The following is a 57,317-nucleotide window of genomic DNA, read 5'->3' on the forward strand; positions in this document are numbered from 1 at the left end:
TGAGTTCGGGCGCCGCGTAGTCGGAGAAGTGATCCGATTCGAACGTCATCATGGGCCGCCGTGAACGGTAGTCGACAAGTTCATCGATGGCGAAGGAAGCGACGACCTCCGTCTCGAGCTGCTCCCGGAGATGAGTGGTGGCCAGATGCACAGCGTGTCCGGCATCGGAGAAGCCCTCCAGCCCGTGCACCAACACAGGCCCCTGTCCGTCGGCCGAGGTCAAGCGAGGCGCGGGAAACTCCAGCTCGTACATCCGGGACTGTTCGTCCATATCCGAACCACTCCGATCACGTCGTCATAGCCTTCTGCCCGGTGGCGCACCGGCGTGGCATGGTGGTGTTCGAGTCTAATTGAACCGAGAACAGCGCTCGACGGGGTGTTCTGCCCCGATGAACGGGAACAGCGGAGGTTCGGGTGGCCGTGAACGCAGTTCGTCGGCGGCGCGACCGGTACGTCGGTCGCATGGTCATGTGCGCGGCACTGATCGCCACTGTGACAGGGTGCTCGACGACAGTGGCAGGCACCGCGTTGCCCGGAACTGCCTCGCGGACGATCGACGTGTCCGGGATCTCCGACCCCGCCCTGGACCGATCGTTGCCGGCTGCGCTTCTGCTGCCCCCGGAGAAGTTCCCCGCCTCGTACCCGGCGGTGACGCTGCCTCCCTCTGCAGTGGCGCAGGCCGCGCCGGACCTGGCAGGGATCCCCGTCGGCGCGAAGGTGGAACCGCCCGGATGTCTCCCGCTCCCGCAGAATTACGGCCCCGACGAAACCGCAATGGCCGTGGGGACCTCCGAGGACGGGCGGGCCACGATCAGCGTCGAAGTGGTGGTGCCGGCACCCACACTCCCCGAACTGAGGAAGCACCTCGGAGAGTGCAGCGAGGTCGATGCCACCGACAGTGGGGTGACCGCCACCGTCACCACCGTCGCCGCGCCGGAGCCGCTTCCGCCGATGGGGGGCGTCCGGACCGTCGCATACACACGCACGGTGGTTTCGGGAGACGATCGCCGGCTGGTCCAGTCGATGGAGACCCGCGGCGCCCAGCTCGGAGATGCCAGGGTCCTGGTGACCTACATGACCTTCGATCGTCGTGAGGTCGACCGCGATGCCCTGGACATCGTCTTCCACAATGCGGTGGTGTATGCCTTCGGAGATTGAGCGAGGGATCTCGTGAAGAGGTTTGCCGACCACTCGCGGCCGGAGCGTATCAGTCTGCGCTGACACTGCCAGCTGTGTCAGCGCCCGGCACGAGGTTGCGCTGCCCGGATTGTCCACAGCCGCCTCATCCATCCACAGATTTGCGGATTCCACGTCCGAGACCCGATCTCGGTCGCCGCGACCATGGATCGTGCTGGGCATGACCGCATCGACCTCATCCTCGCAGCCACTGCACCTGTCGGACATCGGCGAACTGCTCGCCGCAGTGCCGGCCATGCTCGGCTTCCATCCGGCGCGCTCGATTCTCGTATTGAGCCTCTCTCCCGCACAGCGATCATCCAACAGCGATAGGAGAAGCGACGCGATCGGCGCCGTTATGCGCCACGACCTCCTGCTTCCGCGGACCGACGAACCGATTCCTGCACCGATGAGCGCCGCGTTCGAGCGGTTCTGCACGGTCTGCGTCCGCGAAGGAGCACGCGCCGTACTGGTGGTGCTCGTCGACGACCGGCTCGACCATCCCCACTGCCCCGGCTCCGCTGCTGCAGTGCGTCTGGTCGAGGAACTCGCCGAAGAGCTCGCACTGTCCGGCATCGAAGTGGCCGGTGTGCATGCCACCCCCGAAATCGCCCGTGGGCGCGTGTGGTTCACACCGGAAGGCAATGTGAACGGGACGATCCCCGATCCCGAGAGTTCGGTGGTTGCCGCCACACGAGTTTTCGGTGGGAGTCCGATCCGGCGGTCGCGGGACGAACTCGACGCACTGCTCGCTCCGTCCGCGCCGGAGCATCGCAGGCGAGTGGGCCAATGCATCGACGATGTGATCGATGCCCGCGACCTGGCGTACGAGCGCGCTGCACGCGCCGGCGGTTCCGCCCGTGCAGACCGAATGGAACTCGAAACACTGCTCGGCCATCTCGAGGCATTCGGTGACGGGGCGGAACTCCGCGCCCAGGAATACGCCGAAGTGGCCGTACTCCTTGCGAATCCGACGGTCCGTGACGCGACCCTCGCACTGGCGGCGGGGGTGCAGGCGCGCCTCGCCGAGCGTATGTGGGTCGAGCTTGCTCGTGCCTTGCCGGATCCGGAACGAGCCGACGCTGCTGCACTCGTCGCCTTCAGTGCCTACGTACGAGGTGACGGTGCATTCGCGGGCGTCGCGCTCGGAGTGGCCCTGGAATCGAATCCGCGACACCGTCTTTCGGATCTTCTCGACCAGGCGTTGCAGGCCGGGCTGCGTCCCGAAGCCGTTCGTGGTCTTGCCGACACCGGCTACGAGATCGCAGCGCGACTGGGTGTGGTGCTGCCCTTGCCCGGACCGCCCGAATGATCAGGTACGGGCGGCGTGCGCGCGATCACCGAGATTTCGCATGAATTCCCAGGCGTCCGCGACGATCTCGTCGAGGTCTGTGTGCTCGGGTTTCCAACCGAGTTCGTCGATCGCGCGCGCACTCGAAGCGATCAGCACGGCAGGATCACCGGCGCGTCGTGGTGCATCGGCAGCGGCGATCGGAAGCCCGGTGATCCGCTCGCACGACGAAATGACCTCGCGCACGGTGAAGCCCTCACCGCTCCCGAGGTTGTAGATGCGGTGCGCTCCCGCAGTTGCCTTCGACAGCGCCAGCACGTGTGCGTCGGCAAGGTCCTTGACATGGATGTAGTCGCGGATCGCGGTGCCGTCCTTGGTCGGCCAATCCGTGCCGAACACCGAGATGCGCTCGCGTTGCCCCAGGGCGACCTGAAGGACGAGTGGGATCAGGTGTGTCTCGACGACACGATTCTCCCCGGCGCCCCGGTATGCGCCGGCCACATTGAAGTAGCGCAGACTGGTCGCGGCGATCCCGTGCGCGTGGGCGTACGAGGAGATCGCGTGATCGATTGCCAGTTTGGAGGCACCGTACGGATTCGTGGGCCGGGTGGGAGCATCCTCGGTGATCGGTACCTGCTCGGGCTCACCGTAGGTCGCTGCGGTGGACGAGAAGACAAGCCGCGGCGTGCCCGACAATCGCATCGCTTCGAGCAGTGCGAGTGTGCATACGACGTTGCCCTGCCAGTACTTCTCGGGGAACTCGACCGATTCTCCTACGAGCGATTGCGCACCGAAATGGAGAACGCCGTCGAATCGGGGTGAACTACCTCCGGAGCCCAGTATCTCCGCGGCGACATCGGCGATATCACCGTGAACGAACTCGGCGCCCGACGGCACGGCATCGGCGTTGCCGGTGGACAGATCGTCGACGACGACCACGTCGTGGCCACGCTCGAGCAACACGGTGCTGCATACGCTGCCCACATAACCGGCGCCGCCGGTCACCAGAAGTTTCACGCTGGGTCTCCTCTTCCACCGGCCCACCGGCCCGGTGGAAGAGGCCCGGCATCAGACCTGCTTCACCTGCACGGCATGGGCCATCTCGTCGGAAAGCTCGAATGTGTTGTGGCCGGTGACGGTGATCATCACCGAACCCGGACGCGTCTCGACTGTAACGCGTGCGTCGGGCACGACGCCCGCCTCACGCAGGCGAGCGATCACTTCTGGATCCGACTGGACGTACTCGGCGAGTCTGCGCACGACGACCGCGGTGGGCTGCCCGCTCGGAATCTCCGTCAGACGGACCAGTTTCTCGTCCGAGACGGCAGCCTTGTCGAGACCCAGTTCTGCGAGCCCGGGGATCGGGTTGCCGTACGGCGAAGTAGTCGGATTGTTCAGTACTTCGACGAGTCGGCGTTCCACCTCCTCGCTCATCACATGTTCCCAGCGGCACGCCTCGGCATGCACATTCTCCCAGTCGAGTCCGATCACATCGACGAGCAACCGCTCTGCGAGGCGGTGCTTACGCATGACGGACACGGCGAGATCCCGTCCCTTCTCCGTCAACTGCAGATGACGATCACCCGCGACGCGCAGCAGTCCGTCGCGTTCCATGCGGGCGACGGTCTGACTGACCGTCGGACCGCTCTGTTCGAGGCGTTCGGCAATGCGTGCCCGCAGGGGCACCACACCTTCCTCCTCCAAGTCGTAGATCGTCCGGAGATACATCTCCGTTGTATCGACCAGGTCCTTCACTCTCACACCCCTTCGTCTGCGCCCGATTCTAACCGTGGCGTTCAGGTGGTGGGTGAGGTCCGATGCTCGCGTGACCCGGGGCGGGCAAGTAGCGTCTGTGTTCATGACCACGAGCTCCACCGCGGCAGGCGGTTCGACACATCTGGGCGGCGACCGTGTGGTGGTCTGGAGCCCCGATTACCTCGACTATCGGTGGGGTCCGAGCCACCCGATGAACCCGACCCGGCTCGACCTGACGATGGCACTCGCACGCAGCATCGGGCTGCTCGAGGGCGTCGAAACGGTGCGTCCGGACCCTGCAGACGATGCTGATCTCCTTCGCATCCACACATCCGGCTATGTCGATGCTGTCAAGAAGGCCGGATCTGCGCCCGCCGGATCGGAACCTCCGGCAGACACACCGCACGGTTTGGGCACCGAAGACAATCCCATCTTCCCCAAGATGCATGAGGCGAGCGCCACACTGGCGGGCGGCACCCTGGCCGCTGCCCGGGAGATCGCATCCGGCCGGACCCGCAGGGCGGTGAGTATCGGCGGCGGCATGCACCACGCGATGGCCGACTGGGCCGCCGGATTCTGTGTCTACAACGACGCGGCGATCGCCATCTCGTGGTTGCTCGATCAGGGTTACGATCGCATCGCCTATGTCGATGTGGATGCTCACCACGGCGACGGGGTCCAGCACGCATTCCTGGACGACCCGCGTGTGCTGACCGTCTCGATCCATCAGCATCCCGCGACCCTGTGGCCGAACACCGGTTGGTCGAGTGAGGTCGGGGCCGGTGCCGCCGAAGGTACCGCCATCAATCTTCCTGTACTACCCGGCACGGTCGATTCCTTGTGGTTGCGGGCGTTCCAGGCCGTCGTGCCCGGCGCGATCGCCGCATTCCGCCCGCAGATCCTCATCAGCCAGTGCGGGGCCGACAGTCACCGCGAAGACCCGCTGGCCGATCTGTCGCTCACCGTCGACGGGCAACGTGCGTCGTATCTCGCGATGCGCGACCTCGCCGACCGGTACTGCGAAGGACGTTGGCTTGCATTGGGCGGGGGAGGATACGGCCTGGTCCGGGTTGTACCACGTTCGTGGACACATCTGATCGCCGCGGCGCTCGACCGTGAGATCGACCTCACCGCAAAGGTTCCCGACGACTGGCGCGATCGTGTCGGCGCCATGGCGCCCGGAGTCGAACTCCCCACAGAAATGGGCGAAGGGGCGGACCTGTCGTATCTGGCGTGGGACGGTCCCGGTGGTACACCCGAAACCGGCGTTGCGTCACTCGATCGAGCGCTGACCCGAATCGATTCCGCGATCATCGCTACGCGCCGCGCCTGCTTCCCGCTTCTCGGACTGGACCCGGAGGACCCTCGTGACTGACTCGGAGAGCACGCAGGTACATGCGGGGGAGGAATCGCCTCGCACGCCCGATGCGACTGCCGACCCCGAGCGCGAACGGGCACTGGCGGTCGCGCGTGATTATCCCCGCCACTGGGTTGCCGATGTGCTGGCTTCCGATGGTGGTGTCGTCCATCTGCGGCCGATCGTTCCGGAAGACGCCGACAAGATCGTCGAATTCCACGGCAAGTTGTCCGAACGGACGCGGTATCTCCGATACTTCGGTCCCTACCCGACGATCTCGAAGCGCGATCTGTTCAATTTCACCGTCGTCGACCATCGCAAGCGGGTGGCGTTCGTGGCGATGCTCGGAGACGAGATCATCGCAGTCGGTCGCTACGAAGGACTGTCGTCCGAGGGGGACGGTCTGTCCGCCGAAGTCGCATTCACCGTGTCGGACTCGCATCAAGGTCGCGGGCTGGGGCCCATTCTGCTCGAACACCTCGCCGGCGCTGCCGCGGAGAACGGACTCCGTCGTTTCGTCGCCGAGGTCCTCGCAGAGAACCGCCACATGATCTCGGTCTTCCGTGAGGCCGGGTATCAGGTCAGCCGCAGTTTCGAGGGCGGTGTGGTGCGGTTGGAGTTCGACATCGACCCCACGGAGGCACTCGTCTCGGTGCGCAATGCGCGCGAGCGTGCCGCTGAAGCTCGTAGCGTCCGCAACATTCTGAGTCCGGGAAGCGTCGCGGTGATCGGTGCCTCCACCGACAGCCGGAAAGTCGGCAACGCCGTCCTGGTGAACATGCTGCGCAGCGGATTCACCGGACCGGTCTATCCGGTCAACGCCGAACACCGGTCGGTGCGGGGCGTGCGAGCCTATCCGACAGTGCGCGACATCCCGGACGAGATCGACCTGGCGATCGCCGCGGTTCCCGCCGAATCGATCGACGCGGTCCTCGACGACTGCCTCGCGAAAGGCGTCAAAGCGCTACTCGTCGTGTCGTCCGGATTCGGCGAGACCGGACCCGAGGGACGCGACGCGGAGCGCCGCCTGGCGCATGCCGCGCGTGCACACGGGATGCGATTGATCGGCCCGAACGCCCTCGGAGTCGCCAACAACGATCCGGCGTTCCGGTTGAATGCGACGCTCGCCCCCATACTGCCCGCCGCGGGCAATGTCGGGTTCTTCTGTCAGTCGGGTGCGTTGGGCATCGCGATTCTCGACGAAGCCGCCAAGACCGGAGTGGGCTTGTCCTCGTTCGTGTCTGCGGGAAACCGCGCCGATCTGTCTGGCAACGACCTGTTGCAGTACTGGGACACCGACCCTGCTACCGAGGTGGTACTCCTTTACCTCGAGAGCTTCGGCAACCCACGTAAGTTCTCGCGCATCGCCCGCCGGGTCGCGCGAAGCAAGCCGATCGTGGCGGTCAAATCCGGCCGGCATGCGGTACCTCCGGTGCTCGAGGCCCGTACCGGGGAGATGGACGACGCAATTGTGCGTCACCTGTTCGAGCAGGCCGGCGTTGTTCAGGTCGAATCCATTGCGCAACTGTTTGATTCGGCGTTGTTGTTCAGCTATCAACCGCTACCCGCCGGACCGCGGGTCGCGGTCGTGGGTAATTCCACAGCGCTCGGGGTGCTCGCCGTGGATGCGGCGAGAGGGCAGGGCCTCAAGCCCGCCGACGCAGTGGATCTCGGCGCGCAGGCGACCCCGGAAGGGTTCGCGGAAGCGGTGGCCCGGGCGCTCGGGGCACCGGAGATCGATGCGGTCATCGCCGTGTTCGTTCCCCCGGTTGCGGTGACGGTCGAGCCCTACGCGCAAGCACTGCGCGATGCAGTGGCGGGTGCGGAGAAGCCGGTGGTCACGACATTCCTTGCGACCGAGGGCATCCCTGATGTTCTCGCGGTCCGAGATGAAGAGGGCAATCCGGCCCGGGGGTCGGTACCCTCGTACCCGGGTCCCGAACGGGCCGCGACAGCTCTTGCACGTGCGTGGCGGTATGCCAAGTGGCGGTCTCGCCCCCAGTCGCAGGTTGTCCGTCCCGCGGGGATCGACCCGGAGCGTGCCCGTGCTCTCGTCGACGGCTGGCTCGACACCACGCCCGGCGGCCGCTACCTGTCCGACACCGAGACCGCATTGCTGCTCTCGTGTTACGGCGTGCACATCGCCACCTTCCGGTCGGTGACCACCGAGGACGAGGCGATCGCAGCAGCCCACGAGATCGGCTTTCCGGTGGCAGTCAAGGCGACCGGGGCCCAATGGCGACACCGGCCCGATCTGACCGGGGTCCGGCTCGACCTCGTCGACGCCGATTCGGTTCGTTTCGCCTACCGGGACCTCGCTGCGGTGTCCGGGGAGCCGCTGCTTCATGTGCAGAAGATGGCGACCAAGGGCATCGGATGCGCGATTCGGGTACAGGACGACCCCTCGTTCGGTTCGTTGATCTCCTTCGGAGTCGCAGGCGTGATCTCCGACCTGCTGGGTGACCGCGCCTACCAGGTGTTGCCGCTGACCGAGGACGAAGCCGTCGAACTGATCGACGCACCCAAGGCGGCGCCGCTACTGACCGGCTACCGCAATGCTGCACCGGCGAATCGCGCCGCACTCGTCGATATCGTCCAGCGCATTTCCGCGCTTGCCGACGACCTGCCCGAGGTTCGTGAGCTCGTATGCGAACCGGTGCTGGCGTCGCCGGTCGGTGCCGAGCTCACCGACGCGCACCTGCGGATCGGCCCGGAATCGCAGCATCCTCTCGACCTGGGCCCGCGCCGGCTGCGGTGACCGGAGCGAGCAACCTGCCGACAGCACGATCCCCGAGAACCCAGCCCGGCTCTCGGGGATCGCTGAAGCTGACGCGCCCGGTCAGCTTGCGTAGGCGCGGAGGCGTTCGGCGCGCTCGCCCTCGCGGAGTTTGCCCATCACTTCACGCTCGATCTGCCGTACGCGCTCGCGCGAGAGACCGAACAACTTGCCGATCTGGTCGAGAGTGCGCGGCTGGCCGTCGTCCAGCCCGTACCGGAGGCGGATGACCTGCTGCTCCCTCTCGTCGAGGGTTCCGAGAACGCTGCGGACATCGCTGTGCAGGAGTCCGGCGATCACGGCGGTCTCCGCGGAGGTCGCCTCGGCGTCCTCGATGAAGTCGCCCAGAGGTGCTTCTTCGTCGCTTCCGACCGGCATGTCCAGGCTCACCGGGTCGCGGCTGTGGTCGAGCAGGTCAGCGATCTTCGCGACCGGAATGCCGGATTCTTCCGAGAGTTCTTCGTCGGTGGCCTCGCGTCCGAGCTGCTGGTGCAGTTCCCGCTTGATCCTGGCAAGCTTGTTGACCTGCTCGACGAGATGGACCGGAAGGCGGATCGTGCGGCTCTGATCGGCCATACCGCGGGTGATTGCCTGACGGATCCACCACGTGGCGTAGGTCGAGAACTTGAAGCCCTTTGCGTAGTCGAACTTCTCCATCGCTCGGATGAGACCGAGGTTGCCTTCCTGGATCAGGTCGAGCAGGGGCATGCCGCGTCCGGTGTAGCGCTTGGCCAGCGACACCACGAGCCGCAGGTTCGCTTCGAGTAGATGACTACGAGCTGCCTGGCCTTCGCGTACGACGATCGCAAGGTCGCGCTTCTTTGCAGGTGAGAGACGCTTTTTGGTCTCGAGCACGTGCTTGGCATAAAGGCCGGCCTCGATCCGCTTTGCCAGTTCTACCTCGTCCGCTGCGGTCAGCAATGCCGTCTTTCCGATGCCGTTCAGATAAACGCGCACAAGATCGGCGGCGGGACTTTGATTGTCGAGGTCGGAATTGACTCGAGCGGTTGTTGCGGGGCGTGCCATGACGTGCCTCCTCATCGGTGGTGTCTCACAGGGTTCAACGCTCGGGTCACCTGGGAAAGTTCCCGCCGGTTTCCGAGCCGCAGTGCTGCGACCTGCGCGAACCTGGTAGCTCGTCTGAGAAGTTGCTGAGAGATCGGGGAAGGGGCGCCGTTGCGGGAACTGCCCCGCCCGCTCGGATCTATACCGGCGTGACGAGACCGTGACGGACGAGTCCCTGCATCAGAGGCACCGCCATCGCCGCCAACTCGTCCTCGTCCTCACCGTGGGCCGCGGAGAGCAGTGAGACCAGATCGCCCAGGGGGAGGCCATCGGAACGCAGGCCGCCGAGCAGGGCAGCTGCCAGGTCGTCCAGTTCGTGCTGCCACGCGGGGCCGCCCCCGCGATGCACCCGGGTGACAACCTGATTCCAGCCTTCCTCGCCGGGGAGGAAGACGCGCTCGAGTGCAGTGTCGTCGCGTACCTGGAACCGAGATTCGAGGAGATCGTGGTCGCGTAACCACTGGAGGCGTGCGAAATAGTCGATCGATTCCGGCCCGAGCGCATCGGTGAAGGCATGGCGCAGGTCCTCGGCCAGCACATCCGACGGCTCATCCGTGCGACGCAGATAGACGAACCCGAAGCCGACACCCTCGACGCAGTTGCGTGCGAAATGGTCGAACCACTCCTCGGCGCGTCCCGCGACTGCCGGGTCGCGCTGGTCGGCGTCGCCATCGCGGAGCCAGGTCCCTATGTACAGAGCCGGATCAGCCACGTCACGCTGCACGATCCATGCATCCACACCGTGGGCCGGTAACCACGACGCGACGCGTGCTCGCCAGTCCTGGCCTTCGATATGAACCCACGACGCCAGGATGGACGCGGTCCCGCCCGGATTCAGGTGGTCGACGCTCTGCGAGATCATCAGCTTGCTCGCGCCGTCGAGATCGAGACCGGAATCACGGTAGCTGTGCTCGACCTGGCCGCTGCTCACCACGAACGGAGGGTTCGCGACGATTCGGTCGAAGCGGCGGCCGGCAACGGGTTCGAACCACGAGCCTTCGAGAAGTTCGAGGTCCAGTTCGTTCAGCGCGGCGGAGGCCGCGGCCAGTGTCAGGCAGCGCGGTGTGATGTCGGTCGCGGTCACGGTATCGGCGTACTCGGTCGCGTGGATCGCCTGGACGCCGCACCCGGTGCCGAGATCGAGTGCGGAACCCACCGGGTCGGTGGGAGTGGCCTGCAACAACGAGAGCGATGCCTGGCCGACGCCCAGCACATGATCAGGACGAGTAGGGCTGGGTCGAAGCGCACCGTCGAGGTCCGACAGAACCCAGAGGTTGCCCCCGCCGGCGTCCAGCGGCCGCAGATCCAGCGCCGACCGCACACCGTCCGCGTCACGTTCGAGCAGACCGGAGGCGATCGCGTCGTCGAGATTCAGAGGTGCAAGTGCCGCGGCGACCTCGTCGGCCGGGCAGGTGTCCTGTAAAAGGAACAGCCGCACGAGCACACCGAGATCACCCGCGCCACGCGAGGCACGCCGTGCGGCGACCGGTTCGCTGCGCCCCAACGCGGCGTGAGCTTCCGCGCCCAGGAGTTCACGCACGCTGTCGATGTCATAGCGACACCGGATCAACGCAGTGCGCAGGGAGGGGCAGATCGACAGAAGTAGGTCGCGGTCCACGGAAGCATTCTCGCAGCCGCGTGTACAGGTGGGCCCGGTGCCCACCCCCGCGCCGAATGTCCGTGATGTCTGTGCGTGCGCCGAACGTCGGTCGGCCGGTCCGGTCAGCCGTCGATGACGCGATGCTCGGATCGCTCGAGCGCCGCAAGTTCCCTGTGCCTGCTGTCCCAGCGGCTCGGCTCATCCTTGCGTCGTGGCGGCCGGTCGTTCGCGATGAGCACCGCGATCCACGGCAGGGGGATCGAGAGCCCGATGATCGCCATCGCGATCCACGGGTTCGCCCACACGCCGTACGAGATGGCTGCCAGGATCAGGGCGGGAATGCGGAAAGCCATCAAGGTCATGTACTTACGGACCCGCGCTCGGTGCTGGTCCTCGAGAGACGCCTCCGCCTCCGTGATCAGGACCGGGTTATCGGGCGATCCGCTCTCGTGGGATCCGCCGAAACCAGGTGTTCGTGCCATATCTACTACTTTCCCACGCCCATAGATCGAATGCACATACCGGTCCGGGGGTGCGGTGCGGCATCATGGACACGTGAGCACGGATATCAAGGAACGGCCGGATACCACCACCGACGAAACCACCAGCGACGACACCCCCAAGTTCTTCCACTACGTGAAGAAGGACAAGATCGCAGAGAGCGCCGTCATGGGGACCCACGTTGTTGCACTGTGTGGTGAGGTCTTTCCGGTGACCATGTCGCCGAAGCCTGGTTCGCCGGTGTGCCCCGAGTGCAAGAAGGTCTACGAGGGCCTGCGCAAGGGCGACTGAGGAAGTCGGGTCAGGGACTCACGCTCCACTGCCCCCGGTCCTCGCGGCGAAACCGGACCACCATCGGCCGAGGTGCTCGATGCCTCCTCGGCCGTTTCGTCGTGCCTGGATCCTCCGGAGGGATCCGGCCTGTCGACCGGGCATGTGTCGGGCCCACCTTCGTCGGACGGACACGCGTCGTCGTAGCCGGGCAGTTGATCGGAACGAAGAAGATCGGTGAGCCGGATAGGACTCGCCATGGTGATCCGACGTGTCAGGTTGGTGACCGGACCCTCCTCGGGCGACGGCTGCTTGTCCGCCTGCTCGGCGAGCCACACACGCCACTGTTCGATCCGTGTTGCTCGCGCAGGCCACATCTCCTGGATCGTGGCATTGAACTCGGCACCGATCACCACCGCGAAGCCGAGGAAGAATGTGAACAGCAGGAACGCAATGGGCGCGGCCAGTGCGCCATAGGTGTACCCGTGTTCGGCAATCCAGGTCAGGTACCTGCGCAGGCCTGCGCTCGCGAGAATGAAGAACGCCCCTGCGAGTACTGCTCCGCCGAGCAGGCGATGCCACGGCAGAGTCTTCGGCAAGGCCACTTTGTACAGAGTGGTCAGGGCAATGAGCAGGAGCAGACCGACAGCCGGGTAGTAGAAGGTGTCGACGATCTGCGAACCCACCGAGTACCACGACTGGGGTAGCAATCGGCCGATCATCGTCGGCCCCAGTGCCACCAAGGGCAACGTGATGACCGCCAGGATGAGAAACATCACGTACAGCAGCAGACCGAACACTCGCTGCCAGACCGGGTGACGATGGTCCTGTTGCCCGTGCGCCTCGACGATCGAATCCACGAACGTGGCGACGGCCGAAGATCCTGCCCAGAGCGACAGGAGAAAGCCCAATGACATCACATCCGCGCGTCCACGGTTGAGCACGTCGTAGACCGTCGGCGCGATGATCTCATCGACGACGCTGTCGCTGAATGCGGTGCGTGTGAACGTGACGATCTTGGACACGATGATGTTGGGAATGTCGGGTCCGAACCATCCGCCCACGTAACCGAGGCTGCCGAGCAGTCCCAGGAGTAGCGGGGGGAGCGACAGGGTCTGCCAGAACGCGGCGGTCGCGGCCTTGCTGAAGATCGAGTGATCCCACGCGGACTGCGCAGTGTGACCGAAGACCCGACCGCACGCCCGTACCGCGCGCCCGATGCGGCGCGGTCCGGGCACGTGGGGCACAGCTGTGGCGTTCATCTACTTCCAGCATTCCTGATGACACGCCGCGATGCGCGCACCACATGCGGTTGTCGGTACTTCGGATTCTGTCACGACCGTCACTTTCCCTCGTCGTCGGCCTGGCGGTTCGGGGCGTCGATCGCGGGGCCGAGGCGATAGGCTGCATGGCGGTCGGTGATCGGTTGGCCAGTCCTGCCGTCACAGACCGGAGTTGAGCGGACAAGGAGCACGAAGAACCGGTGAGCACTGAAACCGTCGGACAAGCTACGACCTCCGCCCCCGGAGGACAGCTGCGCGCATGGCAGCGTCGCGCCCTGACCAAGTACCTCGCCACCAAACCTCGCGATTTCCTCGCGGTGGCCACGCCGGGGGCGGGCAAGACCACATTCGCGCTGAGGGTCGCGTCGGAACTGTTGAAGGACCGGACCGTCGACCAGGTCACGGTCGTTGCCCCCACCGAACACCTCAAGCACCAGTGGTCGTCCGCAGCGGCCCGACTCGGCATCGCCCTGGACTCGAACTTCACGAACTCCACAGGGCAGACCTCGAGCGACTACCAGGGCGTCGTCGTGACCTATGCGCAGATCGCTTCCCACCCGTTCAAGCACCGTGTTCGCACCGAAGCGCGCCGCACGCTGGTCATCCTCGACGAGATCCACCACGGTGGTGACGCCAAGAGCTGGGGGGAGGGAATTCTCGAGGCGTTCGGAGATGCGACACGCAGACTGGCGCTGACAGGCACCCCGTTCCGTAGCGACGACAGTGCCATTCCGTTCGTGACGTACGAACCGAACGAGGAAGGCCTGATGCAATCGAAGGCCGACCACGCGTACGGATATTCCGATGCACTTGCAGATGGCGTCGTCCGGCCGGTCGTGTTCCTCGCCTACTCCGGCGAAGCCAGGTGGAGAACCAGTGCGGGGGAGGAATACACCGCCAGGCTCGGTGAGCCGCTCAGCGCCGAGCACACGGCGCGCGCCTGGCGTACCGCGCTGGACCCGGAGGGTGACTGGGTGCCTGCCGTGCTGGGTGCCGCCAACACCCGCCTCGAGCAGTTGCGCGCGGGCGGCATGCCGGACGCGGGCGGCCTCGTCATCGCGACCGATCAGACTGTCGCTCGTGCGTATGCGAAGACTCTCGAACGCCTCACGGGTGAGCCGCCTGCCGTCGTCCTTTCCGACGATCCCACCGCATCGTCGCGTATTTCAGAGTTCAGCGCGGGCACCCAACGGTGGATGGTGGCAGTCCGAATGGTGTCCGAGGGAGTCGATGTCCCCAGGCTCGCCGTCGGCGTGTATGCGACCAGCGCCTCGACTCCGCTGTTCTTTGCTCAGGCGATCGGGCGTTTCGTGCGTGCGAGGCAGAAGGGGGAGACGGCCAGTGTGTTCCTCCCGTCGGTACCGGTGCTGCTCGAACTCGCCAGTCAGCTCGAGGCACAGCGCGACCATGTCCTGGGAAAACCGCATCGAGTCAAAGAAGGCTTCGACGACGAACTGCTCGCCGACGCCAATCGCAGGAAGGACGAGCCGGGCGAGGACGAGAAGGCCTATACCTCGATCGGTGCGGAGGCCGAGCTCGATCAGGTGATCTACGACGGTTCGTCCTTCGGCACTGCCACGTTCTCGGGTAGCGACGAGGAAGCGGACTATCTCGGCCTGCCTGGGCTACTTGATGCAGACCAGATGAGAGCGTTGCTGCGTCAGAGACAGGAGAAGCAGCTCGACAAACCTGCGGCCCAGCAGACGCCGAGTCCACCGCAGCAGGTGGCCGAACGGATCGCTGCGGCCGATGAGCTGCCCCAGCTGCGGCGCGAACTCAATTCCTTGGTAGCGGTCGTGCACCACCGCACTCGTAAACCACACGGCGTGATCCACGGGGAGCTGCGACGTCAGTGCGGTGGGCCGCCGACCGCAATGGCGAGCGCCGAGCAGTTGCGCGATCGCATCGCGATTCTGCGGAGCTGGTGACGCCCCTGCTGTCGGCGACAAACCGTCCATGAACGACGATACGGGCGACTACCGAAAGGTAGTCGCCCGTATGCGGGGTCGAGTCGCGGAACCGTGGGCTCCGGACGGCGGATCAGACGGTGGCGTCGGCCTCGGTGACGATCGTGGCACCGAGCTCACGGAGCCGATCGGTGTGTTCGTTTGCGTGATGACCGCAGAACAACAGTTCGCCGCCTGTGGGAAGGACAGCGCGTACGCGAGCGGCTGCGTTGCAGCGATCGCACCTGTCGGCGGCGGTCAACTTCGGGGTGGTCAACGTACCGGGCATGACTCCTCCAAACTGGCCACCTTCGACAACGGTCGCCTGGGGTCTGGTCCGCCGCGCCGGGGGTAGCGCGGTAGATCTACTCTTACAGACGATTCGCGTTCGTGGGTTGTTCCCCTGATCGTCCATTCGTGTTGTGTTTCACGAATGGACACTGAGAAACACCAGGACGTGGGCGTTTGCTGATCTGCTCTCGTGCTCCCCGGCGCAGCTGTTCGCTCACAGCGCAGCAGCGGGTACGGCGCGTCGACGAATCGTCCGCGCTCCGGCGATGCGAACAATGGGGCATGAGTGAAGTTCTGCTGCACATCTGCCCGCGCGACGAGTGGTTCCGTGCCCGTGAGGAAGGCGCCGTGACACCACCTTCACTGACCGAGGTGGGATTCGTGCATCTGTCGACGCCCGATCAGGTCCACCTTCCAGCGAATCGCTTGTTCCATGGCCGCACGGACCTTGTTCTCCTCCGGATCGACCCGTCTCGACTGATCGACGACGTGCGGTTCGAACCGGGTGTGCCTACGGACCCCGAGTCGATGAGGTTTCCACATCTGTACGGGCCGCTACCGGTCGACGCGATCGTGGAAGTCGTCGACTATCGCCCGGGAGACGACGGACGATTCGCACCCGTATGATCGGCTCTCGCGAGGAGGGGCGGAGGGACGACGACGTCCCTCCGCCCCTTTCGGACAGCGCGGCTCGCCTCCGGGGCGGGCGAGGTGACTAGTCGAGGTAGTCGCGCAGGACCTGCGACCGCGACGGGTGGCGCAGCTTCGACATGGTCTTCGACTCGATCTGGCGAATGCGTTCACGGGTCACCCCGTAGACCTGGCCGATCTCGTCGAGAGTGCGTGGCTGACCGTCGGTGAGGCCGAAGCGCAGCCGGACGACGCCGGCCTCACGCTCGGAGAGCGTCTCGAGGACGGACTGCAGCTGATCCTGCAGCAGCGTGAACGACACGGCGTCAACTGCGACGACAGCCTCGGAGTCTTCGATGAAGTCGCCGAGCTGACTGTCGCCCTCGTCGCCGATGGTCTGGTCGAGCGAAATGGGTTCACGCGCGTACTGCTGGATCTCCAGCACCTTCTCCGGCGTGATGTCCATTTCCTTCGCAAGCTCTTCGGGCGTGGGCTCGCGACCCAGATCCTGGAGCAGCTCGCGCTGGATTCGACCGAGCTTGTTGATGACCTCGACCATGTGCACCGGGATGCGAATGGTGCGGGCCTGGTCGGCCATCGCGCGGGTGATGGCCTGACGGATCCACCACGTCGCGTAGGTCGAGAACTTGTAGCCCTTGGTGTAGTCGAACTTCTCCACGGCCCGGATGAGACCCAGGTTGCCTTCCTGGATGAGGTCGAGGAAGGCCATGCCGCGACCGGTGTACCGCTTGGCGAGCGAGACGACCAGGCGAAGGTTCGCTTCGAGAAGATGATTCTTGGCGCGATTGCCGTCGCGGCAGATCCAGTTCATGTCGCGGCGCTGGGCCACCGGGAGTTTCTCGCCCTTCGCGGCGAGTTCTTGCAGACGGAACGTGGCGTAGAGGCCTGCTTCGATGCGCTTGGCGAGTTCGACCTCCTCCTCGGCGTTGAGGAGCGCAACCTTGCCGATCTGCTTGAGATAGGCACGAACCGAGTCGGCGGAGGCGGTGAGCTCGGCATCCTTGCGCGCCTGACGGAGGGCTTCGGATTCCTCTTCGTCCCAGACGAAGTCGCCGGACGCCTTGTCTTTTTCGCTGGGTTCGTCGTCTTCGACCGACGCGTCGTCGGCGACCAGTTCGCCTTCCGAGACGTCGATGTCTTCGAGCTCCGGTTCGCCCGCGCCGTCGAACTCGTCGTCCCCGGCCTTCCCGCCCTTGGCTGCGGTCTTCTTCGCCGCGGTCTTCTTGGCAGCCTTCTTGGCGGGTGCCTTCTTCGCCGCGGCCTTCTTGGCGGGGGCCTTCTTCGCGGCGGCCTTCTTGGCCGGTGGCTTTGCTGCGGGTGTCGCAGTGTCTGTAGCGTCAGCGGCGCCCGAAGCGTCCGCGACGGGTGCCGATTCCTTCTGTGAATCAGCGGTGTGGATGTCGGTGGCTGCCACGTACGCCCTTTCGTGACGAGGTAGTGCGGCGTCGCGCCAGAGGTGTTCCGGCGGAGAGGTCTGTCGGGATCAGGCCGGGTTCCGGCCGGCTGTGCACCATTGTAACGATCCCTGTGACCGAGGATGTGTCGGACTCAAGGAGTCGCGCCTGTTTTCGCAGCGTATGCAGCGCCGACGATCCCCGCTGTATTGCGTAGTTTGGCCGGGACCACGGGAGTGTCGTTCGTCAGCAGCGGAATCCACTTCTCGTGCTTGCGGCTGATACCACCGCCCGCGATGAACAGGTCGGGCCACAGCAGGGCCTCGAAACGTTCGAGGACCAGCGAGACTTCACGAGCCCACCGTTTGTAGGACCAGTCGTGGCGTTCCTTGACGGAGGAGGCTGCACGATGCTCGGCTTCTTTCCCGTCGATCTCCATGTGCCCCAACTCGGTGTTCGGCAGAAGGACGCCGTTGTGCAGTACTGCCGAGCCGATGCCGGTACCGAAGGTCAGGAGGATGACCACGCCGTCGGTGTCGGCCGCCGCGCCGAACCGATCCTCGGCGATACCCGCGGCATCGGCGTCGTTGAGGACCGTGACAGCTCGTTCGTCGAGGACGGACCCGAACAGCGCCCGTGCGTCCGTCCCGATCCACGACGAATCGATATTTGCCGCGGTCCGGGCGACGCCTGCGGTCACCACGCTCGGGAGGGTGATACCCACGGGGCCGTCCCATCTCGCCTGCCGGACGATCTCGGCCACTGTCTCGGCCACGGCGTCGGGAGTCGACGGTTGCGGCGTGAGGATCTTGATCCGGTCGCCGATCAACTGACCGGTGGACAGGTCGACCAGGCCGCCTTTGACTCCGCTGCCACCGACGTCGACGCCGAATCCCACGTCGGCAGAATCGCTCGGGGTGGGGGGTGTCGGCTGCGTCATGAGGTGCTCACTCTCGGGGTAGGTGCGCAACGGTGGTCGGTCGGCCGCAATGCTTGTGGGGCAACGATAGTTGGAAGTCCCGTTCTGTGCGGGTGGTGCGGAGGATGCGCGTGTGTTCCGATGGTCGAGTGTCAGATGCCATCGATTCCCGTGCTGTCTCCGAATCCGACCTCGCCGAGCTTCGAGCGGTCGCCGTCACCGTTGCACAGGAAGCGGCAGCGCATGTGCGACGCCGCCGTGCCGAGCTGTTCGGATCGGCCCGGTCGCCGGGTGGTGAGGGCCACTCTGTGCAGACGAAGTCCACCGACACCGATCCGGTCACCATCGCCGACACCGAGTCCGAGGACCTCATCCGAACTCGGCTCGGGCAGTTGAGACCCGGTGACGGGTTCCTCGGCGAAGAAAGTGGGGGAGGCCACGGTGCCGACGAGGACGGCGGGGGAGTGACCGGGGTCCAGTGGGTGGTCGACCCCATCGACGGCACGGTGAATTTCGTCTACGGGATTGCTGCCTATGCAGTGAGTGTCGCGGCCCGAATCGATGGGGTTTCGGTGGCAGGTGCTGTGGTCGATGTCGCGGCGGATCGCCTCTACTCGGCGGCGGTGGGACTCGGCGCGACATGTACCGGCGCGGACGGGGTGGTGACGACGCTGCGCTGCACGCCGGTGACCGATCTGGGCCTGGCGCTCGTGGCCACCGGATTCTCGTACTCGGCAACGCGCCGAGCGAGCCAAGGGAAGATTGTTGCAGAACTGCTGCCACAGGTACGAGATATCCGGCGTATCGGGGCTGCGGCCCTGGATCTGTGCATGGTCGCGTCGGGGAGCGTGGACGCCCACTACGAACACGGGCTCAATCCTTGGGATTGGGCGGCAGGCGCGCTCATTGCCTCCGAAGCAGGGGCCGAGGTCCGACTGCCGACGGGGTTCGGCGACGACGGCGAGATCATGACTGCCGCGGCGCCCGGCATTGCGGAAGCGTTCGCCGCGGCGCTTACGAAAATTGGGGCGATCGCACCGCTTCCCGACTGACAGCGCCGACGACTTCTCGTTCGGATAACACTGGGAATGTGATCCGAATTCGAGGGCGAATTTCGGAGAAAAGAGCAATTTGCCCGAATTTGATCGAGAATGTCGGCGCCGTCAGCAGGGGGAGTTGAGCGCGGCGTCGAGGAGTTCCACATCGAGAGGCGCCGACTTCTCGCCTACAGGTGCCTCCCGCAACGTGCGCAGGAGTTCTTCGGCATCAGCGCTCGGTGTCATGTCGCGGAAATAGGTGCCCAGTGCCAGGTCGACCGTGTCGTCCTGGCGATCGTCGAGGATGAGCTCGGCACACGGCGCCACGAGACGCGCAGTATTCGCTGCTGCGCGACCGGCTTCGCCGAACCGGACCTGGCCGTGGCATTGCATGTTCTGATCGACGTACACCGGATCGTTGCCCGCTTGCACGTCCGGCGCACTCGCAAAGCCGTAGTCGCCGAGTTGCGCCGCTACGGTGGATGCCTGTCCGCGCTGGCCGTTCGCGTTGAACACCCGCACCCGGGTAGCTGCGAGCGGGGCCGGATCGACATCGAGCATGGTCGAACGGTCCACCACCTGGCCGAGTGGGGCGGGCGGAGGACTATCGGGATCGGTCGATGTGGTGGGCGGCGCAGGGCAAGCGACGGTGCTCGTGGTGGTGTCGGCCGTGGTGAGTACCGAGGTCCAGACCACGATCGTGCCCGCGGCGAGAACCGCGCCCGCGAGCGCGGCGGGAACCCACCGGCGACGATGGAACGGGCGACCGCGCTTGTCGGTTGCACTGCCTTCGGTGATCAGGGAAACCACGCAGGCCTGCCTTTCGTCTCGTCGCGCTGAGTGCGATGCGTCGTTCACTGTAGAGGGCGGGTCTGTCTGTGCGGCGGAGGCGTACCGCCTCAGAAATGTCACGGTGACCGTGATGTTGGTGACGATTTCCGGTCGATTCCGGTGGAATCGTGAATCGATTGCATATTCAGCTCTTCTGTCGGCTATTGTTCGGCGGCCGAGCGTCGTCCATCGACGAGGGCGACGGGGTTCGGGTTCGAGGAATTTCGGGGATACCGACGAGCCGATACCTGTGGGAACTTCACCGCGCTGTCAAGCGTTGCCTTGGCCGGGAGCACCACGGTGGTTCCTGTCGAGCACCTGTAAGAGGACTAGAGGTAAGAGGGAAATGGCGACTGACTACGACGCACCGCGGCGGACCGATAGCGACGATGTGTCGGAAGACTCACTCGAAGAACTGAAGGCACGGCGCAACGAGGCGCAGTCCGCGGTAGTGGACGTCGACGAATCGGACACAGCCGAATCCTTCGAGCTCCCGGGTGCGGACCTGTCCGGCGAGGAACTCTCGGTGCGGGTGGTGCCGAAGCAGGCCGATGAATTCACCTGCTCGAGCTGCTTCTTGGTGCATCACCGAAGCCGCCTTGCGAGCGAGGAGGGCGGACAGATGATCTGCCGTGACTGCGCCTGGTGACCATGGGCCCGCGCTGAATCGACTCCGCGCTGAATCGACTTCGAAACGCCGCAGCAGTGACCTGAGATGGCCACGGCTGCGGCGTAGAAGTATCCGGCGGCGTAGAAGTATCCGGCGGCGTAGAAGTATCCGGCATCGAAACATCCGGCATGGGAAGACCTGCTGGGTTACGCGGTCAGCTCTTCGAAGGCTCCCCGTGTCCCAGCGCGCCCAGGAGTTCCGCAGGCCGCCTCGTGCTGATCAACCAGTACGGGGTCGGATCCTCCGGGTCGTCGAGGACGATCAGAGCCATCGTCTTGACCCACGGTCGATGCCGCACGAACGCGGCCGGATCGAGCTGCCTGCCGAGCGCAGAGCTCTTTGCCGAACCCGGGACCACGACTCCCCTCGAGATCAATTCCACCGGTAGATGAGCCTGGTCGACCACGAGCTCACCGTTGATGACTTCGATACGCCGTCGCGAGAGCCATACCAGCGTCCACACCGCGCACGGGATCAGCGCGGCATACGGCACCCAGGCGTACATCCCCGGCGCACCCATGTGCAGTTCGGCTGCGAGCAGCGCTGCGATTCCGATACCGATGGGCCACCACCAGATCGGAACCCACAACCGTTCGGAGTAGGTCGGCGTGTGGGTCAACGAACCGGTGGCGCTGCCGGAGCTGGAGGTATCAGACACGCCACCAGGATAGTCGCCTCGAGATGGGGCATCGACATCCGGAGAGTAGTCTCGGTCCACGTGACCGACCTTTCCCCCATCCCGCTGCGTCGTCTCGACCCGGGCGTCCCCATGCCGACACGGGCGCACTCCGGTGACGCGGGCGTGGATCTGTGTGCTACCTGCGATGTGACGATCGACCCCGGACAGCGGGTGCTCGTCGGAACCGGAATAGCCGTGGCGTTGCCGGTGGGGACCGTCGGATTGATCCACCCGCGGTCGGGGCTTGCCGCCAAGTTCGGACTTTCCGTTGTGAACACCCCGGGCACCGTCGATGCCGGCTACCGGGGGGAGATCAAAGTGTGCCTTATCAACCACGACACCGAGCACCCCTTCGAGGTGAGACGGGGTGACCGCATCGCACAGCTCCTCGTGCAGCGGGTCGAGCTCGTCGACTTCGTCGAGGTCGACGAACTCGACGACACCCCGCGTGGTGCCGCTGGTCACGGCTCGAGTGGTGGCCACGCAGGCCTCCTGACAGAAGGGTCCTGACATGTTCGGACGACGCCGTAAGAACCGCTCCGACAACTCCGCTGACGCGACGACCGACGAATTCGAACGGATCGGAGCTTCCTCTCCGGACGACGACGTCGACGACGATGCAGCGGCCGAGGGCGGCCCGTACGACATCGGCGAGATGGACGAGGACGAGGTCGGTGGCTCCCGCCTCGACCTCGGCTCCGTGCTCGTCCCGATTCCGCAGGGCGGCCAGATCCAGGTGGAGATGGCGCCCAACGGGAATCCCCAGGCGGTGCACCTGGTAACGCAGCACGGCCGGATCACGGTCGCGGCCTACGCTGCGCCCAAGTCGCCCGGCCAATGGCGCGAAGTGGCTGCCGAGCTGGCCGAGACGCTGCGCAACGACAACGCCACCGTGAGCATGGAAACCGGACCGTGGGGCCGGGAACTGCACGGGAGCACCCCGAATGCGGATATGAGGTTCATCGGAGTCGACGGCTACCGATGGATGATCCGATGTGTTGCCGCGGGTCCCGCCGGAGCCGCCGCCGCGAACGGTCCGCTGGTCGCAGCAGCCCACGCGGTACTTGCCGACACCGTCGTGCGACGAGGCAAGGAACCCCATCCCGTCCGAACGCCTCTGCCGGTCGTCCTTCCTCAGGCGCTTGCGGATCAACTTGTTGCCGCGCAACAGCAACAACAGCAGGCGTCGCGCCAAGCAGCCGGGCCGCAGCAAGGACAGGCTCGTCCCCAGCAACCAGGAGCCCCGGCCGCCGGACAACAGGCGCCTCCTGCCCGGCCCCAACCGCGTCCGCGCACCGGTGGGTCGGGGTCGGCCATGCAGCAATTGGGCTTCTGACCCGAAATCAGCTCTTCGGTGGCTCGCCCCCCCGTGATCGCGCCGCATCACCTCGGCGCGGCGGCCCGTTTCGTACGGGCCGCTGTGTCGAGGGCTGCGAGACATCCCGCGCCGAGCACCGCCGGATCCGTTCCGACGTCGGCCAGGGAGATCGTGGTCAGGGCCGCGAACGGCAGCGCTGTGTCCCACTCACGCCCCACCTCGAGGGGATGAACAGCGTCGTCGACAGCCGCGGTGATCCCGACGGGCACCGTCACCGAACGCAGTTCGTCGGCGTCGAGGGCCCGGTAGTTCGCGGCCTCTTCCAGCGCCTCGGGAAGATCCGGCCACTGGGAACTCCACGAGCGTGACAACGTGGCTCCGAGCCACGCCGGACTCGACTCGACCATTGCTGCAGCGACGGACTCCAGACCGTGGGTACGTAGCTGCGATGCCGTCCAGCGGGCACTCGCTGCGGCGGGGGAATCGTCCGGCTTTCCGGTCCAGGCAGGGAGTGCCGCGAGAACGCCGACTGCCAGGTCCGGGTGCCTGGCCGCCCAGTGCAACGCGACCGCGGCTCCGATGGACACACCACCGACGAGAACGGGGCCCTCGAGAGCCGCCCGGTCCATGGCTTCGACGTAGCCGGCAACCACACCGCGAGGATCCGGCTCGACTGCGACCGCGGCGATACCGCGGCGCTGCAGTGGGATGGCGAAGGCATCGTCGGCGAACCTGGCGTCGGACCCCGTCCCAGGTAGGAGGACTGCGGTAACGACGGAATCGTACGGTGCAGCAGCGGTATCTCGCATCATGAATGTGATCCTGCCGAATCGATTCGAAGGCGGTCGACCCGGTCTCGGTTGTCTCCCGTGCGGATCGGTCTACAGTGGCGGACGAAGGAAGTGTCGCGGCGCGAAACCCGTGCCGCCCGTTGCAGGAGCGCGCTATGGCATCCGCCGCAGCCGGCTACATTCGCCGGCTCACCCGCCGCCTCACTGAGGATCTCGAAGACCTCGACGCCGAGGAGATGGCCGAGTCATCACACGCGACGGGCGCGTTGCCTGTCGTGTCCTGTACCCGGGGGCAGGAAGTGACGATGTTCGGGCGACTGAGAAGTGTGGAGTCCTCGTCGAAGACTGCTTCTGCGTCGGTCGAGGCCGAACTCTTCGACGGAACCGACTCGATCCTGCTGGTGTGGATCGGGCGTCGGCGTATACCCGGCATCGAACCCGGCAAGACGCTGCAGGTGCGCGGCAGGGTCGGCGAGCGGGAGGGCCGCAAAGCCATCTACAACCCGTACTACGAGCTCAGAGATCCGGCCTGATCGACCGACCTGCAGTTCGGCGGGAGTCGAGAGAATCCGAGTATGGCACCCTCGTATACGTGAGCGATACCAGTCGGCAGACCCTTCTCGAACAACTCGGTGGACTCAGCGGGTTGGTGTATTCGACATTGCCCGTGCTGGTCTTCGTGCCCATCAACAGCGTATGGGGCCTGACTGCCGCGATCTGGTCCGCCATCGGAGTCGCCTGCGGTGTGCTCGTGTGGCGGTTGATCCGGCGGACACCCATCCAGCCGGCGATCTCCGGATTCATGGGTGTGGCCCTGTGCGCCTTCATTGCGCACCGGACGGGCGATGCCAAGGGCTACTTCCTGTTCGGCATCTACGCGAGTCTGGTCTACGGCGGCGCGTTCGCGCTGTCGGTGCTTGTGCGCCGGCCCCTCGTCGGCGTGATCTGGGGGATGCTCAACGGGCAGGGGTCACGCTGGCGTGCCCATCGGGAGGCGGTGCGCGCGTACGACATCGCGACGGCCGCGTGGGCGCTGGTGTTCATCGCGCGCTATCTCGTTCAGAACCACCTCTACGACGAGGATCAGACCGGCTGGCTCGCTGCCGCTCGAATCGGTATGGGATGGCCATTGACGGCGCTCGCATTGCTCGTGACCCTCTGGGCTGTCCGCAAGGCCGATAGGCTGGTGGAGTCCACGATGGAGCACGACGAGGGGCAACCGGACCCCACGGGGGCTATGGACTCTACGGTGGCCGCGGATTCTGCAGCGACCCCGGACACGGCTACCGCGCCGCACGATGCCCGCCCGCGGCACGAGAAGCGCTAACGCTCGATCAAGGCGCGAAGTTCGTCTTCGACGTCCTCCGCTGCAACGAACAGCAGTTCATCCCCTCCTTCGAGCGGATCGTCGCCCTGCGGGACGATCACGCGGTCGCCGCGCAGGATCGTCACGAGCGCGACGTCTCGGGGTAACGCGAGCTTGCGCACCGGTTTGCCTGCAAGAGCGGTGGTGTCCGGGAGCGTGATCTCGACGAGATTCGCGCCCTTCCGCAGTGTCATCAACCGCACGAGATCGCCGACCGAGACCGCTTCCTCGACGAGCGAGGCCAACATCCTCGGGGTGGAGACCGCCACGTCGACACCCCACGACTCGTCGAACAGCCATTCGTTGCGCGGGTCGTTGACGCGGGCAACCACACGCGCCACTCCGAACTCCGTGGTTGCGAGCAGGCTCAGCACGAGGTTTGCCTTGTCGTCGCCCGTCGCTGCGATCACGACGTCGTAATGTTCGAGTCCTGCGGCCTCGAGGAGACTGAGCTCACAGGCATCGCCGTGGACCCACTTCGCATCCGGCACTGCCGCGGGGTCGACGTGATCGAGCTTGCGCTCGACGAGCATCACCTCATGCTCGTTGCGCAGAAGTTCGCGGGCGATGGAGCGCCCCACCGCGCCTGCACCTGCGATGACCACCTTCATCGGCACGTCCTCACTCGTCGTTGTCGGCGGGCGGATTCTCGGCCAGCGCAATCGATTCGGCGACGGTTCCCGAGACCGCCGCGATGTAGACCTGGTCGTCGGCCTGGATCAGGGTTTTCCGGTCCGGGAGCACCCCCGCACCGAACCGGATGAGGAAGGCCACTCTCGCTCCGGTGGCCGCTTCGAGATCGGTCACCCGCCTTCCGACCCAGTCCTCGTGGACGTTGACCTCGCAGACCGCGACCGAACCCGTCGGATCACGCCAGCGCGCATTCTCACTTTCGTGGGTGAGGGTGTGCAGGAGCCGATCTGTGGTCCACGGCACCGTGGCGATGGTGGGAATTCCGAGCCGCTCGTACACAGCGGCACGCTTCGCGTCGTAGATGCGTGCGACCACACGTTCCACACCGAAGATCTCGCGGGCGGTACGCGCGGCGATGATATTGGAATTGTCTCCGGAGGACACTGCCGCGAAGGCGTCAGCGCGTTCGATTCCGGCGTCGATGAGGACCTCGCGGTCGAACCCCATCCCGACGACCGTGTGGCCGGGGAAGTGCTCGCCCAGTCGAAGGAACGCCCCTGCGTCCCGGTCGATGACCGCCACCTCGTGTCCGAGCCGGGTCAGCGCGGTGGCCACCGAGGATCCCACCCGGCCGCAACCCATGACCACCATGTACACCGCGCACTCCGTTCGTCGGCTCGTCCTGCCGAACGGAAACCGTACCGCTCCGACGGCAACAGCGGGCGAAATGACCCGGACAGCGGGTCGGGACCGGCCCGGTACGGCTTAGGCTGGGCTCGTGTCCAAGCTCTCCACCGCCACGAAGCGGCTTCTACTGGGTCGGCCGTTTCGAAGTGACACCCTCGGGCACACATTGCTTCCCAAGCGCATCGCGCTGCCCGTGTTCGCCTCCGATGCCCTGTCGTCGATCGCATACGCGCCGGAGGAGATATTCCTGGTCCTCTCGGTGGCGGGACTCTCGGCATACGCCTTCACTCCGTGGGTCGGCGTTGCTGTTGCGGTCGTGCTCGTCATAGTGGTGGCGAGTTACCGGCAGAATGTGCGTGCCTACCCGTCCGGTGGTGGCGATTACGAGGTGGCGACGAAGAACCTCGGACCCATCGCCGGGCTGACGGTCGGCAGTGCGCTTCTCGTGGACTACGTGCTCATTCTCGCGGTGTCGATTTCGTCGGCCGCAGCAAACATCGGGTCGGCCGTGCCGTTCGTCGCGCAGCACAAGGTGTTGTTCGCGGTCCTGGCGATCGGGCTCCTCACGGCCATGAACCTGCGCGGCATGCGGGAGGCGGGAACCGCGTTCGCCATCCCCACATACGCGTTCATGGCCGCCATGGCCATCATGATCGCCTGGGGCTTCATACAGATTTTCGTGCTCGGGGACGATCTGCGCGCGGAGTCCGCCGACTTCGAACTCGTGGCGGAGCAGACGGATCTGACGGCGATCGCCTTCGTGTTTCTGATCGCCCGCGCGTTCTCGTCCGGGTGTGCCGCTCTCACGGGTGTCGAAGCGATCAGCACGGGAGTGCCTGCGTTCCGCAAGCCGAAGGCCCGCAACGCTGCGACCACGTTGCTTTTGCTCGGCGCGGTGGCCGTGCCGTTGTTCCTCGGGGTGGTGTTCCTCGCAGGTCGGATCGGTGTGGTGGTCGCCGAGCATCCCGCCACTCAATTGAGGGGCGCCCCGGAGGGGTACGAGCAGAAGACGCTTGTCGCGCAACTCGCACACGCGGTGTTCGCCGGCTTTCCCGTCGGTTTCTTCCTCGTGACCGTGGCCACGGCATTGATCCTGTTGCTCGCAGCGAACACCGCGTTCAGTGGGTTCCCGGCGCTGGCGTCGGTACTCGCGCAGAATCGGTATCTCCCGCGACAACTGCATACCCGCGGTGACAAGCTGGCGTTCAGTAACGGGATCCTGTTCCTGTCGGGTGTGGCCATCGTGTTCGTGTGGGTCTTCGATGCCCGGGTCACCCAGCTGATTCAGCTGTACATCGTGGGAGTGTTCGTCGCGTTCACGCTCGGACAGGCGGGCATGGTGCGGCACTGGACCCGGCACTTGGCGGTGGAGACCGATCCGTCCGAACGGGGACGGATGATCCGCGCACGCATGATCAACGGTCTCGGTTTGATTGCGACCGCCGTGGTGTTGATCATCGTGCTGGTCACCAAATTCTCCGGGGGAGCGTGGATCGCGGTCCTCATGATTCTGGTGATCTTCGTGCTGATGAAAGCGATCCGGCGTCACTACGACAGCGTGGCCGCTGAACTCGAGGCTGCGGAGTGGGACGGAGTACTGCCGAGCCGCACACACTCGATCGTCCTGGTGTCGACGCTGCACCTGCCGACACGTCGAGCCTTGGCCTTTGCGCGGGCGACACGGCCCGACACCCTCGAGGCAATCACGGTCAACGTCGACGACGTCAATACCCGTCAACTGGTCCGGGACTGGGATGCCAGCGACATCACGGTACCGTTGAAGGTCGTCGAGTCGCCGTATCGCGAGATCACCCGGCCGGTTCTGGATTACGTGCGACGCGTACGGCGGGATTCCCCGCGCGACGTCGTCACCGTATTCATTCCGGAGTACGTGGTCGGGCACTGGTGGGAGCAGATCCTTCACAACCAGAGCGCGCTGCGATTGAAGAGTCGACTGCTCTTCCAGCCGGGAGTGATGGTCACGAGTGTGCCGTGGCAGTTGCGTTCGTCTGCGAAGGTACCGAAGGACCGAGTCGACACCGTGCCGGGGGCGATCCGCCGCGGGTTGGAGAACCAAGCGGGTCCCGGGCCCGCAAAACAGGAGGATGATCAGTGAGTCGCCAGGGTCAGCAGAGCGCAGGAACCGACTGGTCCGGGCAACGGATCGAGCTGATGCTCGGCAATCCCGCACACGGCGGCTTCTGCGTCGCCCGCCACGAAGGACGGGTGGTGTTCGTGCGACACGGCCTGCCGGGGGAGCGGGTGTTCGCGGTCGTCACCGAGGACCGCGGCGGCTCCTTCTGTTTCGCCGACGCGGTGGAAATCGTCGAAGCGTCGGACGATCGCGTCGACCGCGCGTGCCCCATCTCCGGCCCAGGCGGCGCAGGCTGCTGCGACATGTCGCATGCCACGCCGTCGGCGCAACGGAACATTGCGGCGACCGTGGTAGCCGAACAACTGCGCCGTCTGGGCGGGGTGGAGCGTGACGTTCTCGTGGAGGAGGTGCCCGGAAGCACCCCGGACGGCACTCGGTGGCGGACGCGGGTCCGATTGGCGGTCGATGCGGCGGGAACGCCGGGATACCGGCGTTACCACAGCAACGACGTGGTGCCGGAACTCGGCTGCACCCAGATCGACCGACGCGCCTACATCGACCTGCCCGACCACGTCTGGCAACCGGGTTCCGATCTGCAGGTCGTCCTCGACGCGAACGGTGAACGGCATGTGGTGGAGATCGCACCGCCAGTGGTCTCACGCACCGGTCGGCGTAGCCGGGGCAGGCGTGGCGCGTCGGCGCGCCGTGCTGCAGTGAACGCACCGCGCGCGGAGAAAGTGGTCGAGGGGTCCGGTCGTCCCGTCGAGCGGGTCGGATCACGGGAATGGCAGCTGGCAGCCACGGGATTCTGGCAGGCTCATCGAGGGGCTGCGCGTATGTACTCGACCGTGGTGAGCGAGTGGGCGGATGCCGGGGCGGGCAGCACCGTGTGGGATCTCTACGGCGGTGTGGGTGTGTTCGCGGCAGCGGTGGCTGGGCAGGTCGGTTCGTCCGGACGAATCGAGTCGGTGGAGTCGTCCCGTCAGGCGGTGGACGACGGCACGGAGGCTCTCGCCGACCTGTCGCAGGTGTCGTTTCGGCACGGGCGGGTAGAGCGCATGATCGGTGCACTGGCGTCCCCCGACGTGGTGATTCTCGATCCGCCGCGCGCCGGTGCGGGTAAGGACGTCGTCGCTGCGATCGCGGATTCGGCACCTCGGCGAGTGATCCATGTCGGTTGCGACCCGGCGTCGTTCGGGCGGGATGTCGGCCTCTATCGCGAGCGGGGATTCGAGCTGGCGGATCTGCGTGCGTTCGCTGCGTTTCCTTCGACACACCACGTGGAATGCCTCGCGCTGTTCACACGCTGATTCGTCCCAGGTGAGGGCGTGAGTGCTGTCCGATTCGGGGTATTTGCTTGAGGCATGCAACTAATTATATAGTTGCATGCCTCAAGCAAATTATTCGTAGAATCGGAGGATCGCGTGACCGCCGTCCAGCCGGATACCGTCCACGCGCTCACCGACGCCATCTTCCTGTTCGGCCGCACGCTACGGGCCGCACTCTCGCACAGCGAAGTCGATCTGCTTCCCAATGCTCTCGCAGGGGTGCTCTTCCTCCTCGCTCGTACCGGGCAGTGCCGTCCGAGTGAACTCGCAGCCGAGATGCAGGTCGGTCAATCGTCGTTGAGCCGCCAGATCGGTGAGCTCGTCGACCGCGGCTTGGTCGACAAGCATCCCGACCCCGATGACAAGCGGGCGCATCTCGTGACCTGCTCGTCCGCGGGCCTCGACATATTGGGTGCGATCAGAGATCGGCGTACCGAACGACTGGCCACCCAACTCGGGGACTGGAACGAACAGCAACTCGAGGACGCTCTCGACGCCCTCGATCGGCTCAACAACGCGCTGGGGCCCATTGCTCCCGCCGGCGTGGGCACCCCTAACGCACAAAGGATCTGTTCATGAGTACAACCGCAGTCACGGACGGTGCATCGACGCCGCCCGGTACCGGTCAGGATGCAGAAGCGCTCCTGACCCACCGCGAGATCCTCGCAATCCTCGCCGGCCTGCTCGCCGCATTGTTCACCGCATTGCTCAGCAGCACTATCGTCTCCACCGCGCTCCCGACGATCATCGCCGACCTCCGGGGCACGCAGACTCAATATGCATGGGTCATCACCACAGCACTGCTCGCCAATGCGGCGTCCACACCGATCTGGGGCAAGCTGTCCGACCTGTTCAACAAGAAGCTGCTCGTTCAGCTGTCGATTCTGATCTTCGTCGGCGGCTCCGTGCTGGCGGGTCTCGCTCAGGATGTGAACATCCTCCTCGGCGCACGCGTCATCCAGGGCATCGGGATGGGCGGTCTGACCGCGTTGGTCGTGGCCATCATCGGCAGCATCATTCCGCCACGTGAGCGCGGCCGGTACTCCGGCTACATGGGTGCGGTGATGGCCGTCGCGATGTCGGGCGGTCCGGTCCTCGGCGGTGTGATCGTCGACAGCCCGCTGGGCTGGCGCTGGTGCTTCTACGTGTGTGTCCCGCTTGCCGTGGTGGCACTGTTCCTGCTTCAGCGCACTCTGAAGATTGCAACCGAACGCAAGGCGAACGTGAAGATCGACTGGCTCGGTGCGACGTTGATCACCGCCGGTGTCAGCGTTCTCCTGATCTGGGTCTCGTTCGCAGGCAAGGAAGGCTACTACGAGTGGGTCTCTCTCGAATCGGCCCTCTACGTTCTCGCCGGTCTTGCGCTTCTTGCGCTGACGGTGTTCGTCGAGGCGAAGGTGTCCGATCCGGTCATTCCGCTGAAGATCATCACCGAACGGACGACCGCGCTGGCCATCATCGCATCCATCGCAGTCGGTGTCGGGTTGTTCGGTGCCACCACGTTCCTCACCCAGTACTTCCAGACCGCGCGCGGTTTCAGCCCGACCTCGGCCGGCCTGCTCACCATCCCGATGGTCGCGGGCACGTTGGTCTCCTCGATGGTGTCGGGGCAACTGATCACCCGTTTCGGTCGGTGGAAGCCGTTCATCGTCGGCGGCGCAGTGCTCCAGTTCGTCGGCTTCGCACTTCTCGGGACGCTCGACCACACCACCTCGCTCGTGGTCATCGGCATCTACATCGCGATCGTGGGTCTGGGCACCGGCATGTTGATGCAGAACCTGGTGCTCGCAGTTCAGAACACTGTGAGCGTGAAGAACATCGGCGCAGCAAGTAGCTCGGTCGCATTCTTCCGCACCTTCGGCGGCGCGATCGGTGTGTCGATCCTCGGGTCGATCCTTGCGGCTCGCGTGGCCACACTCTCGGCGGAGGGGTTCGCGAAACTGGGCATCGATACCTCGGCGTCCGGCGGCAGCGGTGCCAATCTGGACATCGACGCGCTCCCCGCGCCGGTTGCGGAGGTCGTGCATACGTCCTATGGCGACGCCACGGGTACGCTCTTCCTCGTAGCCGCCGGATTCGCACTCATTACTCTGGTGGCAGTGGTGCTCATCCCGAACCGTGAGCTGCGCACCACGATCGACATCGTCGACGAGGAGCCCGCGACCGACCGTCGTGCCCCTGCCGCCGAGGTGTAGAGAGGCATCGAGCGAGGCGCACATGTGTCGCCCGACCTGTGCGTCTCGCGGTGTGAGTGATGTGACGGTCCGAACCGTGCAGCCGCTCCGTAGAATGCAGTAACTGCTCGCGCACCGTCGCGGGAATCACGATCCGGAGGGAGCTAGATCAGTTGGGTGTCCTGTCCCGCATCCAGTCACCCGACGATGTGCGTCGCCTCTCGCCCAGCGAGGTCACGCAACTCGCAGGTGAGATCCGCGGCTTCCTTGTCGAGAAGGTGGCGGCAACCGGGGGACACCTCGGCCCCAACCTCGGTGTCGTCGAGTTGACGCTCGCACTCCATCGCGTGTTCGACTCGCCGCACGATCCGATCCTGTTCGACACCGGCCACCAGGCCTACGTCCACAAGATTCTCACCGGCCGCAAGGACGACTTCGACACACTGCGGCAGCGCGGTGGCCTGTCCGGGTATCCGTGCCGGGCCGAGAGCGAGCACGACTGGATCGAGTCGTCGCATGCCTCGGCCGCGCTGTCCTACGCAGATGGTCTCGCGAAGGCATACCAGCTCAGTGGCCAGGAACGTACCGTCGTCGCAGTGGTCGGAGACGGAGCCCTCACCGGGGGAATGTGCTGGGAAGCGCTCAACAACATCGCCGCAGGCAGCAATCGCTCGCTGGTGATGGTGGTCAACGACAACGGCCGCTCGTACGCGCCGACGATCGGAGGTCTCGCCGAACACCTGGCTGCGCTCCGTCTTCGGCCCGGTTACGAGCGCGCGCTCGACAACGGTCGCCGCATGGTCAAGAAGATCCCGTGGCTCGGAGCTGCGGCGTACTCCGTGCTGCACGGGATGAAGACCGGACTCAAAGATGCGGTGAGCCCGCAGGTGCTGTTCACCGACCTCGGAATCAAATACCTCGGGCCGGTCGACGGTCACGACGAGCCCGCACTCGAAGCCGCCCTGCGCCGTGCGAAGGCATACGGCGGTCCGGTGATCGTGCACGCGGTCACCAGGAAAGGCGCGGGGTACGCGCCTGCCGAGAACCATGAGGCCGACCAGATGCACGCCACGGGTGTGATGGATCCGCGTACGGGGCGCGCAACGTCGTCGTCGAAACCTGACTGGACGTCCGTGTTCTCGGACGAACTCATCGCCCATGCCGAAGCGCGTGAAGACGTGGTCGCGATCACTGCCGCGATGGCGGGCCCCACCGGGCTGGCGAAGTTCGGCGAACGATTCCCCGATCGGACATTCGATGTGGGGATCGCCGAGCAGCACGCCGTGACCTCCGCGGCGGGCCTTGCGCTCGGCGGCATGCACCCTGTCGTCGCGGTGTATTCGACGTTCCTCAACCGGGCGTTCGACCAGCTCCTCATGGATGTGGCCCTGCTGAAACAACCCGTGACGCTGGTGCTCGATCGAGCCGGAATCACAGGCACGGACGGCGCGAGCCACAACGGCATGTGGGACATGTCACTCCTCGGTATCGTCCCCGGAATCCGCGTGGCAGCGCCGCGCGACGGCTCCACTCTGCGTGAAGAGCTCGGTGAAGCCCTCGGGGTCGATGACGGCCCGACAGTGCTCCGATTCCCGAAGGGCGCTGTCGGAGAAGATATTCCCGCGATCGAGCGCCTCGGCGGCACGGTCGATGTGCTGCGAATGCCCGAGCGTCGAACGGGCGATGTTCTGTTCGTCGCGGTGGGGGTGTTCGCATCCTTGGCGCTCGACGCCGCCGACCGGCTTGCTCAGCAGGGCATCACCGCCGCTGTCGTCGACCCGCGGTGGGTGCTGCCGGTTCCCGACCCGGTGACCGATCTGGCGGATGCGTTCCGCTTGGTCGTGACGATCGAGGACGGTGGTATCCACGGCGGTGTCGGCTCGGCGGTGTCATCGGCGTTGCGCAGCAACGACATCGACGTGCCTACGCGCGACATCGCGGTACCCCAGGAGTTTCTCGACCACGGGTCGAGGGGAGAGATCCACCAGGAGCTCGGCTTGACCGCGCAGGATGTCGCGCGGCAGGTCACCGGCTGGGTGGTGGGTCTCGACGGCAGTGACGCCTCGGAGACCATCGCGCAACGCTGAGGCGGCGGATCGGGCAACGCTGAGCCGATCGGTCGCGTAACTCATCGTCAGCTGTGCATGTCCTCGAGTTCCATCCCCTTGGTTTCCGGGATCTTCGACTTGACGAAGAAGAACGACAGCAGAGCGAAGAACGCGAACAGTCCGTAGAGGAACCACAGCCCCACCGATTCCGTGAGCGGCGGGAACGCCAGGGTCACCGTGAAGTTCGCGATCCAGTTGGCCGCGGTGCTCAGTCCCAGCGCCAGGGCGCGCATCCGATTGGGGAACATCTCGCCGAGCATCACCCACATGATGGGACCCCAGGTGGCAGCGAAGAACACCACGAATGCGTTGGCTCCGATGAGTGCCACCGTGCCCCACGGCGCAGGCAATTGCAGATCCTCACCACTACCGGTGGCCTGCGAAAACGCGATGGCGGCGAGCAGCAGGCTCACGAACATGCCGATCGACCCCACCATCAGCAGGGGACGCCGTCCGACCTTGTCGACGAACAGTATCGCCACGAAAGTCATGACGACATTGATGACGGCGGTGATCACGGACGTCGTGAACGACTGATTCTCACTGAACCCCACTGATTTCCACAGCGTCGTCGAATAGTAGAAGATCGCGTTGATGCCGACGAACTGCTGGAAGATCGCCATCGTGATGCCGACCCACACCAGCGACTGCAGGCCGAAGACCGGGCCTCGGATATCGTCCCACGACCGGGCAGTCTCGCGGCGCAGCGTCAGCCGAATCTCGGCGACGCGTTCGTCCGGGTGCAGGTCGCCGGTGACGTTGGCAAGAACCCGGGCGGCTTCCTCATCGAGGTCCTTACCGACCAGAAAGCGTGGGGACTCCGGGATCATCAGAGCGAGCACGCCGTACACGAGGGCGGGGACCACGCCGACGAGGAACATCCATCGCCACGCCTCCAGATTCCACCACAGCTCGTTGGAGGCGCCGCCCGCGGCGTTCTGCAGGATCGCATCGGACAGCAGCGCGGCGAAGATGCCCAGCGTAATCGCGAGTTGTTGTAGTGAGGCCAGGCTGCCGCGGTAACGCGCCGGCGCGATCTCCGAGATGTAGGTGGGTGCGATGACGGACGCGATGCCGATGCCGAGGCCGCCGAGGACACGCCACAACATCAGGTCCGGCACGCTGAAGGCCAGACCTGAACCGATCGACGAGATCGTGAACAGCGCCGAGCCGAGCAACATGACCTTCTTGCGACCCCACCGATCGGCGAGTTGCCCGGCGAACCACGCACCCGCGGCGCAACCGAGTAGCGCGATGGCGACGGCGAAGCCGGTGAAGAAGGAACCCAACTCGAAATGACCCTGGATGGAGTCGACCGCCCCGTTGATGACCGAACTGTCGAAACCGAAGAGGAAGCCGCCGACTGCGGCCGCGACCGTCACGGCGATGACTTTGGCGGCGTGTCCGGTCGAGGGTTGTGTCGGCTCGTTCATATCCTCTCGCACCTGCTCTCCCGTGGGTGCCGCTCCAGGCGGGGCCTGGTCGGTGCGCAACGACGACGAGCTCGCCGCCGTGGGCAGTGTCGGACGAACTCACGCTAACCCTCGGCACCCCACTCCGCGGCAAGATCACAAAAAACGAGGGTGTGTCACCGATCGGTGACACACCCTCGTTTCGTAGGTCCGGGGTACTCAGGAGACGCTGGCGACTCCCGGTGCCAGGAAGCGCTTTCCATTGACCGCTTCGGAGGCGCCGGTGCGGTCGAGGTACGGCGTGATACCACCGTTCCAGAACGCGAAACCGCCGCCGAGGATCAGGCACAGGTCGATGTCCTCGGGTGCTGCGACCACACCCTCGTCGAGCATGATCCGGATCTCCTCGGCAAACGCGCGCCGGGTCCTGTCGAGCACCTGGTCGGCGGTCGACGGGTTGTCTCCCTGCGGCCACAGCGCGGCCACGTCGGGATCGACGACCTGCGTGCCGCCCTCGTAGGACCACACGCCGGGTTTCTTCGCCGCGACGAGTGCTTCGAGGCCGGGGGAAGACACGAAGCGGTCCGGGTATGCAGCCTGGAGGGTTTCGCCGGTGTGCAGCGCGATGGCCGGGCCGACGAGCGCGAGGAGTGTGAACGGCGACATCGGCATGCCCAACGCACCGACGGCGTTGTCCGCCACGTCGAACGGGGTGCCCTCGTCCACCGCGGTCATGACCTCGCCGAGAGTGCGGGTGACGAGGCGGTTGAAGACGAATCCGGGCTTGTCACCGCACAACACCGCCGACTTCTTCAGCGACTTCGCGGTGGCGAACGCCGTAGCGAGGGTGGCGTCGTCGGTCCGGTCGCCCTTGATCACCTCGAGCAGCGGCAGTACCGCGACCGGGTTGAAGAAGTGGAAGCCCACGACCCGCTCCGGATGCTGCAGATCCGCGGCCATCTCGGTGATCGACAGCGACGAGGTGTTCGTCGCGAGGATCGTCTCTGCAGAGATGTGCTGTTCGAGCTCCGCGAACACGTTCTTCTTGACGTCCATGTTCTCGAACACGGCCTCGATGATGAAATCGGTCTTCGCGAACGCTGCCTTGTCCGGAGAACCGGACACGAGTGCCTTGAGGCGATTCGCCGCGTCAGGGGAGAGACGGCCCTTGCCCTGCAGTTTGTCGATCTCGGTGTGCACATAGCCCACACCCTTGTCGATACGTTCCTGATCGATGTCGGTGAGGATCACCGGCACCTTCAGCTGACGCACGAACAACAGCGCGAGCTGACTGGCCATCAGTCCGGCCCCGACGATGCCCACGCCGGTGATCTTCCGGGCGAGCGATCTGTCCGGTGCACCCGCAGGACGCTTCGCGCGCTTGTTGACGAGATCGAACGAGTACAGGCCTGCGCGCAGCTCATCGGTCAGCAATAGATCGGCGAGTGCTTCGTCCTCGGCAGCGAAACCCTTGTCGAGCGACGCGGAATCTGCAATGTCGGTGCTGCGGGCGAGTTCGAGCAACTCGATCGCGCGGGCCGGGGCGGGTGCGTGCCCGCGAGTCTTACCCTCGACCAGGGCCTTCGCCCGTGCGATCGCGGCATCCCACCCGGCGCCGCGGTCGATCTCGGGGCGGACGGGTGTGATCTCACCGTTGAGGACCTTCGCGGCCCACGCCAGCGACTGCTCGAGGAAGTCGGCCGAACCGAAGACCTCGTCGGCGTAGCCGAGCTTCTTCGCCTGAGCAGCGCGGATCGTACGCCCGTTGTTGAGCGGGTTCTCGAGGATGAGTGTGACCGCGTGGTCGGGGCCGACGATGTTCGGCAGCAATTGCGTTCCGCCCCATCCCGGGACGAGACCGAGCATCGTCTCGGGCAGGCCGAGAGCCGGAACGTTGTCCGCCACGGTGCGGTAGTGCGCGTGCAGACCCACTTCGAGTCCGCCACCGAGCGCCAGGCCGTTGACGAACGCGAACGTCGGGATCGACGACTCGCGCAGCTTGCGGAACACGTCGTGGCCGAGCTTGCCGAGCTCGACACCCTGCGCGCGCTCGGTGACTGCGGGGACCCCCTTGAGGTCGGCGCCGGCAGCGAAGATGAACGGCTTGCCGGTGACGGCGACAGCAACCGGGTTCGCGGCGAATGCCTCGTCGAGAGCAGCGCCGAAGGCGGCAAGGCCCGCGGGTCCGAACGAGTTCGGTTTGGTGTGGTCGAACCCGTTGTCGAGGGTGACAAGGGCGATCCGGCCATCGAGGCCGGGTACGGATACGAGCCGCACGTAGGCGTTCGTCACGACTTCGTCGGCGAACAGGGACGAAAGATCGGTCATGACTACTTGTCTCCCTCGAAGTTCGGGTTCTCCCAGATCACGGTGCCGCCCATGCCGAGTCCGATGCACATGGTGGTCAGGCCGTAACGGACCTCGGGGTTCTGGGTGAACTGGTGTGAGAGCTGGGTCATCAGGCGCACACCGGACGATGCGAGCGGGTGCCCGCACGCGATCGCGCCACCCCACTGATTGACGCGGGGATCGTCGTCGGCGATACCGAAGTGCTCGAGGAACGCGAGCACCTGCACGGCGAATGCCTCGTTGATCTCGAACAGACCGATGTCGTCGATGCTCAGTCCGGTACGGGCCAGGACCTTCTCGGTCGCCGGGACGGGGCCGATACCCATGACGGCCGGATCGACGCCCTGGAAGGCGAATCCGACCATGCGCATACCGATCGGCAGGCCGAGCTCGCGCGCGGTGTCCTCACCCGCCAGGATCGCTGCGGTTGCCCCGTCGTTGAGACCGGCAGCGTTGCCGGCAGTGATGCGTCCGGCGGGGCGGAAGGGGGTCTTGAGTTTCGCGAGGTCCTCGATCGTCGTCCCGGGGCGGGGTGGCTCGTCCTCGGTGGCGAGGCCCCATCCTGCAGCGGAGCGGGTCGCAACGGGTACGAGGGTGTCGGCGATCCAGCCGGCTTTCCTGGCTGCGTCGTACTTGTTCTGGCTGTTGACCGCGTAGGCGTCCGTGCGGGCCTTGGTGATGCTCGGGAACCGGTCGTGCAGGTTCTCGGCGGTGTTGCCCATGACGAGCGCGCTCGGGTCGACGAGCTTGTCGGCGAGGAAGCGGGGGTTCGGGTCGGCGCCCTCACCCATCGGGTGGCGGCCCATGTGCTCGACGCCGCCGGCGATGACGACGTCGTACTGCCCGAAACCGATGCCCGATGCGGTGGTGGTCACGGCGGTCATCGCGCCGGCACACATGCGATCGATGGCGAAGCCGGGCACTGTCTCGGGCAACCCTGCAAGGATCGCGGAGGTGCGCCCGATCGTCAGTCCCTGGTCGCCGGTCTGCGTGGTCGCCGCGACGGCGACCTCATCGACACGGGCGGGATCGAGCTGGGGGTTGCGGCGCATCAGTTCCCGGATGGCCTTGACGACAAGATCGTCGGCGCGGGTGTCGGCGTAGATGCCCTTCGGGCCCGCCTTGCCGAACGGGGTACGTATGCCGTCGACGAAGACGACGTTGCGTTGGTTCGAGGTGGTGGAAGCCACGCGTTTCCTCCCGGTGGAGCGGAATCCTCGCCGACACGTTCCGCGGCGAGGCGATGCGGACCGGATACCAGGGGGTGACCGGCCTCGGAACCACTCTACATCCTCATTACCGGTGAGTAACTTGCGTGGCGTGCACGCGTCTACTTCTCGTCCGTGAGCGCCTTCGCGAGCCGTGGGGTCGTTAGCTCGCGCTGCCACGGGCGCGCACCACCGGCGGTGAACCGGCTCTCGATGTACGCGACCGCATCGGCGGTCGCGGCGAGGTCCCAGTCCCAGCACAGGCGCCGCACGAGCTCGGGGCTCACGAGATTCTCGACCGGAACCGAGACCTCGTCGCTCAACGTGGAGAGTTCGGTACGGGCGGCCGTCAGGCGCGCGGCAGCCTCAGGATGATGACGCGACCAGCGCCCCGCGGGAGGTGGTCCGTCGAACGTCTGCGTCAGTGGGGGAAGCTCTGAGTCCGGAAGTTTGCGGGCGCGTTCGATCGCCGACAACCACACCCGAGACGAGCGACGTTGGCGCGGACCACCGAAGACGGGCAGCTCCTGCAGCTCGCCGATCGTCCGTGGACCGGCCTGTGCCGCTGCGACAATCGCGGAATCCGGCAGGATCCGTCCGGGTGCGATGTCGCGCCGGGATGCGACTTCGTCTCGCGCCGACCACAATTCCCGGACGATCGCCAGCTTGCGGGCATTCTTGATCGCGTGGACGCCGGAGGTGCGACGCCATCGCTCGGGCTTCGGCTTCGGCGGTCCTGCGAGTCGGATGTGCTCGAATTCCTGTGCAGCCCACTCCGACTTTCCCTGCCGGTCCAATTCGGCGGCCATCTCGGCGCGGAGTTCGACGAGGATCTCGACGTCCAGCGCAGCGTAATTGAGCCACGAGTCGGGCAGCGGGCGTTTCGACCAGTCGGCAGCGCCGTGCCCTTTCTTCAGTTCCAGGCCGAGTGTCTGCGCGACGATTGCGGCCAGCCCGACCCGCGGGAACCCCGCGAGCCGACCGGCAAGTTCGGTGTCGTACAGCGCCGCCGGACGCAGGCCGAGCTCGTCCAGTCCGGGCAGGTCCTGATCGGCGGAGTGCAGAACCCACTCGAGTTCGTTGACCACCGCCGCGAGCGGCGCGAGGTCCCCTGCGATCGGGATGGGATCGAGCAGGACGGTGCCGGCGCCCTCGCGGCGCAGCTGGACCAGATACGCGCGGGCGGAGTATCGATAACCCGAGGCGCGCTCGGCGTCGACAGCGAGCGGACCGTGACCGCGCGCCAGCAGTGCCGCGGCCTCCTCGGCTCCGGCCGCGGTGGTGACGACGTCGGGGACACCCCCGCGGGGGCTCAACAACGGCTCGGTGGCCGCGGCGGGCGCGTCGTCAGCGGGGATCGGGTCCTGATCGTTTCCTGCCGGCATGGCCGTGACTCTATCGCTGCAAGCGGGCGACCCCGGCCGGTGGCAGTCCCGCCGCGTACGCGAGGACCTCGCAGAATGCCTCGACGTGCGGGCTGAGTATCTCGGAGGTCGGCGTCCACGACGCACGCAATTCCAATTGATGTGCGCGAGCCGGTCCCGCGATGTCACCGAAACGCACCGAACTCGTCGAGGTGACGGTTCCTCCGAGCGCGGTGAGCGGTTCGTGATGGGCCTCGAGCGCATCTACGAGCCAGCTCCACGCCACCTCGGGCAGTAGCGGATCGGCGGCCAAGGTCGCGTCGACATCGGCCTGGATGTACGAGACGAGGCGGGTGGTGCCGTGCCAGGCCTCGTCGCCGTCGGGGTCGTACAACAGAATCAGGCGTCCGAACGCGTCACCCTCGGACTCTTCCGGAACTTCTGTCGCGTCGGGATGGAGCACCTCGGCACCGAGTGCATAGCTGAACGGCGCGAGTCGCTGCGGTGGCCGGATCGGCTCGACCTCGATCTCCGGGCGTACGGTGGCCGCATTCATCGCATCGACAGCAGCGCGGAAACGGGCTGGCTCTGCAGACGAGGTGGTCACGCCAGCGGACGTTAGTGCCGGTGACCGAGCGCACGCGGGAGGCGCGCCGATTCCAGCGAACCGGACACGCGTGGCAGCATGGGCTACGACCCGTGCCTTTCGGAAGAACGAGGATCGATGACCGGCTTGGAGAACACGAACGTCGGCTCTGCTGCGGCCACCCAGCACCCCACTCGGCGGGCTCTCCCGCACGCCCCACTTCTCGCTGCGGCGCGCGGCGAGCAACCGGCGCACCGGCCGGTGTGGTTCATGCGTCAGGCGGGTCGCTCGCTGCCGGAGTATCGCGAGATCCGCGCAGGCATCGGCATGCTCGAATCCTGCTTCGACCCCGAGCTCGTGTGCGAGATCACCATGCAGCCCGTGCGGCGACACAAGGTCGACGCCGCGATTCTGTTCTCCGATATCGTTGTGCCCCTCAAAGCAGCAGGTATCGACCTCGACATAGTCGCCGGTACCGGCCCCGTCGTCGCGAATCCCATCCGCACGGCCGCCGATGTCGCAGCACTGCCGAATCTCGAGCAGGACCAGGTCGGTGCCGTTGCGCGCGCTGTGACTCTGCTGACCCGCGAGCTCGGCGACACACCGCTGATCGGATTCGCCGGCGCACCGTTCACGTTGGCGTCGTACCTGGTCGAAGGGGGTCCGAGCCGAAATCACGAGCGCACGAAGGCACTCATGCACGCCGACCCGAAGACTTGGCATGCACTCCTCGGCAAGCTCACCGATGTCGCGATCGTATTTCTGCGTGCGCAACTCGAAGCGGGGGTCGACGCAATCCAGCTCTTCGATTCGTGGGCGGGTGCACTCTCACTCGTCGACTATCGGGAGTTCGTGATGCCGCATTCGCAGCGGGTCTTCGCCGAACTCGAATCCTTCGGTGTTCCCCGGACCCACTTCGGCGTGGGAACGGGTGAACTCCTCGGTGCGATGGGCGAGGTCGGCGCGGATGTCGTGGGTGTCGACTGGCGGGTGCCGCTCGACGTCGCGGCGAACCGTGTCGGCGCGGGCAAGGCCCTGCAGGGCAACCTCGACCCGGCGCTGTTGTTCGCCGGGTGGGATGTCGTCGAGTCCGAGGTCCGTCGCGTCATCGCGTCGGCCGACCGAGCCCTCGCGGCCGGTGCGACCGGACACATCTTCAACCTCGGTCACGGTGTGCTTCCCGACACCGATCCGAGCATCCTCACCCGGGTCGTCGAGCTGGTGCATTCGCTGTGAGCGCGCCCGTCGTCGTCGTCGGTGGTGGCATCACCGGGCTCGTCGCGGCGTATCGGCTGCGGACGGTATTCGGCCCGAACGCCCGGATAGTGCTGCTCGAGCGATCGGACCGACTCGGCGGCAAGCTTCGCACCGTCTCGCTGGCGGGCGCTCCTGTCGATGTAGGCGCGGAGGCATTCATCGGGCGGCGACCCGAGGTGCCCGAATTGCTCGACGAGCTCGGACTCACCGATCAACTCGTCCATCCGTCGGGCGCGCGTCCGCTCATCTACGCGGGTACGGCGCTGCACCCCATTCCCGCCGGAACCCTGATGGGAATCCCCGCTGATGCCCGATCGCTGGACGGACTCGTCGATGACGAGACTCTCGTCCGCATCAGGAGGGAGCCCGAGACCCCACTGAGGTGGGACACCGACGGCGATATGTCGGTCGCGGAATTGGTGGGGTCGCGGTTCGGCGAGCAGGTCGTGCGCCGCAGCGTCGACCCGCTGCTCGGTGGCGTCTACTCCGGCCTTTCCGATACAGCCGGGGTTCGTGCCACGGTGCCGACACTCGCGCGCGCACTCGACGACGGTGCGGCGAGCCTGACCGAGGCGGTCGCGAGCGCGCTGCCGGCTCCGTCCGGCAAGCCGGTCTTCGGCACCTTGCGCGGCGGCTATGGAGTCCTCCTCGACGCGCTCGCACAGGCTGCTGACGCGGAGATCCACACCGGAACCGTGGCGTCGAACCTGCGTCGTGTCGGGGATCGCTGGTCACTCGATCCGCTCGGCGAGGTCGACGGCGTGATCCTGGCGGTACCGGCACCGGAAGTGGCCGCCCTGCTGGCCGGACCGGTCCCGGCCGCCGCGGCGCACGCCGCCGAGATTCCGCTTGCATCGTCGGTGACGGTGTCGCTCGCGTTGCCGTCGGCGGCGGCGCTGCCGCAGAACTCCGGCATCCTCGTCGCCACGGGAGAGGAATTGTCGGCCAAGGCTTTTACGCTGTCCGGACGGAAGTGGCCGCACCTCGCCGAACGGGATGTCTCCCTCGTCCGCGTGTCGTTCGGCAGGTTCGGCGACGACAGGCTTGTCGATGCAACCGAAGAACAGCTGATCACCCTTGCCCGCGCCGACCTCGCTACGGTGACGGGCGTCGACGACGAACCCAAGGCGGCTTTCGTGCAGCGGTGGCACGGAGGCCTGCCCCAGTACCGGGCCGGACACACCGAGATCGTTGCGGCGTTCGAGCGGGAGATCGACGGAATCGAGGGCCTTGCCGTAGCCGGTGCGATGCTGCACGGAGTGGGCGTTCCCGCGTGTGTCGAATCAGGCACAAAGGCCGCAGCACGGCTTGCAACACGAGTGGCAGGATGAGGGTATGGCACGTCTCGATTTCGAAAAGCTCAATTCCACGCTTCGCTACGCGATGTGGTCGGTGTTCCAGGTCACGCCGGGCGCGCTCGGTGAAGATCGCACCGAGGCCGTTGAGGACTTCCAGAAGTTCCTCGCCTCGTTCGACGGCACCGATGTGATCGTGCGCGGGATCTACGACATTGCAGGGATGCGCGCCGACGCAGACTTCATGATCTGGACCCACGCCGAGCGCATCGAGGATCTGCAGAAGTTCTACGCGGACTTCCGCCGCACCACGATCCTCGGGCGCGCGAGTACCGCAGTGTGGTCGAACACTGCGCTGCACCGGCCTGCGGAGTTCAACAAGAGCCACCTTCCGGCGTTCGTCGCAGGGGAGGAGCCGGGTGACTACATCTGCGTGTACCCGTTCGTGCGGTCCTACGACTGGTATCTCCTTCCCGATGCTGAACGTCGCACGATGCTCGCGGACCACGGCAAGGAGGCTCGTCCGTACCCGGATGTGCGTGCCAATACGGTCCCGGCATTTGCGCTGGGCGACTACGAATGGATCCTCGCGTTCGAGGCACCTGCCCTCGATCGGATCGTCGACCTGATGCGCGATCTGCGTGCCACCGAGGCGCGGCGGCACGTCCGTGAGGAGACACCGTTCTTCTCGGGGCCGCGGGTGGCGCCGGAGCCGTTGATCGCCTCGCTTCCCTGATGTTGTCCGACGGGCCGCGGAATTCCCGCATGGCGCACGCGAGGTACTCGCACATGGCGCACGCGAGGTACTCGCACATGGCGCACTGGGGGATGTATTCGGCGGAGGCGCGCGGTGGCGAGGTCGTCGCCGTGCATCCCTTCGCGGGAGACCGCGACCCGTCACCCATTCTCGCGAACGTGCCGGGTTCGGTGCGGCATCGCGCTCGCATCGCCGGTCCGGTGGTGCGCCGCGGGTGGCTCGAGAACGGACCGGGTCCGACCACGCGCCGGGGGAGCGACGAATTCGTCGCCGTGTCGTGGGACGAACTGACCGAGCTGCTCGCGCGTGAATTGCGTCGGGTCGCGGATCGTTACGGCAATCGCTCGATCTACGGCGGCTCGTACGGATGGTCGGCGCCCGGACGGTTCCATCACGCGCAGAGCCAGGTTCACCGTTTTCTCAAGATGTTCGGTGGATACACGCGGTCGGTGCACAGCTATTCGCTCGGCGCGACCGGTGTGGTCATGCCACACGTCGTCGGCACCCACTGGAAACTGTTCGCGCGCTCGACCCACTGGGATCTCATCGCCGGGCACACGGAACTCTTCGTGTGTTTCGGCGGTGTCCCCGTCAAGAACACCTCCATCAACGACGGTGGAAACAGCGACCACCCGACCCGCGACGCACTCGACGGGATGCGGGCCCGCGGGGGCCGTATCGTGTCGATCAGCCCCCTGCGCGACGACACACACGGCGAGTGCGAGTGGCTCGCACCGCGGCCGGGGAGCGATGTCGCGATCATGCTGGCGCTGGCCTACGTCCTGGCCACCGAGGGCCTCGCCGACCGCCGATTCCTCGACCGGTACTGCACCGGCTACGACAAGTTCGAGGACTACCTGCTCGGCGGGACGGACGGGATCCGGAAGTCGCCGCAGTGGGCGGCGGAGTTGTCGGGACTGTCCGCGGATACGTTGACCGGACTCGCACGCCGAATGGCATCCTCACGGACGTTGGTGACCGTGTCGTGGTCGCTGCAACGTGTGCGGTTCGGGGAGCAGGCGCCGTGGGCCGGAATCACTCTGGCCGCCATGCTCGGACAGATCGGTCTGCCGGGCGGAGGCTTCGGCCACGGGTACGGGTCGATGAACGAGCCCGGCACCGCGCCGGTGCCGTATCCACTGCCCACCCTGTTCCAGGGGAACAACGAGGTGGACGATTTCATACCGGTGGCCGCGATCTCCGATCTGTTGTTGCGACCGGGGGAGAAGTTCGACTACGACGGCAACCGATACACGTTTCCCGACATCCGGCTCGTCTACTGGGCGGGCGGGAATCCGTTCCATCACCATCAGGACATCGGCCGGCTCCGCCGCGCACTCGGACGCCCCGACACGATCGTGGTCCACGATCCGTACTGGACCCCGATGGCCAAGCACGCCGACATCGTGGTGCCGTCCACCACGACCCTCGAACGCAACGACCTGACCTGTACGCGCAGCGATCCGCTACTCGTTGCGATGCACGCGGCTGTACCCCGATTCGAGGACGCCCGCGACGACTACGACACATTCTCGGCGCTCGCGTACCGGCTGGGTTTCGGCGACCGGTTCACCGAGAAGCGCAGCGCACAGGAGTGGCTCGAATATCTCTACGAGCAGTGGCGCGGATTCGTTCTCGCAGATCCGGCCAGGGTGGAGGACCCACCCGAGTTCGACGAGTTCTGGGGTCACGGTCACGTGCGGATGCGCACCGAGGACGATCTGACGTTGTTCGAAGAGTTTCGCGACGACCCGCAACGCGACCCGCTTCGGACCCCGAGCGGCCGCATCGAGATCTTCTCCGCGGACATCGACGGATTCGGCTACGAGGACTGCGCAGGCCATCCGAAGTGGTACGAGCCCGAGGAGTGGCTCGGCGGCGCACGCGCTGAGCAGTTCCCACTGCATCTCATCGCGAATCAGCCGAGGACCCGGCTCCACAGTCAGCTCGATCACGGTGCCTTCAGTCAGGCGTCGAAGATTCGGGGCCGCGAGCCGATCCGGATGCACCCGGGCGATGCCGAGGCACGCAACCTCTCGGAAGGTGATGTGGTTCGGGTGTTCAACGACCGTGGCGCCTGTCTTGCCGGGGTGGTGCTCGACGACGGGGTGCTGCGCGGCGTCGTTCAGCTCTCGACCGGAGCGTGGTACGACCCCTACGACCCGGAAGACCCCGAGTCCATGTGCGTGCACGGAAACCCGAACGTGCTCACGGCCGATGTGGGTACGTCACGTCTGTCTCAGGGCTGCACGGGGCAGCATGTGCTCGTCGAGATCGAGCTCTTCGTGGGGGAGTTGCCACCGATCCGCGCGTACGATCCACCGACGATCCTGCTTCATCTGTGAGTTTCATCACTTCCGTCGGTGGTGTCGCAGTATTCTGAGTGCTCATGAAGCGTTGTGCAGTCAACGATCGTCGTCTGCGGGCTGCCGGCGCCGCGGTGGCATTGATCCTCTTCGCCGGCGCGTGTACGGACTCGGGTGGGGACGCATCCTCCTCTTCGGGCACGGTGTCGGAAACCCCTTCGGGCACGGTGTCGGAGACGTCGGGTTCCGAGGCGTCCGAGGCCGGGGCCCCGACTCCGGTGGATCAAGCCGAACTACAGTTGGCTCTCGAATCCGGAGCGCAGGAGTTTTTGCTCCCCGGCGCGGTCGCGCTGCTTCGGACGCCCTCCGGCACCATCACCGCGACCTACGGGACCACCGAGCATGACGGGGGTGAGCAGGTCTCCCTCGACGACCATATTCGCGTCGGCTCCAACACGAAGACCTGGACGGCCACGGTCATCCTGCAGATGGTGTCCGAAGGTGCACTGTCACTGTCCGATCCGGTATCGAAGCATCGTCCGGACGTTCCCAACGGCGAGAACATCACGATCGAGCAGCTGTTGAACATGCGTTCCGGGCTGTACAACTACAGCGAGACACCGGAACTCAACGAGGCACTCGACAACGATCCGGGGCGGGTGTGGCAACCCGACGAGTTGCTCGCTCTCGGGTTTGCGAACCCACCGTATTTCCCGCCGGGGGAGGGCTACCACTACTCGAACACCAACTATGTGCTGCTCGGTCTGATCGCGGTCCAACTCGACGGCAAGCCGTTGCCGGATATCTTCGACGAACGGATATTCAGGCCGGCCAGGATGTCCGATTCCTCGTTCCCCGACCCGACCGAGGTGGAGCTACCGACGCCCTACTCCCACGGCTACTTCTTCGGCACGAACATGCTCACCCTCACCGACCCGGCTCTGCCGGAGGAGATGCAGACCGAAGCCGAGAACGGAACGCTTGCCCCTACGGACGTCACGAACACCAATCCGTCGTGGGCCTGGTCGGCAGGCGCAGGCATCGCAACCGCCGAGGACCTGGCCACATGGGTCGAGGCACTTACGAACGGTTCGGTGCTCGACGCGGAGCTGCAGCAGCAGCGAATGGACAGCATCGTCCCGACCGATCCGTCCACGCCGGATGCGGCGGGCTACGGCTGGGGCATCGCGAAGATGGGCCCGATGTACGGGCACACCGGAGAGCTTCCGGGATACAACTCGTTCATGGGGTCCGATCCGGAGAACGGCATCACACTGATCGTGTGGGCGAACCTGGCGCCAGGCGCCGACGGCCGTGACCCGGCCACCACGATCGCCAAGGGCCTGATCGACGGAATGTACGGTCTCTGAGATCCGCCCGGCATCGACAGGAACAGCTAGCCTTCGAAGTATGGGCACGAATCCCTTCGACGCGGTCCTGTTCGACTTCTCCGGCACGCTTTTCAGGCTCGAGGAGGACGACAGTTGGATGGAGCAGATCACCGACAGCGGCGGTGCGCCGTTCGATGTGCACCAGCAGGCAGAACTGATGCGACGCCTCACTGCACCGACCGGGCAACCGGTGGAGATGGATGCCGAGGAGCACCATGCCTGGACCAATCGTGACCGCGACCCGGCCTGGCATCGGGAGGCATATCTCACGGTGCTGAGAAGGTCCGGTGTCGCCGATCCGCAGCAGGCACGGAATCTGTACGCCAAAGTGACGGACCCCGCGTGCTGGACCGTCTATCCCGACACGGTCCCGGTGATAGAAGCCCTGTCGGGTGACGGCTATCGCATCGGCGTGCTCAGCAACATTGCCTTCGATATCCGGCCGGCGTTCGCTGTGCTCGGAATCGACGACCTCGTCTCGGTGTTCACACTCTCGTTCGAGGTCGGTGCGGTGAAGCCGGAACCGGAGATCTTCCGGCACGCCGTCGACATGCTGGACGTGGATCCTGCTCGCACCCTCATGATCGGCGACAGCGAGAAGGCCGACGGTGCCGCACGAGGTATCGGCTGTTCGTTCCAGCTCGTGGAGCCTCTGCCCACCACCGACCGGCCCGATGCGCTGTGGCGAGCACTGTCGGCGGCAGGTATCAGTCCGTCGGAACCAGGCGCAGGGAGATCGAGTTGATGCAGTACCGCTGATCGGTGGGAGTCGGATACCCCTCGCCCTCGAATACATGGCCCATGTGGCTATGGCACGACGCGCACAGTACCTCGACCCGCCGCATTCCGAGGCTGTCGTCGGTGCGGAGGATCACGGCGTCGGACTCCGCCGGATCGAAGAACGACGGCCAGCCGCAATGCGAGTGGAACTTCTCCGAGCTACGGAACAATTCCGCACCGCACGCGCGGCACTCGTAGACACCCTCGGTATCGGTGTCGGTGTATTCGCCGGTGAATGGGCGTTCCGTCCCCGCCCGGCGAAGCACGGCGTATTCCTCGGGCGTCAGCTTGGCGCGCCACTCGTCGTCGCTGTGGGTGACCTTCGGCGCGGGTTCCGACCGGGGAGGGATAGTCATGGCATCCACGCTAGCGGTGAGCGACCGACTGTGCCATGAGGTGTGTCCGGTCGGGTACGGGTGGCCGGCAGTCGGATCACGGTGTTGCGACTTCTGGTTCAGGTTCCTGATCCGGCTTCGACCGTGCGGTGGTACTCGACCGGGTAGATCGCAACAAGTGTGACGGCTCGATACCGCCATCGAGGCGGCCCTCGCGGCGGGCGGCCAGATAGCGATCGAGGAGCACAGCGAAAATGACGATCAGGAGCAGAGACCAGCCGAACGTCGTCTTCATGTACTCCGCTGCACGACCGGCTTCGACCCAGCGACCGGACAACCACGAGTCGTAGCTGAGGAACCCGTAGACGGCGAGCCACGCGGGCCAGTTCCGCATGACCGAATTCGGCAGCAGCACAGTCATCAGCAGCGGGAACAGCATCATGGAGTAGTACATCTGGCCGAGCGAGGTGAGCAGGAATGATGCGCCGAGAAGCACGCCGGCGCTGGTGCAGACGAAGAACAGTTCATCGTCGCGGCAGTAGCGGTACAGCAACCACATCGATGCCACGACCATCAGACCCAGCACGGCCCGCAGGCCTATGACCAGCCAGCCGGGCAGACCGTAGTACATCCCGTTGCCCACGATCGCGCTGTTGAAATAGTCCCGCGATTCGAGAAGGTACGGAACGGTGTGCTCGACGAACTGCCACGCATCGACCGACAACGGCCACGCGATGGCCGTCAATGCAATGGGAACAGCGGCAGCGGTGACGAAAACCTTCCACTGGCCCCGCACCAGCGCCAACAGCAGCAGAGGCGCCAAAATGGGTTTCACGGCGAAGGTGAGACCGAGTGCGGCGCCCGCCCAGAGGTCTCGACGTTTGAGCAGCAGCGCCAGGAAGGCGACCTCGCCGAGCAACACGAGACCGTTGATATTGGTGAAGACGAGCGTGTTCGTGACCGTCTCGGACGAGAACGCGGCCAGCACGAGAATCGGTGCGACCGGAGAATCGAGACGCAACCCGAACATCCGCAACAACAGGTACAGCGCGATCAGGATCGCGACGGCGTTCGCGAGGATGAACAACCAGCGCGAGCGTTCCGGGTCGATCACGGCGATCGGTGAGATCAGCAGAGTCCCCGACGGTGGGTACAGGTAATGCGGGTCCACCCAGTCGAAGTTGGCGGTATACACCGGGCGGCGATTGAGGAATGCCAGTGCAGCCTCGTACACGGGCTTGAAATCATCGGTTCGGAAGCCGTTGACGGCCTTGATGACGACCCGATGCAACACCGTCAGTACGGCCAGTGGCCATACGACGTACTTGACCACTTCCGCTGTGGTGCGGGCGGTGCGAGGCTCGAGACTGCTGAGGAACACTACGGCACGGTACACCGCAACCGGACCGAACGGCGCATCCAGGCGCTCCGCGCAGCTGCGATCAGGCCGGGCAGAGGCTCCCGTTCGGTGGAAGCTCTCCGTTTGCCACATACGCTTCTGCGCGACTTTGCGCGCAGGCCGAATGGAGCGTTGCGGAATACCCGGCCCCCTGCCACGCGAGTGCCGTCCATCGGATACCGCTCGCGGTCAGCGCGCCGGTCACCGAATCCAAGCCTGCATTTCCGACGATGGGGTCGGCTGCCGCGCTGGTGACGAGGACCGGTACGTCGAGTGCTGCCGGAAGGGGCGGCGGCGCCATGCTCGGCCACGCCGCACACGAGGTCGCCGCGACGGCGGCATCACTCCCGAACAACGGATACGTCGTGGACCACGACTTCTGAAGTTCAGCGGCGCGCATCGCCGTCGGCCATCGCTGCCCGTCGCTGCACTGTGACACCCATTGGCCGTCGGTCGTCAGCATCGCTTCTGCCGTGCCCACGGATTCGAGCAGTGGCATGACGTCACCGTCCCTGGCTGCGGCAAGGATGTCGGACAGTTCGCGGATACGGGCCTGTAGGTCGGCACGTGGGGTGCCCAGGAACGCGGTGAGCGCGGTGAGGAGGGCATTCGACGACACCGGCGCGAGGAGACCGTCCGCGGCGCGACCGTAGAGATCCTCGATCGCTCCGCGCGGGTCCGGCCCCAGCGAACACTCCAGTGCGGCGCAGCGGCGGGCGAAGTCGTCGACGGCGGCTTCTGCGCCTCGTGCAGCGGATTCGGCGAGCAGTTCGGCGTCTGCCGTCGCTGCCGCGGGCGAGTCGAGGAGCAGCCGCCCGACTCCGCCCGGGTACGCCGCCGCGTACGCGAGCGCAACCGTCGCGCCGTTACCGATACCGAGCAGCCCCAACCGATCGACATCCCAGGCGCGGCGCAGCTGCTCGATATCGCTCGCGGCGTGGGAGGCGCCGAACATCAGTTGCTGTGGCTGCAGGTAGTCGGTACACGAGATGGTCGCCTGCCGACCGAGTTCGGCGACGCGATCGGACGCTTCACCGCTGCGACCGAACTGCCCGAGGTCGGAAAGGGCGCGGCGATCGGCGCCGAAGATGCAGTCGATCTCCTGGGACATCCCGAGTCCACGACGGTCGACGGCGACCAGAGGGCGCGCGGTCAGGGTCGCCGACATCGGGCCCGTAGCGAGTGCGGCGAGCGCGCGACTCGACGGGAGATCGGAGCCGGTGGTCACAACCAGTGGGGCGACGTCGCCGGGAGTCTCGGAAAGCCGTGCCCGGAGCACTCCGAGGGGGAACGTTCCGGGTACGGTCCCTGTCACGTCGATCGGTGCAGGAACCTGGGCGCACTCGAGAACGAGCCCCGCAGGGCCCGGAGGCAGTGCGAAACCGTCGATCGTCTCGGCGGTGCAATCGCGCCACGCAAGGTCGTTCTGCGGTACCGGGAGCTGGGCCGTACCCGGGTCGCGTTGTTCGGGTTCGGCCGGTTGCTCGCCTCCCACGTCCTGGACGACAGCCACATCGGGACGGATCGAGGGACCCGCTCCGCACGCGGCCACCACCGACGCAACTGCGAGCCAACACACAGCGAGCACCCCGGTTCTGCGCATGCGGACAGCCTGCCAGGTGCGCGCAGTGACGGTGCGCACCGGTGCGCTCGGACGCCGAGGCCGCGTACCGTTCTCCTGCTCCGATTCGGTGAACTCACCGTGAAGGGTCTGTGAAGTAGGTCCCATTACCCGGTCCTGTGCTGGATGTGCCATTTGCCGCCACTATCCTGGTGTAATGCACGAACGCCTCGTCGACCGGAATCCGGTGGTGCCCGCAGACCAACTTGTGGCACAGATGGTGCCGCCCGCCATGTTCGACGAGGTGAGTTTCGCGTCGTACATTCCGGATCCCGAACAGCCCAGTCAGGCAGCGGCCGTTGCTGCGGCCGAAACTTTCGTCGGTAAGGTCGGCAAGATCCGCAGCGGCAAGCGCGGGTTGTTCGGCAGGAAGGCTCCGTCCACGGGTGCGGGTCTCTACCTCGACGGCGGATTCGGCGTGGGCAAGACGCACCTCTTGGCCTCGATCTTCCACAGTGCACCCTCGCCCAAAGCCTTCGGCACCTTCGTCGAACTCACCCATGTCGTCGGTGCGCTCGGTTTCAACAAGGCTGTCGAGGAGCTGTCGAGTCACAGCGTGTTGTGCATCGATGAGTTCGAGCTCGACGATCCCGGCGACACGATGCTCGTGTCGAGGCTGCTGACCGAGTTGTCGGCGCGCGGTGTGTCGATCGTCGCCACTTCCAATACCCTTCCCGGGCAGCTCGGCGAGGGCAGGTTCGCTGCGCAGGACTTCCTCCGTGAGATCAAGAAGCTCGGTTCCATCTTCGAGACACTGCGCGTCGACGGTCCCGACTATCGTCACCGGGACCTTCCACCTGCACCCGAACCGGTCGACTCGAAGGTCCTCGTCGAACGTGCCAACGAGATTCCAGGCGCGACGCTCGACGATTTCGACGAGTTGTGTGCCCACCTCAGTACGCTCCACCCGTCGCGCTACGGGAAACTGGTCGAGGGTGTCAGCGCGGTGTTCCTCAACGGCGTCCACCCGGCCCAGGACCAGTCCGTTGCACTTCGACTGGTGGTCCTCGCCGACCGGCTCTACGACGCGAGTGTCCCCGTGACGGTTGCAGGAGCGAAGCTCGACGAGATCTTCACTCCCGAGATGGTGGCCGGCGGCTACCGCAAGAAGTATCTGCGCGCCACCTCGCGCCTTCTCGCGCTGTCGCGTTTCGAGGTCCCCGCCTGACCTTGCCGTCCGGTCGGCAGTTCCGGTTCACAGGTCCGGATCTGCCGGCAGTTCCGGCGCTGGTGCGTTCCTGAGACGGCCATTCACAGGATGCGTTGCATCACGTAGTCCTCGTGGACCTGCGACCCCACCGTGAATCTGCGTTCGCCTACGACCTCGAAACCTTGTTTCGCATAGAAGCGACGGGCTCGCGCGTTCTGCTGATTGACGCCGAGCCACAATCCGGCGTGGCCGCCAGAACGTCCGAGCTCTACGGCGGCGCCCATGAGTGCGTTCGAGACCCCCGTGCCGTGCCGACCGGAGAGCACATAGAACTTGCTGATCTCGATCGACCGACGCGCGGTGAGCAACGCTGCAATCGCCGGATCGTCGGGTGGTGCGTCGATTGCCATGAGATACCCGACGATCTCACCTTCGATCGTGGCCTTGAGAACAGTTCTGGCGGGGTCCGTCAGATATTCACTGAAGCGCTCTGCCGTGAGTGCGGTCTCGATGAAGGCGGCAATGTCCGCACCCGTTGCATCGGGTGGGCATGCCAACGGGAACGTCGCTGCCGCCACGTCGGCGATGCTCTCGGCATCCCAGATGCCTGCGCGTTTCACAGATACAGGAGCGGTGGTTTCTTCGAGTGGGGGCGGCATGGTTCAAGTGAAGCAGCCGTAGTCGGACTCCCGCGTACCGACCTGGAGAATCCCGAAACTGGAGAATCCCGAACTGGAGAATCCCGAAAATGGCTGAACCCCAGCCTTGGATGGGGGGTCATGGCTGGGGTTCATTACCATCGGGGGGGATGGCACTTCTCACGATACATGAGGGATTCCTCAGCTTCCAAGTTGCGGCCCGATTCACGCGGTCACGGTTTCGTCACATGCTCCGAGGCTCGACGTTTGCACTCGTCACATGTACGTCCTAGGGTGAGTGTCATGAAGCGCGTACTCGTAGTTCACCGCCGTAGCGGGGTCTGATTCGGACCGACCCCTCGCTGCGGGTCCCTGAGCTACGTGTCGGTCCTTCCTTCTCGCGGAAGAACCCTTCGATGAACGCCTTCGATTCGAACGCTGTCCACATGTCCGCTTCGGCTGAGGCAAGCATTCCCGTGTCATCTCGGCGAGACCGGTCTCGGCAAGGTCAGTATTGGCAAGGCCGGCTGCCCATGCCGTTGCGGGCCGAGGTTGCGGGACTCACCTGGGATGAGTTCGCAGCCCTCTACGGACCGCAGAACGGTCCGGTGCGTATGGGGGCATGGGCGGTCACAGCGGTGTCCGCGGGCCGCAGCTCGTATGAGGCAACACTTGCGGTGGGTGCGTCGATACACACCGCATCGGCTGTCACGAACGGTCCGGTGGCAGGAATGACGGCAATGCTCCACAGCCTCGGCATTCACCTCGAGATCCTGTCGTTTCATCAGGGCGAAGTCGGTGGAGCACCGGCGACGTTCCTCCTCTGCGGTCACGGGGACCGTCGGGGGTGGGCGATGGGAATCGGGCAGAGTGCAACCGAGTCCACGCTGCGCGCCATGATTGCCGGTGTGAACCGGCTCGGCACCGTCCACTGATCAGGAACGCAAAGTCCCCCTTCGGATTCCGAAGGGGGACTTTGATACTTCTGGTGCGCGATACTGGGATTGAACCAGTGACCTCTTCCGTGTCAGGGAAGCGCTCTCCCGCTGAGCTAATCGCGCCGGCTTCCAACGCCGGTGTGGAGCGGATGACGGGATTCGAACCCGCGACCCTCACCTTGGCAAGGTGATGCGCTACCAGCTGCGCTACATCCGCGTGTGCACGTTGTGGTGAAACCTGGGGCTGATCCACGTGCTGATCGACCCTGGTGCGCGATACTGGGATTGAACCAGTGACCTCTTCCGTGTCAGGGAAGCGCTCTCCCGCTGAGCTAATCGCGCCGGCTTCCAACGCCGGTGTGGAGCGGATGACGGGATTCGAACCCGCGACCCTCACCTTGGCAAGGTGATGCGCTACCAGCTGCGCTACATCCGCGTGTGCACGTTGTGGTGAAACCTGGGGCTGATCCACGTGCTGATCGACCCTGGTGCGCGATACTGGGATTGAACCAGTGACCTCTTCCGTGTCAGGGAAGCGCTCTCCCGCTGAGCTAATCGCGCGAGGTGGAGACGGGAATCGAACCCGTGTGCACGGCTTTGCAGGCCGTTGCCTCACCACTCGGCCACTCCACCATGAAAGGTCGAGTCCAACCTCTCGAGCGGATGACGGGATTCGAACCCGCGACCCTCACCTTGGCAAGGTGATGCGCTACCAGCTGCGCTACATCCGCATTCGCACCGTGGCGTTGTGCTCTCCGTGGTGCGGTTAAAAACTTANCGCACCGTGGCGTTGTGCTCTCCGTGGTGCGGTTAAAAACTTAGCCGACCATCGCGGAATCACACAAATCTGCAGGTCAACGCAAGAAAACTCGGCAAGGATGGCGTTGGAAGTGCTGTGTGGGCGGTGTGAGAGGGGTTTCGAGTGCTCGAGAGAGAGACAGGAATGTGCGCTGAGTAGATGGGGCGGCGAGGGCTGCTCGCGCCCGATGTGCCGCCGAGTTACGCGTCCTGTTGCTCCGTTACTCGAGGGGGCGCTGCCCTGCGCGGCTGGATTCGGAGGAGCTGGTGGCGAGCGGTCGGTCGTGCGCAATTCCGAAAACTCAGTGTGAACTGCTGATTCGTGTTCGCGCGCAGGGGCGTGTTAAGTTTCTTTGCGTTCGAGCCGCTGCAAAGCGGCGCGGTCCCGTGGCTCAGTGGAAGAGCGTCCCGTTCACACCGGGGAGGTCGCTGGTTCGATCCCAGCCGGGACCACAGGTCCGCACAAGGGCACCCTGCACAGGGTGCCCTTTTTGCGTATCTTGGCATGCAACTGTCGAACGCAGCGGGAGTTGCGTGATCCGGCCGACGAGAGGTTCGTTGCCGGCTCGACGATGTGCGCGTCTGCGGCCACCGATGTCCGCGTGGGCGAGGTCGGGACAGACCGCGGTGGTTCGAGGAGGATGTGCAGGATGAGTGTCGCAGATGGCGCATGGCAGACCGTGGGGACGACCGGTGCCCGCTTCGGGTCCCGGCGTCCACGTCACCGCATGAAGCGGGACGATCTTGTATATTCGCCCCCTGAAGAGGGGGAGTGGTCGTCGGAGTCGAATGTTGTCGCTCCGCCGTCGGCCGAAGGGGGGACGCCGACCACCGCAGCACAGGCCGCTGTCACTGAGACGGGGCCCCGGGTGTCCCGCGCGAGGGATCGGACGTTCGACGGAACTGGGTACGAAAGCGCTGGGGGAGTCGGAAAATTGGAAGATCGCACATCATCGTTCGTGAGGCCCTTCGTCCGTATCGGTGGCCGTACCCGGAGCGATATGGACCTGCCGCTCGAGGCCCTCGTGTCCACGGTCCCGTCCTCGACGAGCCTGATGGCAGGCAAGTTCGCCGAGGAACACCGGGTGGTCGTCGGTCTGTGCGCACAACCGCGCTCGACCATGGAGGTGGCCGCTCTGGCGGGAATCCCCCTCGGGGTCGCCCGTGTGCTGATCGGCGACCTCGCGGGGGCGGGCATCCTGACCGTCCACAGCACGGTGGACCGGGTCGGGCCGGGCAGCGAACTTCTCGAACGGGTACTCACAGGGCTGCACTCGCTCTGAGAATTTCGGATGCCGCAACCGTGTTTCGTTCCGGCACGCCCTGTGTTCGCTGTGTGAGCGCATATCGATAGCATGGGGAGGTTGCCGACGCGCTGTGCCGCGTCGGGCAGCACCCCCCGAGAACAGGCATCGAGCCGAGGAGTCCAGCCAGTGACCACGCCCGCATCCGCGAAAACAGCCACGCTCGTCCGGGTGCCAGCGGGAACCACTGCCGGCGCCGCTGTGCGCGAAGCCGGATTGCCGGTCAAGGGACCCGACACGATCGTCGTCGTCCGCGACTCCGAGGGGGACCTGCGCGATCTGTCGTGGACGCCGGAGACCGACGCCGAGGTCGAGGCAGTCGCCGCGGACACCGAGGACGGCCGCAGCGTCATCCGGCACTCGACCGCGCATGTTCTGGCGCAGGCCGTGCAGCAGGAGTTCCCCGATGCCAAGCTCGGTATCGGCCCGCCGATCAA

At 65.6% G+C, this 57,317-nt stretch carries 52 protein-coding genes and 8 tRNA genes (2 of these 60 cut by a window edge); 29 read left to right on the forward strand and 31 right to left on the reverse strand.

The annotated features are described in order from the left end of the window. Window positions 1–271: the 5' portion of a PAC2 family protein gene (locus HCA61_RS14145; RefSeq protein WP_169688802.1), read on the reverse strand. 671 nt of this gene lie to the left of the window's left edge; the window shows 271 of its 942 coding nt (coding positions 1–271); the start codon lies at window positions 269–271; its stop codon lies beyond the left edge, outside the window. Window positions 272–420: 149 nt separating this feature from the next. Here HCA61_RS14145 and HCA61_RS14150 point away from each other — a divergent pair, with 149 nt between their 5' ends. Next, the gene (locus HCA61_RS14150; protein ID WP_346777563.1) at window positions 421–1,158 is read left to right on the forward strand and encodes a DUF5642 family protein; all 738 of its coding nucleotides are present in this window, start codon (window positions 421–423) and stop codon (window positions 1,156–1,158) included. A 199-nt stretch (window positions 1,159–1,357) separates the two neighbouring features. Next, window positions 1,358–2,488 (forward strand): DUF4192 domain-containing protein, encoded by a 1,131-nt coding sequence (locus tag HCA61_RS14155; RefSeq protein ID WP_169688803.1) that lies wholly within the window; start codon window positions 1,358–1,360, stop codon window positions 2,486–2,488. On the opposite strand, the gene galE is transcribed toward HCA61_RS14155, so the two are convergent. Together galE and HCA61_RS14165 are read right to left on the reverse strand one after the other, a co-directional pair. Continuing rightward, window positions 2,489–3,484 carry a UDP-glucose 4-epimerase GalE gene (galE, locus tag HCA61_RS14160; protein WP_169688804.1) on the reverse strand — a complete coding sequence of 332 codons (996 nt, stop codon included), beginning with the start codon at window positions 3,482–3,484 and terminating at the stop codon, window positions 2,489–2,491. It lies immediately after the preceding gene. A gap of 51 nt (window positions 3,485–3,535) precedes the next feature. After that, window positions 3,536–4,222, reverse strand: coding sequence for a metal-dependent transcriptional regulator (locus HCA61_RS14165; protein ID WP_169688805.1), 687 nt, complete (start codon window positions 4,220–4,222; stop codon window positions 3,536–3,538). A 103-nt stretch (window positions 4,223–4,325) separates the two neighbouring features. Here HCA61_RS14165 and HCA61_RS14170 point away from each other — a divergent pair, with 103 nt between their 5' ends. Both HCA61_RS14170 and HCA61_RS14175 read left to right on the forward strand, forming a co-directional pair. Next, the gene (locus HCA61_RS14170; protein ID WP_169688806.1) at window positions 4,326–5,597 is read left to right on the forward strand and encodes an acetoin utilization protein AcuC; all 1,272 of its coding nucleotides are present in this window, start codon (window positions 4,326–4,328) and stop codon (window positions 5,595–5,597) included. Window positions 5,598–5,679: 82 nt separating this feature from the next. Then, entirely contained in the window at window positions 5,680–8,337 is a 2,658-nt protein-coding gene (locus tag HCA61_RS14175; protein WP_169688927.1) for a bifunctional GNAT family N-acetyltransferase/acetate--CoA ligase family protein, read from the forward strand. 81 nt (window positions 8,338–8,418) lie between these two features. On the opposite strand, the gene HCA61_RS14180 is transcribed toward HCA61_RS14175, so the two are convergent. From HCA61_RS14180 to HCA61_RS14190, 3 genes are all read right to left on the reverse strand, one after another. Next, a complete protein-coding gene (locus HCA61_RS14180) occupies window positions 8,419–9,381 on the reverse strand; it encodes a sigma-70 family RNA polymerase sigma factor (protein WP_169688807.1) in 963 nt (320 codons plus the stop codon). A gap of 178 nt (window positions 9,382–9,559) precedes the next feature. After that, the gene (locus tag HCA61_RS14185) at window positions 9,560–11,038 is read right to left on the reverse strand and encodes a methyltransferase (protein WP_169688808.1); all 1,479 of its coding nucleotides are present in this window, start codon (window positions 11,036–11,038) and stop codon (window positions 9,560–9,562) included. Window positions 11,039–11,142: 104 nt separating this feature from the next. Next, window positions 11,143–11,502, reverse strand: coding sequence for a DUF3099 domain-containing protein (locus tag HCA61_RS14190; RefSeq protein WP_169688809.1), 360 nt, complete (start codon window positions 11,500–11,502; stop codon window positions 11,143–11,145). 73 nt (window positions 11,503–11,575) lie between these two features. Between HCA61_RS14190 and HCA61_RS14195 the strand changes: the two genes are divergently transcribed. Further along, the gene (locus HCA61_RS14195; protein WP_169688810.1) at window positions 11,576–11,812 is read left to right on the forward strand and encodes a DUF3039 domain-containing protein; all 237 of its coding nucleotides are present in this window, start codon (window positions 11,576–11,578) and stop codon (window positions 11,810–11,812) included. On the opposite strand, the gene HCA61_RS14200 is transcribed toward HCA61_RS14195, so the two are convergent. After that, window positions 11,785–13,053, reverse strand: coding sequence for a YihY/virulence factor BrkB family protein (locus HCA61_RS14200; protein ID WP_169688811.1), 1,269 nt, complete (start codon window positions 13,051–13,053; stop codon window positions 11,785–11,787). The two genes, HCA61_RS14195 and HCA61_RS14200, sit on opposite strands and share 28 nt — an antisense overlap. A 221-nt stretch (window positions 13,054–13,274) precedes the next feature. Between HCA61_RS14200 and HCA61_RS14205 the strand changes: the two genes are divergently transcribed. Then, complete coding sequence (locus HCA61_RS14205; RefSeq protein WP_169688812.1) at window positions 13,275–15,002, forward strand: DEAD/DEAH box helicase; 1,728 nt, start codon at window positions 13,275–13,277, stop codon at window positions 15,000–15,002. Window positions 15,003–15,114: 112 nt separating this feature from the next. Here HCA61_RS14205 and HCA61_RS14210 read toward each other — a convergent pair whose 3' ends face one another. Beyond that, entirely contained in the window at window positions 15,115–15,309 is a 195-nt protein-coding gene (locus HCA61_RS14210; protein ID WP_169688813.1) for a hypothetical protein, read from the reverse strand. Window positions 15,310–15,593: 284 nt separating this feature from the next. Between HCA61_RS14210 and HCA61_RS14215 the strand changes: the two genes are divergently transcribed. Continuing rightward, window positions 15,594–15,938: a DUF952 domain-containing protein gene (locus HCA61_RS14215; protein ID WP_169688814.1), complete on the forward strand. Its 345-nt coding sequence runs from the start codon at window positions 15,594–15,596 to the stop codon at window positions 15,936–15,938. Between the two features lie 88 nt (window positions 15,939–16,026). Here HCA61_RS14215 and HCA61_RS14220 read toward each other — a convergent pair whose 3' ends face one another. Together HCA61_RS14220 and ppgK are read right to left on the reverse strand one after the other, a co-directional pair. Further along, window positions 16,027–17,376: an RNA polymerase sigma factor gene (locus tag HCA61_RS14220; protein WP_169688815.1), complete on the reverse strand. Its 1,350-nt coding sequence runs from the start codon at window positions 17,374–17,376 to the stop codon at window positions 16,027–16,029. A 134-nt stretch (window positions 17,377–17,510) separates the two neighbouring features. Beyond that, complete coding sequence (ppgK, locus tag HCA61_RS14225) at window positions 17,511–18,296, reverse strand: polyphosphate--glucose phosphotransferase (protein WP_169688816.1); 786 nt, start codon at window positions 18,294–18,296, stop codon at window positions 17,511–17,513. Between the two features lie 104 nt (window positions 18,297–18,400). Between ppgK and HCA61_RS14230 the strand changes: the two genes are divergently transcribed. Continuing rightward, window positions 18,401–19,327, forward strand: a complete 927-nt coding sequence (locus tag HCA61_RS14230) for an inositol monophosphatase family protein (RefSeq protein WP_169688817.1) — start codon at window positions 18,401–18,403, stop codon at window positions 19,325–19,327. Between the two features lie 111 nt (window positions 19,328–19,438). On the opposite strand, the gene cei is transcribed toward HCA61_RS14230, so the two are convergent. Continuing rightward, the gene (gene cei, locus HCA61_RS14235) at window positions 19,439–20,122 is read right to left on the reverse strand and encodes an envelope integrity protein Cei (protein ID WP_169688818.1); all 684 of its coding nucleotides are present in this window, start codon (window positions 20,120–20,122) and stop codon (window positions 19,439–19,441) included. A gap of 367 nt (window positions 20,123–20,489) precedes the next feature. Here cei and HCA61_RS14240 point away from each other — a divergent pair, with 367 nt between their 5' ends. After that, window positions 20,490–20,792: a DUF4193 domain-containing protein gene (locus tag HCA61_RS14240; RefSeq protein ID WP_054714450.1), complete on the forward strand. Its 303-nt coding sequence runs from the start codon at window positions 20,490–20,492 to the stop codon at window positions 20,790–20,792. 175 nt (window positions 20,793–20,967) lie between these two features. Here HCA61_RS14240 and HCA61_RS14245 read toward each other — a convergent pair whose 3' ends face one another. Next, window positions 20,968–21,471, reverse strand: a complete 504-nt coding sequence (locus tag HCA61_RS14245) for a DUF3093 domain-containing protein (RefSeq protein WP_247274179.1) — start codon at window positions 21,469–21,471, stop codon at window positions 20,968–20,970. Window positions 21,472–21,531: 60 nt separating this feature from the next. Between HCA61_RS14245 and dut the strand changes: the two genes are divergently transcribed. Further along, window positions 21,532–22,002: a dUTP diphosphatase gene (gene dut, locus HCA61_RS14250; protein WP_169688819.1), complete on the forward strand. Its 471-nt coding sequence runs from the start codon at window positions 21,532–21,534 to the stop codon at window positions 22,000–22,002. A 1-nt stretch (window position 22,003) separates the two neighbouring features. After that, a complete protein-coding gene (locus HCA61_RS14255; protein ID WP_169688820.1) occupies window positions 22,004–22,828 on the forward strand; it encodes a DUF3710 domain-containing protein in 825 nt (274 codons plus the stop codon). A 47-nt stretch (window positions 22,829–22,875) separates the two neighbouring features. Here the strand turns inward: HCA61_RS14255 and HCA61_RS14260 are convergent, their stop codons facing one another. Beyond that, entirely contained in the window at window positions 22,876–23,622 is a 747-nt protein-coding gene (locus tag HCA61_RS14260; RefSeq protein WP_240959294.1) for an alpha/beta hydrolase, read from the reverse strand. 134 nt (window positions 23,623–23,756) lie between these two features. On the opposite strand from HCA61_RS14260, the gene HCA61_RS14265 reads away from it, so the two are divergent. Further along, window positions 23,757–24,134, forward strand: a complete 378-nt coding sequence (locus HCA61_RS14265; RefSeq protein WP_169688821.1) for an OB-fold nucleic acid binding domain-containing protein — start codon at window positions 23,757–23,759, stop codon at window positions 24,132–24,134. A 59-nt stretch (window positions 24,135–24,193) separates the two neighbouring features. After that, on the forward strand, window positions 24,194–24,928 hold the full coding sequence (locus HCA61_RS14270) for a DUF3159 domain-containing protein (RefSeq protein ID WP_169688822.1): 735 nt from the start codon (window positions 24,194–24,196) through the stop codon (window positions 24,926–24,928). On the opposite strand, the gene HCA61_RS14275 is transcribed toward HCA61_RS14270, so the two are convergent. Further along, window positions 24,925–25,578: a TrkA family potassium uptake protein gene (locus HCA61_RS14275; protein WP_169688823.1), complete on the reverse strand. Its 654-nt coding sequence runs from the start codon at window positions 25,576–25,578 to the stop codon at window positions 24,925–24,927. The genes HCA61_RS14270 and HCA61_RS14275 overlap by 4 nt on opposite strands. Before the next feature lie 10 nt (window positions 25,579–25,588). Beyond that, a complete protein-coding gene (locus HCA61_RS14280) occupies window positions 25,589–26,257 on the reverse strand; it encodes a TrkA family potassium uptake protein (RefSeq protein WP_169688824.1) in 669 nt (222 codons plus the stop codon). Between the two features lie 121 nt (window positions 26,258–26,378). Here HCA61_RS14280 and HCA61_RS14285 point away from each other — a divergent pair, with 121 nt between their 5' ends. The 5 genes from HCA61_RS14285 to dxs all read left to right on the forward strand — a co-directional run bounded on the left by HCA61_RS14285 (window position 26,379) and on the right by dxs (window position 33,971). Beyond that, window positions 26,379–28,403 (forward strand): APC family permease, encoded by a 2,025-nt coding sequence (locus HCA61_RS14285; RefSeq protein WP_169688825.1) that lies wholly within the window; start codon window positions 26,379–26,381, stop codon window positions 28,401–28,403. A gap of 56 nt (window positions 28,404–28,459) precedes the next feature. Then, the gene (locus tag HCA61_RS14290) at window positions 28,460–29,692 is read left to right on the forward strand and encodes a TRAM domain-containing protein (RefSeq protein WP_169688930.1); all 1,233 of its coding nucleotides are present in this window, start codon (window positions 28,460–28,462) and stop codon (window positions 29,690–29,692) included. A gap of 114 nt (window positions 29,693–29,806) precedes the next feature. Beyond that, window positions 29,807–30,289 carry a MarR family winged helix-turn-helix transcriptional regulator gene (locus tag HCA61_RS14295; protein WP_169688826.1) on the forward strand — a complete coding sequence of 161 codons (483 nt, stop codon included), beginning with the start codon at window positions 29,807–29,809 and terminating at the stop codon, window positions 30,287–30,289. Continuing rightward, window positions 30,286–31,905, forward strand: coding sequence for an MDR family MFS transporter (locus tag HCA61_RS14300; protein ID WP_169688827.1), 1,620 nt, complete (start codon window positions 30,286–30,288; stop codon window positions 31,903–31,905). Before HCA61_RS14295 ends, HCA61_RS14300 begins: the two co-directional genes overlap by 4 nt. A gap of 152 nt (window positions 31,906–32,057) precedes the next feature. After that, a complete protein-coding gene (gene dxs / locus HCA61_RS14305; protein WP_169688828.1) occupies window positions 32,058–33,971 on the forward strand; it encodes a 1-deoxy-D-xylulose-5-phosphate synthase in 1,914 nt (637 codons plus the stop codon). Window positions 33,972–34,018: 47 nt separating this feature from the next. On the opposite strand, the gene HCA61_RS14310 is transcribed toward dxs, so the two are convergent. The 5 genes from HCA61_RS14310 to HCA61_RS14330 form a co-directional block, all read right to left on the reverse strand. Next, window positions 34,019–35,425, reverse strand: coding sequence for a sugar porter family MFS transporter (locus HCA61_RS14310; protein ID WP_169688829.1), 1,407 nt, complete (start codon window positions 35,423–35,425; stop codon window positions 34,019–34,021). A 198-nt stretch (window positions 35,426–35,623) separates the two neighbouring features. Further along, window positions 35,624–37,732, reverse strand: a complete 2,109-nt coding sequence (locus HCA61_RS14315; RefSeq protein ID WP_169688830.1) for a 3-hydroxyacyl-CoA dehydrogenase NAD-binding domain-containing protein — start codon at window positions 37,730–37,732, stop codon at window positions 35,624–35,626. 2 nt (window positions 37,733–37,734) lie between these two features. Further along, a complete protein-coding gene (locus HCA61_RS14320; protein ID WP_169688831.1) occupies window positions 37,735–38,943 on the reverse strand; it encodes a thiolase family protein in 1,209 nt (402 codons plus the stop codon). A gap of 140 nt (window positions 38,944–39,083) precedes the next feature. Beyond that, the gene (locus HCA61_RS14325) at window positions 39,084–40,346 is read right to left on the reverse strand and encodes a ribonuclease D (protein WP_169688832.1); all 1,263 of its coding nucleotides are present in this window, start codon (window positions 40,344–40,346) and stop codon (window positions 39,084–39,086) included. Between the two features lie 10 nt (window positions 40,347–40,356). Then, a complete protein-coding gene (locus tag HCA61_RS14330) occupies window positions 40,357–40,932 on the reverse strand; it encodes a DUF3000 domain-containing protein (RefSeq protein WP_169688833.1) in 576 nt (191 codons plus the stop codon). A 117-nt stretch (window positions 40,933–41,049) separates the two neighbouring features. Here HCA61_RS14330 and hemE point away from each other — a divergent pair, with 117 nt between their 5' ends. From hemE to HCA61_RS14360, 6 genes are read left to right on the forward strand one after another with little or no spacing between them, the layout of a single operon-like run. Next, window positions 41,050–42,147, forward strand: a complete 1,098-nt coding sequence (gene hemE, locus HCA61_RS14335; protein WP_169688834.1) for a uroporphyrinogen decarboxylase — start codon at window positions 41,050–41,052, stop codon at window positions 42,145–42,147. Then, entirely contained in the window at window positions 42,144–43,499 is a 1,356-nt protein-coding gene (locus HCA61_RS14340) for a protoporphyrinogen oxidase (protein WP_169688835.1), read from the forward strand. The genes hemE and HCA61_RS14340 overlap by 4 nt, the downstream gene beginning before the upstream one ends. A gap of 4 nt (window positions 43,500–43,503) precedes the next feature. Further along, the gene (gene hemQ, locus HCA61_RS14345) at window positions 43,504–44,199 is read left to right on the forward strand and encodes a hydrogen peroxide-dependent heme synthase (protein ID WP_169688836.1); all 696 of its coding nucleotides are present in this window, start codon (window positions 43,504–43,506) and stop codon (window positions 44,197–44,199) included. 53 nt (window positions 44,200–44,252) lie between these two features. Beyond that, on the forward strand, window positions 44,253–46,565 hold the full coding sequence (locus HCA61_RS14350; protein ID WP_240959297.1) for a molybdopterin-dependent oxidoreductase: 2,313 nt from the start codon (window positions 44,253–44,255) through the stop codon (window positions 46,563–46,565). A 44-nt stretch (window positions 46,566–46,609) separates the two neighbouring features. Beyond that, on the forward strand, window positions 46,610–47,896 hold the full coding sequence (locus HCA61_RS14355; RefSeq protein ID WP_169688837.1) for a serine hydrolase domain-containing protein: 1,287 nt from the start codon (window positions 46,610–46,612) through the stop codon (window positions 47,894–47,896). Between the two features lie 40 nt (window positions 47,897–47,936). Beyond that, window positions 47,937–48,662: an HAD family hydrolase gene (locus HCA61_RS14360; protein ID WP_169688838.1), complete on the forward strand. Its 726-nt coding sequence runs from the start codon at window positions 47,937–47,939 to the stop codon at window positions 48,660–48,662. Here HCA61_RS14360 and msrB read toward each other — a convergent pair. From msrB to HCA61_RS14375, 3 genes are all read right to left on the reverse strand, one after another. After that, on the reverse strand, window positions 48,625–49,053 hold the full coding sequence (gene msrB, locus HCA61_RS14365; RefSeq protein ID WP_169688839.1) for a peptide-methionine (R)-S-oxide reductase MsrB: 429 nt from the start codon (window positions 49,051–49,053) through the stop codon (window positions 48,625–48,627). The genes HCA61_RS14360 and msrB overlap by 38 nt on opposite strands. Window positions 49,054–49,129: 76 nt before the next feature. After that, complete coding sequence (locus HCA61_RS14370) at window positions 49,130–50,413, reverse strand: glycosyltransferase family 87 protein (protein ID WP_247274188.1); 1,284 nt, start codon at window positions 50,411–50,413, stop codon at window positions 49,130–49,132. 61 nt (window positions 50,414–50,474) lie between these two features. Then, complete coding sequence (locus tag HCA61_RS14375) at window positions 50,475–52,034, reverse strand: alpha/beta hydrolase (RefSeq protein WP_206040130.1); 1,560 nt, start codon at window positions 52,032–52,034, stop codon at window positions 50,475–50,477. 175 nt (window positions 52,035–52,209) lie between these two features. Here HCA61_RS14375 and zapE point away from each other — a divergent pair, with 175 nt between their 5' ends. Further along, the gene (gene zapE, locus HCA61_RS14380) at window positions 52,210–53,220 is read left to right on the forward strand and encodes a cell division protein ZapE (protein WP_169688841.1); all 1,011 of its coding nucleotides are present in this window, start codon (window positions 52,210–52,212) and stop codon (window positions 53,218–53,220) included. 83 nt (window positions 53,221–53,303) lie between these two features. Here zapE and HCA61_RS14385 read toward each other — a convergent pair whose 3' ends face one another. After that, window positions 53,304–53,861 carry a GNAT family N-acetyltransferase gene (locus tag HCA61_RS14385; protein WP_169688842.1) on the reverse strand — a complete coding sequence of 186 codons (558 nt, stop codon included), beginning with the start codon at window positions 53,859–53,861 and terminating at the stop codon, window positions 53,304–53,306. 512 nt (window positions 53,862–54,373) lie between these two features. Between HCA61_RS14385 and HCA61_RS14390 the strand changes: the two genes are divergently transcribed. Beyond that, entirely contained in the window at window positions 54,374–54,775 is a 402-nt protein-coding gene (locus HCA61_RS14390; RefSeq protein WP_240959299.1) for an alpha-isopropylmalate synthase regulatory domain-containing protein, read from the forward strand. 51 nt (window positions 54,776–54,826) lie between these two features. Here the strand turns inward: HCA61_RS14390 and HCA61_RS14395 are convergent. The 7 genes from HCA61_RS14395 to HCA61_RS14425 all read right to left on the reverse strand — a co-directional run bounded on the left by HCA61_RS14395 (window position 54,827) and on the right by HCA61_RS14425 (window position 55,509). Then, window positions 54,827–54,901: transfer RNA gene (locus HCA61_RS14395), tRNA-Val, on the reverse strand. Between the two features lie 18 nt (window positions 54,902–54,919). Then, window positions 54,920–54,995: transfer RNA gene (locus HCA61_RS14400), tRNA-Gly, on the reverse strand. A 50-nt stretch (window positions 54,996–55,045) separates the two neighbouring features. After that, a tRNA-Val gene (locus HCA61_RS14405) sits at window positions 55,046–55,120 on the reverse strand. An 18-nt stretch (window positions 55,121–55,138) separates the two neighbouring features. Beyond that, a tRNA-Gly gene (locus tag HCA61_RS14410) sits at window positions 55,139–55,214 on the reverse strand. A gap of 50 nt (window positions 55,215–55,264) precedes the next feature. Beyond that, window positions 55,265–55,339 (reverse strand) — tRNA-Val (locus HCA61_RS14415). Between the two features lies 1 nt (window position 55,340). Next, window positions 55,341–55,411 (reverse strand) — tRNA-Cys (locus tag HCA61_RS14420). 25 nt (window positions 55,412–55,436) lie between these two features. Beyond that, window positions 55,437–55,509, reverse strand: a tRNA-Gly gene (locus HCA61_RS14425). A gap of 448 nt (window positions 55,510–55,957) precedes the next feature. On the opposite strand from HCA61_RS14425, the gene HCA61_RS14430 reads away from it, so the two are divergent. The 3 genes from HCA61_RS14430 to thrS form a co-directional block, all read left to right on the forward strand. Beyond that, window positions 55,958–56,029, forward strand: a tRNA-Val gene (locus HCA61_RS14430). Between the two features lie 275 nt (window positions 56,030–56,304). Next, the gene (locus HCA61_RS14435; RefSeq protein ID WP_308198810.1) at window positions 56,305–56,859 is read left to right on the forward strand and encodes a DUF742 domain-containing protein; all 555 of its coding nucleotides are present in this window, start codon (window positions 56,305–56,307) and stop codon (window positions 56,857–56,859) included. A 150-nt stretch (window positions 56,860–57,009) separates the two neighbouring features. After that, a protein-coding gene (gene thrS / locus HCA61_RS14440) for a threonine--tRNA ligase (RefSeq protein WP_169688845.1) crosses the window boundary here: on the forward strand, window positions 57,010–57,317 show its beginning. It continues 1,759 nt past the right edge of the window; the window shows 308 of its 2,067 coding nt (coding positions 1–308); the start codon lies at window positions 57,010–57,012; its stop codon lies off the right edge, out of view.

The sequence above is a fragment of the Rhodococcus sp. HNM0563 genome (genome assembly GCF_012726195.1).
Taxonomy (GTDB): domain Bacteria; phylum Actinomycetota; class Actinomycetes; order Mycobacteriales; family Mycobacteriaceae; genus Rhodococcus.

Coding starts and splice junctions, on each gene's coding strand:
- HCA61_RS14155 (WP_169688803.1), top strand. CDS start 1,358: ATGACCGCATCGACCTCATCCTCGCAGCCACTGCACCTGTCGGACATC.
- HCA61_RS14170 (WP_169688806.1), top strand. CDS start 4,326: ATGACCACGAGCTCCACCGCGGCAGGCGGTTCGACACATCTGGGCGGC.
- HCA61_RS14180 (WP_169688807.1), bottom strand. CDS start 9,381: ATGGCACGCCCCGCAACAACCGCTCGAGTCAATTCCGACCTCGACAAT.
- HCA61_RS14190 (WP_169688809.1), bottom strand. CDS start 11,502: ATGGCACGAACACCTGGTTTCGGCGGATCCCACGAGAGCGGATCGCCC.
- HCA61_RS14200 (WP_169688811.1), bottom strand. CDS start 13,053: ATGAACGCCACAGCTGTGCCCCACGTGCCCGGACCGCGCCGCATCGGG.
- HCA61_RS14210 (WP_169688813.1), bottom strand. CDS start 15,309: ATGCCCGGTACGTTGACCACCCCGAAGTTGACCGCCGCCGACAGGTGC.
- HCA61_RS14215 (WP_169688814.1), top strand. CDS start 15,594: ATGAGTGAAGTTCTGCTGCACATCTGCCCGCGCGACGAGTGGTTCCGT.
- ppgK (WP_169688816.1), bottom strand. CDS start 18,296: ATGACGCAGCCGACACCCCCCACCCCGAGCGATTCTGCCGACGTGGGA.
- HCA61_RS14230 (WP_169688817.1), top strand. CDS start 18,401: ATGCGCGTGTGTTCCGATGGTCGAGTGTCAGATGCCATCGATTCCCGT.
- HCA61_RS14240 (WP_054714450.1), top strand. CDS start 20,490: ATGGCGACTGACTACGACGCACCGCGGCGGACCGATAGCGACGATGTG.
- HCA61_RS14255 (WP_169688820.1), top strand. CDS start 22,004: ATGTTCGGACGACGCCGTAAGAACCGCTCCGACAACTCCGCTGACGCG.
- HCA61_RS14260 (WP_240959294.1), bottom strand. CDS start 23,622: ATGATGCGAGATACCGCTGCTGCACCGTACGATTCCGTCGTTACCGCA.
- HCA61_RS14265 (WP_169688821.1), top strand. CDS start 23,757: ATGGCATCCGCCGCAGCCGGCTACATTCGCCGGCTCACCCGCCGCCTC.
- HCA61_RS14275 (WP_169688823.1), bottom strand. CDS start 25,578: ATGAAGGTGGTCATCGCAGGTGCAGGCGCGGTGGGGCGCTCCATCGCC.
- HCA61_RS14290 (WP_169688930.1), top strand. CDS start 28,460: ATGCTCGGCAATCCCGCACACGGCGGCTTCTGCGTCGCCCGCCACGAA.
- HCA61_RS14300 (WP_169688827.1), top strand. CDS start 30,286: ATGAGTACAACCGCAGTCACGGACGGTGCATCGACGCCGCCCGGTACC.
- HCA61_RS14310 (WP_169688829.1), bottom strand. CDS start 35,425: ATGAACGAGCCGACACAACCCTCGACCGGACACGCCGCCAAAGTCATC.
- HCA61_RS14315 (WP_169688830.1), bottom strand. CDS start 37,732: ATGACCGATCTTTCGTCCCTGTTCGCCGACGAAGTCGTGACGAACGCC.
- HCA61_RS14325 (WP_169688832.1), bottom strand. CDS start 40,346: ATGCCGGCAGGAAACGATCAGGACCCGATCCCCGCTGACGACGCGCCC.
- hemE (WP_169688834.1), top strand. CDS start 41,050: ATGACCGGCTTGGAGAACACGAACGTCGGCTCTGCTGCGGCCACCCAG.
- hemQ (WP_169688836.1), top strand. CDS start 43,504: ATGGCACGTCTCGATTTCGAAAAGCTCAATTCCACGCTTCGCTACGCG.
- HCA61_RS14350 (WP_240959297.1), top strand. CDS start 44,253: ATGGCGCACGCGAGGTACTCGCACATGGCGCACTGGGGGATGTATTCG.
- HCA61_RS14355 (WP_169688837.1), top strand. CDS start 46,610: ATGAAGCGTTGTGCAGTCAACGATCGTCGTCTGCGGGCTGCCGGCGCC.
- HCA61_RS14360 (WP_169688838.1), top strand. CDS start 47,937: ATGGGCACGAATCCCTTCGACGCGGTCCTGTTCGACTTCTCCGGCACG.
- msrB (WP_169688839.1), bottom strand. CDS start 49,053: ATGACTATCCCTCCCCGGTCGGAACCCGCGCCGAAGGTCACCCACAGC.
- HCA61_RS14375 (WP_206040130.1), bottom strand. CDS start 52,034: ATGCGCAGAACCGGGGTGCTCGCTGTGTGTTGGCTCGCAGTTGCGTCG.
- zapE (WP_169688841.1), top strand. CDS start 52,210: ATGCACGAACGCCTCGTCGACCGGAATCCGGTGGTGCCCGCAGACCAA.
- HCA61_RS14385 (WP_169688842.1), bottom strand. CDS start 53,861: ATGCCGCCCCCACTCGAAGAAACCACCGCTCCTGTATCTGTGAAACGC.
- HCA61_RS14390 (WP_240959299.1), top strand. CDS start 54,374: ATGCCGTTGCGGGCCGAGGTTGCGGGACTCACCTGGGATGAGTTCGCA.
- HCA61_RS14435 (WP_308198810.1), top strand. CDS start 56,305: ATGAAGCGGGACGATCTTGTATATTCGCCCCCTGAAGAGGGGGAGTGG.